This window comes from Zhengella sedimenti, assembly GCF_046506625.1.
Lineage (GTDB): Bacteria > Pseudomonadota > Alphaproteobacteria > Rhizobiales > Rhizobiaceae > Zhengella > Zhengella sedimenti.
In genome coordinates, this window is the sequence record NZ_JBKFFP010000001.1 from 221,095 (window position 1) to 275,173 (window position 54,079).

The following is a 54,079-nucleotide window of genomic DNA, read 5'->3' on the forward strand; positions in this document are numbered from 1 at the left end:
ATGTCTCGGCCATCGGCGCGGACGGGAATTCGCCCGCCGACTATGCGCGCACCAAGGCTGCCGGCGAAAAGGCCGTGTTCGAGACGCTGCCCGATGCAATCGTCATCCGGCCCTCCATCGTGTTCGGACCCGAGGACGACTTCTTCAACCGTTTCGCGGAAATGGCGCGGTTCTCGCCGGTCCTGCCGCTCATCGGCGGCGGCACGACGAAGTTCCAGCCGGTCTTCGTCGGCGACCTCGCTGAAGTCATCGCGCAGACCGTGGAAGGCAAGGCCGCGGGCGGACGGATCTACGAGATCGGCGGACCGGAAGTGATGACGTTCCGCGAGTGCCTCGAGGAGATGCTGTCGGCCATCGATCGCAAGCGTGCCCTTGTCTCCGTTCCCTGGGCCGTCGCGCGCCTTCAGGGCAAGATCCTGGGCATGCTGCCTAACCCGATGCTGACGGCTGACCAGGTGGAAATGCTGAAAACCGACAATGTCGTCTCTGAGGCGGCGAAGGCGGAAGGGCGCACCATCGCGGCCTTCGGCATCACGCCGCGTTCCGCCGAGGCGATTCTTCCGGGCTACCTGTGGCGCTACCGGCCGGCCGGCCAGTTCACCCGCAAGGGCGCGGCATAACGGTTGGACGCGTTCGCCGCCTTCCTGCCCGACACGCTTTCCGGCGGCGCGGCGCTCCTGCTTGTCGCCGCCAGCTTCTTCACCTCGGCGCTGACGGCCGCCTTCGGCGTCGGCGGCGGGTTGTTCATGCTGGCGCTGATGGGCGTGATGATCCCGGTCGCAGCCCTCATCCCGGTGCATGGCGCGGTGCAACTCGGCTCCAACACGGGCCGGGCATGGCGGCAGCGGGCGCATGTCAACACCGCCATCCTGCTCCCCTTCCTGGCCGGCGCGATCGCCGGTTCGCTGGCCGGCGGCTATTTCGTGACGGAAATTCCCGACGCGGCGATGAAGCTGATGCTGGGGCTTTTCATCATCGTGGTGACCTGGGCGAAGATCCCGGGCTTCGACCGGCTTTCAGCCGCGGGTCTGGCGGCCGGCGGCGGCGTGCTGGGCTTCGTCACCATGCTTGTCGGTGCCACGGGGCCGATGATGGCCGCGTTCCTGTCGAAAATCCTTCCCTCCGACCGCAAGGCGCTGGTGGCCACCCATGCCCTGCTGATGAGCGTGCTGCATGCACTCAAGATCGCGGTGTTCGGCGCGCTCGGTTTCGCCTTCGCGCAATGGGTGCCGCTCGTCGCGGCCATGATCGCCACCGGCTATGCCGGGACGCTGTGGGGAACCGCGCTGCTCGACAGGATGCCGGAAGACGCCTTCCGCAAGGGCTTCCGCATCCTGCTCACCCTGCTTGCCATCGACATGATCCGGCGCGGCGCGATGGCCTGGGCGGGCTGAACCTCAGCCCCAGATCATGAGCGCAGCCATGCCGATGCCGCCGACGATCAGGCGCCACCAGCCGAACAGCGCGTATCCATGCTTCGAGACATAGTCGAGCAGGTAGCGCACGACGATGACGGCAACGAAGAAGGCGGAGACGAAGCCGACCGTGATGATGGGCAGGTCGGCGGCGGTCAGGATGTCACGGTTCTTGTAGAGATCGTAGGCGAAGGCGCCGACCATGGTCGGCATGGCCAGGAAGAAGGAAAACTCCGCCGCGGAGCGCTTGTCCGTGCCGAGCAGCAGCGCGCCGACGATGGTGGAGCCGGACCGCGACGTGCCGGGAATCATGGCCAGGCACTGGAACAGGCCGATGCCGAGATAGACATGCATGGGATAGTCCATGATGTCGCGATACTTCGGCGTGAGCGCCCAGCGGTCGACCCACAGCAGGATGACCCCGCCGATGATCAGCGTCGTGCAGATCAGCATTGGCGATTCGAACAGCACGGTCTTGATGAAGTCATGTGCAAGCGCGCCGATCACGGCGGCCGGCAGGAAGGCGACAAGGATGCCGGCGACGAAGCGCTGCGTGGTGCGGTCACGCGGCAGGTCAACGAGGATGCGCCAGAGGCGGGTGAAGTAGACCGTGAGGATGGCCAGGATCGCACCAAGCTGGATGAGCACCTCGAAGGCCTTGCCGGTGGATTCGAAGCCTAGGAAATGGCCGGCCAGCAGGATATGGCCGGTCGAGGAGACCGGAATGAACTCGGTCAACCCCTCCAGCAGGCCGAGTGCGAGGGCATCGGCGATGGACTGTTCGGCCATGGTGGCGGTCTCCGTACGGTCAGGTCGGCGCAAGGCGGGTTCGCTTGTCAGCCGCCCATGCAGCCCCTATACCCGGAAACGGTTCACAGATCGTATCGCGAATCGACGGGCGCAGGGAGGTTTAGCGCTTCACGGATCGCAAGACCAGAACCGACCGGAGCCCCCATGCTGACCCTGTTTCACCACACGATGATTGCCGGTTGCCGCCATGTGCGCCTGATCCTGGGCGAGTATGGCGAGGAGATTTCGCTGATCGAGGAAAAACCCTGGGTCCGGCGCAAGGAATTCCTGCAGATCAACCCGGCCGGCACGCTGCCCTTGCTGCTCGCCGAGCATGACGCGCCCATCCCCGGCGCCATGGTGATCGCCGAATATCTCGACGAGACGCGCGGCGCGCTGATGCGCGGCAAGCGGCTTTTCGCCGACGACCCGTTCGAGCGTGCCGAGATCCGGCGCCTGTGCGAATGGTACCTCGTCAAATGCGAGACCGAAGTGACGCGCCACATGGTGCGCGAACGAGTGTTCAAGCCGATGATGCCGGCCTCCATGGGTGGCGGTTCCCCGGAAGCGGCGGCGCTGCGCGCGGCGCGCGCCAATGTGCGCCAGCACATGAAATACACCAACTGGCTGGCCGCCAACCGCAACTGGCTGGCGGGGCCTTCCATCACCTATGCCGACATGGCCGCCGGCGCGGCCATTTCCATTCTCGACTATCTCGGCGAGATCGAATGGAACGACTATCCGGCGGCCCGCGACTGGTACGCGCGGCTGAAGTCGCGTCCCGCCTTCCGGCCGCTGCTGACCGAGCGCGTGCAGGGCCTGCCGCCGGTCTCGCATTACCCGGATCCGGATTTCTGATGCCGCATGCCCCGCGTGACGCCGCTGCCCGGCTGACCGCCTTCCTGCGCCGCGAGGCGGTTGCCGCCGGGTTCGACGCGGTCGCGGTGACATCGCCGGACAGCATTCCGCAGGCCGCCGGGCGCCTGGCGGAATTCCTGGCGGCAGGACGCCACGGCTCGATGGCATGGATGGCAGAAACGGCTGAACGGCGCGGCGCGCCCGGCGCCCTGTGGCCGGAGGTGCGCTCCGTCGTCATGCTGGCGATGAATTACGGCCCGGCGCACGATCCGATGGCCGTGCTATCGCAAGGCGATCGCGCCGCGATCTCCGTTTATGCCCAGAACCGGGATTACCACGACATCATCAAGGGGCGGCTGAAGACCATTGCCGGCAAGCTGGCGGCGCGCGCCGGATCGGACGTCAAGGTGTTCGTCGACACCGCGCCGGTGATGGAAAAGCCGCTGGCCGAGGCCGCCGGGCTCGGCTGGCAGGGGAAACACACCAATCTGGTCAGCCGCGCCTTTGGCTCCTGGCTCTTCCTCGGCTCCATCTTCACGACCGCCGAACTGGAGCATGACGCGCCGGAGCGCGACCATTGCGGCTCCTGCCGCGCCTGCCTCGACATCTGCCCGACGGACGCCTTTCCCGCACCCTACCAGCTCGACGCGCGGCGCTGCATTTCCTATCTCACGATCGAGCACAAGGGGACCATCCCGCATGCGTTGCGCCCGGCCATGGGCAACCGCATCTATGGCTGCGACGACTGCCTGGCAGTGTGCCCGTGGAACAAGTTCGCGCAGTCCGCCCGCGAGGCAAAGCTGAAGGCACGCGACGACCTGACCGCGCCGCGCCTTGCGGACCTCCTTGCGCTTGACGATAGCGCCTTCCGGGCCATGTTCTCCGGATCGCCGGTCAAGCGGATCGGACGCGACCGGTTCCTGCGCAATGTCCTGATCGCAGCCGGAAACAGCGGCGAGCCGGCGCTGGTCGGGGCGGTGGTTCCGCTGCTTTACGACGCGGCGCCGCAGGTGCGGGCCATGGCTGTCTGGGCCTTGGCGCGGCTTGGCAGCCGGGAGCGGCTTCGCGCAACGGCGGGAAGGCTTGCCGGGGACATGGATGAAGACGTGCGGGCGGAATGGGCGCTCGCCATGGAGGGTGAAGACTGATGCGGCTTTTCCTGTTTGGCGCCGGCTATTCCGGCAAGGCGATTGCCCGTGCCTTTGCCGACGGCGCCCGCTGGATCGTCGGCACCACACGCTCGGAAGACAATTTCTCCGATCTCGAAGCCGCGCATATCGAGCCCTATGTCTTCACCGGCGCGGCCGACGTGGCCATGCTGCCGCTGGAATACATGACGCACATGGCCGTCACGATCCCGCCAGACCGGGACGGCTGCCCGGCGCTCGCCGCTGCCGGCAAACTCTTCGAAGAGCACATGCCGGCCCTTTCATGGGTCGGCTACCTGTCCACGGTCGGCGTCTACGGCGATCACGGCGGCGCCTGGATCGACGAGACGGCGAAGTGCCGGCCGGCAGCGGACCGGTCCGTCAGGCGGCTGAAGGCGGAGGAGCAATGGCTGGCCTTCGGCGAGCGGACCGGCATCCCCGTCTCGATCATGCGCCTGCCGGGGATCTACGGGCCGGGACGGAACGCGCTTGTCACGGTTGCCGAAGGCAAGGCGCGCCGCCTGATCAAGCCCGGACAGGTGTTCAACCGCGTGCATGTGGACGATATCGGGCGGGCTGCGCTTTTCCTGGCCCGCAACAGGGCCGGCGGCATCTTCAACGTGACCGACAACGAACCGGCGCCGCCGCAGGACGTGATCACTCATGCCTGCGCGCTGATGGGCGTGGAACCGCCGCCGGAACAGGATTTCGAGACGGCGGACCTGTCTCCCATGGCGCGGTCCTTCTATGGCGAGAACAAGCGGGTTTCCAACGGAAAGCTCACGGCGATGGGTTTCGAGCCTGCCTATCCCGATTACCGCGCCGCGCTGGATGCGATGTGGGCGGACGGAAGCTGGCGCGGATAACGTGCCTTGCCGCCGGCCTTCGGCAGGCAGGCAAATCATGATACCGTCGCGATCACATTCGCGCGCGCGTCAAGGAAGCGTTAACCAACGCCGTCCGAGGCTGGCGTGGATGCCGCACCGGCACAGGATACCGAGCCATGATCAGGACGCTTTGCACTCTTGCCGCCAGCCTTGCCCTGGCCGCCATGCTTGCCGCGCCGGCCGGCGCCGAGCCGCTGGCGAAAAACCTTTTCGGCAACAAGGCGCTTCCGGCCGCGACGGCGCCCGCCGCCCATGGCTTCTATTCCAAGGGCTGCTTCTCGGGCGGTGTCGCGATTGCCGCCGACGGCCCCCACTGGCAGGCGATGCGCCTGTCGCGCAACCGGCGCTGGGGCCATCCGGACATGATCGCGCTCTTGGAAAAGCTGTCGCGCGAGGGCCACGCGGACGGCTGGAACGGCCTGATGGTCGGCGACATTTCGCAGCCGCGCGGCGGGCCCATGCTGTCCGGCCATGCCTCGCACCAGATCGGGCTCGACGCGGACATCTGGTTCACGCCCATGCCCGACCGGCGCCTGTCGAAACAGGAGCGCGAGACCATCAGCGCGGTTTCCATGCTCAAGGGCGATTCGCTCCTTGTCGACGACAGGAAGTGGACACGTGCGCATGAGGCCATCCTGCGGCGTGCCGCCAGCTATCCGGAAGTCGAGCGCATACTCGTCCATCCCGGCATCAAGAAGAAGCTGTGCGACACGGTGACCGGCAACCGCGCATGGCTGTCCAAGGTCCGGCCCTTCTGGGGACACCATTACCACTTCCACATCCGCATCGGCTGCCCGGCCGGATCGCCGGGTTGCAAGGGACAGGCCGCGCCGCCCCGTTCGGAGGGATGCGACAAGTCCCTGGCATGGTGGTTCACCGACGAACCGTGGCGGCCGGCCAAGCCCGGCGCGAAGCAGAAGCCCAAGGCGCGCGACGTCATGACCATGGCGAGCCTGCCGGCGGCCTGCCGCGCGGTGCTGAACGCACCCTCGCCGGTGTCGGAGGCCGCCGTCACGGTGACCGGGACGGGCAGCGTGGCCATGGCCGGCGCCAGCAGCGGCCTGCCGCCCCTTGCCCGGTCCTTCGCGCCGCTTCCCGCCGGGCCCGCCATCCCGGTGCCCTCGCCCCGCCCGGGACGCTGAGCGGGACTGGTCTTGGCGGCCGCTTGCGGCTATGAAGGCGCGCCGGCGCAAGGCCGGCAGCTTGAAGGGGTCGCACGGCAGGCATGGCAACAAGGGATACACCGCACAAGCGGCTGAACGCCGATGACGTCGTCGCGGTCATCCGCCGGGTGCTGGGCGAGAACGGCCGCGCCTATCTGGGATCCTATGTGACGGCCATCATCTGCCTCGTCATGGTGGCGGGTGCCACGGCCTACCTTGCCTGGATCATCCGCGACGTGGTGGACAAGATCTTCTACCAGGACCGCAAGGACCTGATCCTGCTTCTTTCCGCCTCGATCTTCACCGCCTTCCTGATCCGCGGCCTTGCCTCCTATGCCGCCGCGGTGCTGCTGGCGCGGGTGGGCAACAACATCATCGCGCGCTACCAGGACCGCATCTTCGACAAGCTGATGTCGCTTGGCATGGGGTTCTTCTCCAGCCAGCGGTCCGGCCAGCTTGTCGCCCAGATCAACCAGAACACGACCGGCGTGCGCGATCTCATGACGATCACGCTGACATCGCTGGCCCGCGACGCGATGACGCTCGTCGGCCTCGTCGCCGTCATGTTCTACCAGGATCCGGTGCTATCCTTGGCCATCTTCGTGATCGGCCCGCCGCTGGGACTCGGCGTCAACTACCTGATGAAGAAGCTGCGCCGCGTGACGCGGCAATCGGTGGAGATCAATTCGCGGCTTCTGGGCGCCATGCAGGAGGCCGTGCAGGGCATTTCCATCGTCAAGGCATTCACGATGGAAGAGCAGTTGCGCGCCAAGCTGTCGGAACTCATCCGCCAGTCGGAACACCGCTCCAACCGCATTGCCGAGGTTTCCGAGCGCGTCTCGCCGGTGGCCGAGGTGCTGGCCGGCATCCTGGTATCGCTGGCCATTGCCTATACCGGTTTCCGGACGCTTGAGACCGGCGAGCTTCCCGGCTCGATGGTGGCCTTCGTGACGGCCATGATGCTGGCCTACGATCCGGCGCGCCGCCTGGCGCGGGTGCAGGTGGGGCTGGAGCGCGCGCTGGTCAATGCGCGCATGATCTACGAGATCATCGACCTGGAACCGCACCAGCCGGACCGCCCGGACGCGGTGCCGCTTTCTGTCGGCAAGGGCGAGATCCGCTTCGAGAACGTGACCTTCGGCTATGGGCCGGACATTCCGGTGATCCGCGGCGTCAGCCTTGTCGCGGAAGCCGGCCGCACGACGGCCATCGTCGGCAGTTCCGGCGCTGGCAAGACGACGCTCATCGCGCTGGTGCAACGGTTCTGGGATCCCGAGGAAGGCCGGGTGACCATCGACGGCCAGGACATTGCCGGCGTCACCAAGGCCTCGCTGCGCCGGGCGGTCGCCTATGTCTCGCAGCAGCCCTACCTGTTCGAGGGCTCCATCCGCGACAATATCCGCTACGGGCGGGCCGACGCCACGGACGGCGAGATCGAGGCGGCAGCCCGCGCGGCCCATGCGGAGGATTTCATCCTCGCCCAGCCGCAGGGCTATGACACGCCGGTCGGGGAAAGCGGCTCGACGCTTTCGGGCGGGCAGCGCCAGCGGCTCTCCATCGCGCGGGCCATCGTGCGCGACGCGCCGATCCTGCTGCTTGACGAAGCGACCTCGGCGCTCGACAACGAATCGGAAAAGAAGGTGCAAATGGCGCTGGAGGAGGTGATGAAGGGGCGCACCACCATCGTCATCGCGCACCGGCTCTCCACCGTGGTCAATGCCGACCGGATCGTGGTCATGGACCAGGGCCGGGTCGTCGAGGAAGGAAGGCACGAGGAACTGGTCCAGCTGGCCGACGGGCTGTACAAGCGGTTCCACGACGCACAGATGGCAAAGCCGGTGGATCTCGATTTTTCCGGCGAACAACCGGACCGGACCGGGGGAGACAAGCGATGAAGGACATGAAACTGGTTGTCGCGGGCGCCGGCGGGCGCATGGGGCAGGCGCTGATCCGCGCCATCGCGGACACGCCAGGCGCCGTTCTCCATGCCGCCATCGAACGCGCCGATTCACCACACTCCGGCAAGGATGCGGGCGAACTGGCCGGCACCGGCCATGCCGGCGTTTCCATCACAACCGATCCGCTGGCCGCCATGGCGCAGGCCGACGGCGTGCTGGACTTCACCGCACCGGCGGTGTCGGCGGAGCTTGCCGGCTATGCGGCGCAGGCCCGCATCGCGCACGTCATCGGCACGACCGGCTGCGGGCCCGATGAGGAAGCGAAAATCGCCGCGGCGGCGCGCCACGCCACCATCGTCAAGTCCGGCAACATGAGCCTCGGCGTCAACCTGCTCGCCGTGCTGGTGCGTCAGGCGGCACAAGCGCTGGAGGCCGCCGACTTCGACATCGAGGTGCTGGAAATGCATCACCGCCACAAGGTCGACGCGCCATCGGGCACAGCCCTGCTGCTGGGGCAGGCGGCGGCGGAAGGCCGCGCCATCGCCCTGGCGGACCATTCGGTGCGCGTGCGCGACGGCCACACCGGCCCGCGCGAGGCGGGCACGATCGGCTTTGCGACGCTGCGCGGCGGCTCGGTCGTCGGCGACCATTCGGTGATCCTCGCCGGACCCGGCGAGCGGATCACGCTTTCGCACCACGCAGAGGACCGCTCGATCTTCGCGCGCGGCGCGGTGAAGGCCGCGCTGTGGGCGCATGGGCGCAAGCCGGGCCTCTATTCCATGCTTGACGTGCTCGGCCTTTCGGAAGGCTGAGCGGAGAAACACCACACAGGAGACCTGAAGACATGGCTGGCACGCTGGTTCTCGTCCGTCACGGGCAGAGCGAATGGAACCTGAAGAACCTCTTCACCGGGTGGAAGGATCCGGGCCTGACCGAAAAGGGCATCGAGGAAGCCAAGGCGGCGGGCAAGGCGCTGAAGGCGCGCGGCCTGACATTCGACATCGCGTTCACGTCCGAACTCAGCCGGGCGCAGAAGACGCTGGACCTGATGCTGGCCGAACTGGGCCAGGAAGGGCTGGAGACGAAGCGCGACCTGGCGCTCAACGAGCGTGACTATGGCGACCTGTCGGGCCTCAACAAGGACGACGCGCGCGCCAAGTGGGGCGAGGAACAGGTTCACATCTGGCGCCGCTCCTACGACGTGCCGCCGCCTGGCGGGGAAAGCCTGAAGGACACGCTGGCGCGCACCCTGCCCTATTTCGTCACCGACATCCTGCCCGCCGTGATGCAGGGAAAGACGGTGCTGGTGGCCGCGCACGGCAATTCGCTGCGCTCCATCTGCATGGTCCTGGAACGCCTCGGCAAGGACGAAATCGTGGGCTTCGAAATCGCCACCGGCGAGCCGATGATCTACGAACTGGGACCGGACACGCTGGTCACCGAAAAAACCGTGCTGGCGAAATAAATTCCTCGCAAACCGCGTTGACACAGGCGGGCAATCCGCCTACATCGGCGCGGCACCTGCCCAGGTGGCGGAATTGGTAGACGCGCACGGTTCAGGTCCGTGTGCCGCGAGGCGTGGAGGTTCGAGTCCTCTCCTGGGCACCAGATTCCCGGCCTGTCCGGACAAAAGAGCCCGCGCAAGCGGGCTTTTTTGTTGTCCTGCAACGGGCTGACGCTGGACCCGAAAACCCGCAATGCCCTTGTGCATGAGGCAAGGCTTGCGCATTGCGCCCGGCCGGAATAGCCATGGTCCGCTGAAAATCGCGTGAGGAGCATGGAATGCAGCGGCTTGCCGATCTGGATCTGGAAACAGTCACGGTCGATGTGGACGGCGACGGGATCGCCACGGTGCGGCTCAACAGGCCGGACAAGCGCAATGCGCTGGACCTCTCCACCATCGAGCAGTTCGTCTCCATCTTCAACGCCCTGCCGCGCGAAGGCGTGCGCGCGGTGGTGCTGTGCGCGGCGGGCGACCACTTTTCCGCCGGGCTCGACCTGGTCGAGCATCACCGGCAGGACCGCACGGCGGCGGACTTCATGCATGTCTGCCTGCGCTGGCACGAGGCCTTCAACAAGATCGAGTATTCCGGCATTCCGGTGATCGCGGCGCTGAAGGGCGCGGTGGTCGGCGGCGGGCTGGAACTGGCCTCGTCGGTGCATGTGCGCGTGGCGGACCGCACCACCTATTTCGCCCTGCCGGAAGGCCAGCGCGGCCTGTTCACCGGCGGCGGCGCGACGATCCGGGTCGCGGGGCTCGTCGGCAAGGCGCGGATGATCGACATGATGCTGACCGGACGCATCTACAAGGACCAGGAAGCCATCGACGTCGGCCTGGCACAGTATCTCGTCGACGACAGCGAGGCGCGCGCCTTCGAGATCGCGCGGCGGACGGCGGAAAATCCGCCGCTGTCGAATTTCGCCATCTGCTCGGCCATCTCGCACATGCAGAACATGTCGCCGCTCGACGCCTCCTATGCCGAATCGGTGGTGGCCGGCATCGTCAACACGCAGCCGGCATCGAAGGAGCGCCTCGAAGCCTTCGCCAACAAGACCGGCCCGCGCGTGAAACCGCAATAGACGATATGGCGCGCCCGCTCCCCCTCTCCACCGGCACGCAGGCATCCATCACGAAGGCAGCGCTGTGGATGGCCGGCTGGCTGGCCCTGATGCTGACAATGGCGGTGGCGGGCCGCGAGACCGCCAGCCGGCTGGATGTCTTCCAGGTGATGGAGTTGCGCGCCTTCATCGGCTTCGCGCTGCTGCAGCCGCTGGTGATGAAGGCGGGGGGCTGGCGCGCGATGCGGTCTGCCAAGCCGCTGCGCCACCTGTCGCGCAACGTGGTGCATTATGCCGCGCAATATGCCTGGCTGCTGGCGGTCACGCTGATCCCGCTGGCTCAGGTCATCTCCATCGAGTTCACCATGCCGATCTGGACCGCGGTTCTGGCCTATTTCTTCCTCGGCGAAAGCATGAACCGGTTCAAGGCCGCCGCCATCGCGCTGGGGCTTGTCGGCGTGGTGATGATCGTGCGTCCCGTGACCGGCGAGGTCAGCCTGGGCCAGCTTGTCTCGCTTTCCGCAGCGGTCGGCTTCGCCATCTCCGTGGTGCTGGTCAAGTCGCTGACGCGCACCGACAGCCCCGTCGCGATCATCTTCTGGATGCTCATCATCCAGGCGGCCATCGGCCTTGTGCCCTCCATCATGGTCTGGCAGCCGGTTCCGGCCGATCTCTGGCCGTGGATCGTGCTGGTCGCGTTCTGCGGCACGTTCTCGCATTTCTGCATGGCCAAGGCGATGACACATGCCGATGCCACCGTGGTGGTGCCGATGGACTTCCTGCGGGTGCCGCTGACCGCGCTGGCCGGCTGGCTCATCTATGCCGAACTGATCGACATCTGGACCGTGGCCGGGGCCGCACTCATCCTCGCCGGGAACCTGCTGAACCTGAAAAAGCCTGCATCCCGGCGATGAAAAGGCCGGATTTGCCGGCACCGCGCGGTTGCATCACATGCCTCATCATGCAAGATTCGACAGGACACCTTGCGCCAAGGCGGCGTTGAAAAAAACCGCGCGCATTGCTGACTGGTCGTTCCTTCGCGTTCTGGCTTGCAGTTTTGCCAGATCATGAAGGAGACCACTGCGTGAGCACCGCGAAGAACGGCGATAACGTCAAGATCCACTACACCGGAACGCTGGCCGACGGCACGAAATTCGACAGTTCGGAGGGCCGCGACCCGCTGGCCTTCCAGCTTGGCGCGGGACAGATCATCCCCGGCCTTGAAAAGGAAATCGCCGGCATGGCGGTCGGCGACCAGAAGACGGTGACGATCGCAGCCGACGAGGCTTATGGAGAGCGCGACCCGCGCCAGGTGCAGCAGGTGCCCCGCAACGCGCTGCCGCCGGATCTGGAACCGCAGGTCGGCATGCAATTGCAGGCCCAGACGCCGAACGGCGTACCGGTCCAGCTCATCGTCATCGAGGTGGCCGAGGACACCATCACCGTGGACGCCAACCATCCGCTGGCCGGCCATGACCTGACCTTCGCCGTCGAGATGGTGGAGATCGGCTGAGCGAATTGGCAAGCGTTCCGGCCGCTCAGGCCGGAACGCGCCGCCAGGAATAACGTCCCGCCGGCCGCGCGGCATTCGCAGCCGGCTGGTAGTGGGCGGCATAGGCATCCACCTTGCCCGATTCGAGACGGGCAATCGCGACCGGGTGCGACACTTCCAGTTCATCGAAACCCGTGCGCAGCAGGTGGGCCAGCTGGTCCGGCAGGATGTCGCCTGACGCCCGGAGCGGGCCGGCATAGCCATGGCGGGTGCGCAAAAGCGCCGCCTTGGAATAGGACCGCCCGTCATTGAAAGCAGGGAAGGCCAGCACGATCAGCGGCAGGCCGGCGAGAAACGGCAGCAGCGCTTCGATGCCCTGGCCGGGCTGCACCTCGACGGCGAGGCAACCGGCGCGGCGTGCCCGCTCCCCTGCATCGAGGGCCAGGAAGGCATCGAGCGGCAGGATCAGGCGCGCGTCCGGGGCATGACCGTCCACGCCATCGGCTCGAATCCAGCCATCAGCGGCAAAGCCGGCTTTCCGGGTCCACAGGCGGGGGGCGGTGTTGTCATTCGTTTCAGGCATGGTCGCGCTCACAGTTCGGACGAGGACAGGGACTGTTCCAGCCCGTCGAGGTGGATGCCGCATTCGGTCCTGGACTGGCCAGCCCAGCGCCCGGACCGGGCATCGTCGCCCGGACGGACCGGCTGGGTACACGGAAAGCAGCCGATCGACAGGTAACCGAAGGCGACAAGCGGATTTTCGCGCAACCCGTGGCGTTCCGCATAGGCGCGAACGGCGTCGGGCTCCATGTGGGCCAGGGGATTGACGCGAATGCGATGGCCGACCGGCTCGAAGACGGGAAGGGCGGCGCGGGTTGCCGCCTGGAAGCGCTTGCGTCCGGTGAACCATGCCTCGCAGGGCTCCACCGCGCGCGCCATCGGCTCCACCTTCCGGATGGCGCAGCAGGTGTCGGTGTCGCGCCCGTGCAGGTCATTGGCCGGGTCGCGCAAGGCAAGCTGGCTGGCATTGGGATGAAAGACCTGGAGATTGGTCAGTCCCAGATCGGCAAGGAGGGCATCGCGGTAGGCGATCGTCTCCCCGAAGTGATGGCCGGTATCGAGGAAGGCGACGGGAAGGTCCGGCGCGACTTTCGCGATCATGTGCAGCAGCACGGCCGAATCCGCCCCGAAGGAGGATACGGCGGTCACCGTGCCGGGAAAAAGGGTCCGTGCGGCGATCTCGACGATCAGCGCGGGTGGCAGGTCGGCGTAGCGCGCCTCGAAATCCGCAGCCCGGGCGGCGGCATGCGTTGCCGGATCAGGCTGCCTTTGCTTCGTCAGCATAGAGCGCCTCCTTGAAGGGTGCCGGTCCGAGGCGCCGGTAGGCGGCGAGGAAGGTCTCCTCCTTGCCGGAACGCAGGGACAGGTAGGTGTCGATGATGGTCTCGATGGCGCCGGCGATCCTGTCGGGCTCGAAACCGCGGCCGATGATCTCGCCGATGGACGCGTCCTCCGCGCCGGAGCCGCCGAGCGTGACCTGGTAGAGTTCCGCCCCCTTCTTCTCCACGCCGAGAATGCCGATATGGCCGACATGGTGATGGCCGCAGGCATTGATGCAGCCGGAAATCTTGATCTTCAGGTCGCCGATCTCCTCCTGGCGGCTTTCCAGCCGGGTGGAGATTTCCTGGGCCACGGGAATGGAGCGGGCATTTGCGAGCGCGCAGTAGTCGAGGCCGGGGCAGGCGATGATGTCGGTGACAAGCCCGGCATTCGCCGTGGCCAGTTCCGCTGCCACCAGCCTGTCGTAGACCGCCTTGAGGTCGGCGCGCGCCACATGGGGCAGGACGAGGTTCTGCTCGTGACTGACACGAATTTCGTCATAGGCCAGATCTTCCGCCAGATCCGCCACCGCGTCCATCTGCGAGGCGGATGCGTCGCCCGGCACCTCGCCGATGCCCTTGAGCGAAATCGTCACGACCGCATAGTCGGGATGGCGGTGCGGCGTGACGTTGCGGCGCAGCCAGGCGGAAAAGCCGGGATCGGCCTGCCTGGCGGCGATCTCGGCGACCACGCCTTCGGCACGCTCCACCAGCGGGGGCGGCGCGAAATAAGCGGCGATGGCGTCGATATCGGCCTGCGGCAGCGTCAGTTCGCCGTCCTTCAACGCGGCCCATTCGGCCTCCACCTGCCGGGTGAACTCCTCCGTTCCGGTCTCGTGGACGAGGATCTTGATGCGCGCCTTGTACTTGTTGTCCCGGCGGCCATGAAGGTTGTAGACCCGCAGGATCGCGGTCACATAGGACAGGAGATGGGCCTCGGGCAGGAAGTCCCTGATCTTTTTGGCCAGAATCGGCGTGCGGCCCTGGCCGCCACCCACCCAGACGGCAAAGCCGAGCTTCCCGCCAGAGTCCCGCTTCAGGTGCAGGCCGATGTCGTGGGTCTGGATCGCCGCGCGGTCGGCCTCGGCGCCGGTCACCGCGATCTTGAACTTGCGCGGAAGGTAGGAAAATTCCGGATGGACCGTGGACCATTGCCGCAGGATCTCGGCATAGGGACGCGGGTCGGCCACCTCGTCGGCGGCGGCACCGGCGAAGTGATCGGCAGTCACATTGCGGATGCAATTACCGGACGTCTGGATGGCGTACATCCCGACCGCGGCCAGTTCCTCCAGGATCTTCGGCGTATCGGCGAGCGCCGGCCAGTTGAACTGGATGTTCTGGCGGGTGGTGAAATGGCCGTAGCCGCGGTCATGGGTGCGGGCAATATGGGCCAGCTTGCGCATCTGCCGCGAGGACAGCGTGCCATAGGGAATGGCGACCCGCAGCATGTAGGCGTGGAGTTGCAGATAGACGCCGTTCATCAGCCGGAGCGGCTTGAACTGGTCCTCGGTGATCTCGCCGTCGAGCCGGCGGCGCACCTGATCGGAGAATTCGGCAACGCGCGCCTTCACGAAGGCGTGGTCGAACTCGTCATAGCGGTACATGGCTTCAAATCCCGTTGGTGGTTGTCCGCATGCCCTGCCTGCGTGGGATCAGGCGGCGCGGCGGGCCGGCGAATGCGGCGTGTCGGCCTTCGCGGCAATGGTGGGGCCTGCGGCGCGTATGCGTTCGCGGAGGCGGCGCGGCACGATTTCCCCCTCTACGAGATCGACATCGACGAGATTCACGTCCACGACCTCGTTCTTCAGAAAGGCGGCATGGCCGGCGCGCGTGAGCTTTTCCTCGCAGGCGGCGTCGCGCGCCAGCTCTGCCTCGGCAATGTCGGGTGCCCAGGAATGATCGGCACGAAGCCATACGGCAATTCCGTCGGACAGGCGGTTGGCGGTCAGGATCTTCATGCGGACACATCCTCTGTGACAGGCGTTTCGTGGAGTGCGGAACGGGCGAGCGGGTTCGAACGCGAGAAATCGGCTCCCGCCACCGCCTCGCCGATGATGGTCATGACGGGGCCGGTCATGTCCGCGCGGCCTTCCAGCGCCGGCAGGTCCGCCAAAGTGCCATGGAGCAGGCGCGCGCCCGCGTAGCTGGCATTCTCGACGACGGCGACCGGCGTCTCGGCCGGCAGGCCGGCCTGCATGAGTCTTGCAGCCACGCTGGCTGCGATCGAGCGGCCCATGTAGACGGCAACCGTGGAACCCGCCACGGCAAGACGCGCCCAGTCCGGCAGGGCCTTGCCCTTCAGGTCGTGGCCGGTGGTGAAGACCATGGAGGAGGCAACGCCGCGCAGTGTCAGCGGCAGCGCGAAATCAGCAGCCGCGGCAAAGGCGGCGGTGACGCCCGGCACGACCTCATGGGCAACGCCCGCCTCGCGCAGCGCGGCCAGTTCCTCGCCTGCCCGGCCGAAGATCAGCGGATCGCCGCATTTGAGGCGCACGATGCGCTTGCCCGCACGGGCAAGGCTGACGAGAAGCATGTTGATCTCGTCCTGCGACTTGGAATGGCAGCCCTTGCGCTTGCCTGCGGCAATGCGGGCGATGCCGCGCGGCACGAGGTCCAGCACCTCGCCGGGCACGAGGGCATCGTGGACCACCACGTCGGCGCAAGCGATCAGGCGCATGGCGCGCAGTGTCAGCAGGTCGGCGGCACCCGGTCCGGCGCCGACAAGCGCGACATGGCCGGCATCGGGAACCCGCGGCGGTGCGATTGTGTTGGCAGTCATGGAGACGATCCTTCTCATTGCCCGGAATTGTCGTGGAAAGGACCGTGCAGATGAAGGAACAGCGCCGTCGTGGCGGGACGGCCGTGCAAATCGCTTTTGCGTCAGGGTGAGGTGCGACAGAAAATCATTCCGGCGCCGCTGGCGGAACATCGTTTCCCATGCGAAATTCCGCATATTCGAAGTTTTTCAAGAGTTGAGCAGGAGGAATACATGACAGCACCCAGGATCGGGTATGGCGACCTTGTGGTCGTTGCCGATGGTGAAAAGGCCCTGTTTCTCGTCAATGACGGCGACGAGGAATTTCCATTTCTGAAGGTCAGACGGGAGGTCACACAGGAAAACCCGCCGACCCGCGAGCAGGGCGCGAACCGCCCCGGGCGCCTGCATGACGCCGGCCCGCAGCACCGCAGCGCCGTTCAGGACACCGACTGGCACCGGCTCGGCAAGGAACGCTTCGCCAAGGACATCGCCGACAGGCTCTACAAGATGGCGCATCGGGGCGACTATGACCGCCTGTTCGTCATTGCCGCGCCGATGATCCTCGGCGAGATGCGCAAGGAGTATCACAAGGAGGTGCGCGACCGGCTGGCAGGCGAGATCGACAAGGACCTGACCAATCACCCGGTTGACGCGATCGAAAAGCACTTCCACCATCAGGCATGATTGAAAAATCGACAAACAGGCAGGACAGCCGGAAAGGAGTGATGTTGCGACTGTTGCTTTTGCTGGGTTTTCTGCTGGCCGGCACCGCCGTGCCGGCCGCGGCGGACGATCTTTCGCTTCTCAGGCAGGGCGGCGTCGTCGCGCTGATGCGCCACGCCACCGCGCCAGGGACAGGCGACCCGCACGATTTCACGCTCGGCGATTGCACGACACAGCGCAATCTCTCCGACGAGGGCCGTGAGCAGGCCCGTGAGACGGGGCAACGCCTCAAGGATGCCGGCATCGCCTTCGGTTTCGTGGGGACGTCGCAATGGTGCCGGACGAGGGAAACGGCGGAACTGCTCGACCTCGGGCCGGTCAAGGACATGCCGTCGCTCAACTCGTTCTTTTCGCAGCCGGACCGGGCGAAAACCCAGACAGACGAGACGATCACGGCAATCGAAGGCCTGGACCTTGACCGGCCGGCCATGCTCGTGACCCATCAGGTCAACATCACCGCTCTGACAGGCGTCATTCCCCGCTCGGGCGAGATCGTGGTGGCAAGACCCGACGGCAACGGCGCCCTGGAAGTCCTCGGGAAGATTCCGCCATCCTGACCGGTCAGGCGGCGAGGAAATCCCGCAACAGCGCGACTTCGCTGTCGCTGGCGAGCGTCGGGGCGTGGCCCACACCGGTGAATTCCACCAGTTCCGGCTTCGGGCCACGGCGCGTCATCTCCTCGGCCACAGCGCGCGGCAGCACGTCGGACTCCTCCCCGCGCAGCAGCAGCGCCTTCGCCGTCACCGCATCGTAGAATTGCCAGCAGTCCAGATCGCCCTTGTGCAGGGTGAACTGGGTGACGATGCGCGGGTCGTAGTGGACGGTCACCTTGCCGGCGTCGGTTCGCCGGCTTGACGTGTCGGCCATGCGCCGCCAGAAGGCGGCCGTGTTGGCGCCGAATGGCGCGTAGTTGACGCGCAGCCAATCCTCCAGTTCGCCCACCGTGTCAAAAACCGGCGGCGCGCCGACATAGGCGGCGATGCGGCCGGACGCGGCTTCCGGAATGGCCGGGCCGATGTCGTTGACGACCAGATGGGTGATGCGGCCCTTCAGGCGCCCGCCGGCCAGCGTCACGCCGATCAGGCCGCCCATGGACGTGCCCACCCAGCGCGTTTCGCCGATGCCGTAATTGTCGAGGATGGCGACGGCGTGATCGGCGAAGGCGGCATAGGAATAGTCCACCGCCTCGTCGCCTGCCCAGGACGACAGGCCGCGCCCGAGCGTGTCCGGACAGATCACGAAATAGGCGTCCGAAAGGGCGGCGGCAGCCTCGTCGAAGTCGCGGCCCGTACGCGCCAGGCCGTGCCACATCACAAGCGGCGGGTTGGCCGGATCACCCCATTCGGTGACGTGGAGTTCATGGGCGCCGCAGCGGATGTAGGACGAGCGGGGAACGGGCGAAACCGGCATCAGTGGCCTCCCTTCTTCATGAGCGTGCCAGCGATTCCGGCGGGGAAGAAATAGACAAGCAGGATGAACAGGATGCCGAGCCAGAGCAGCCAGCGGTCGGGATCGACGAGATGCGGGACGAGCGGCAGGCCGGCGGTGGCCTCGGCTGCCGTTGCCATCACGTCCTTGAGGTAGAACTGCGCCAGCGTCATGATCACGACGCCGATGACGGCGCCGACCATGGTGCCCATGCCGCCGATCACGACCATGAGCAGGATGTCGATCATGATGGCGAAGGAGAGCGTCGATTCCGGCCCCGTATATTTCAGCCAGACCGCCCAGACGACGCCGGCCAGCGCCGCGATCACGGCCGCGATGACGAAGACCGCCGTGCGGTAGGCCACGACACGGTAGCCGATGGCCTCGGCGCGCAACTCGTTCTCGCGGATCGCCTCAAGCACGGTTCCGAGCGGCGAACGGACGATGCGCACCAGCGCGTAGAACAGCACGAGGCAGGTGAGGAAGACGAAGTAGTAGGCAGCGACCTTGCCGTTCATCGACACGCCAAGCACCTTCAGCACCTTGCCGTCGTCATCGGTGAGAAGCTTCGTGGCCGGAGAGAATATCTTCGGTGCCGAATAGACGATGCCGTCCTCGCCGCCGGTGAACTCCGAAAGCTGGGAGGCGAGCACCATCATCACCGACGCGGCGGCCAGCGTGACCATGGCAAAGAAGATCGCCTTGACGCGCAGGCTGAGCACGCCGATGGCGACGGCCAGGACGGCGGCCAGCGCAACGCCCGCCCCGCCACCAAGGAAGATGGCGTCGAAGCCCGCACCCATGGATTTCAGCGCCATGGCCGTGCCATAGGCGCCAAGCCCGAAGAACATGGTATGGGCGAAGGAGACGATGCCGGTATAGCCGATCAGCAGGTCGTAGCTGGCGGCCAGCACGATGAAGACACAGATGCGGGCGGCGACCTGCTGGGCGCGCACATCGGAAAACAGGAAGGGCGCGAAGGCAAGGCAGAAGGCGATCAGCGCGGCCGCCGACCAGACGATGATCCGGCCGTTGCGCACCGCCCGGGCATGGGCGGCGGCGGAGGCGGACAGGGAGGCAGCGGAGGTGGCAGTGGCGGTCATCTTGTCATCCTCACGGCTTGACGGCCGGGCGCAGGCCCCAGGGCCGCCACAGCAGCACGGCCATCATCAGGAGCATGTTGGAAGCCAGCGACAGCTTCGGGAACAGGAAGGCGACGTAGTTGCCGAGCAGGCCGACGAGCAGCGCGCCAAGCAGCGAGCCCTCGATGGAACCCAGCCCGCCGATGATGACAACGATGAAGACAAGGATCATCATCTCCGCGCCCAGCGTGCCGGAAATCAGGCCCTGGTAGCCGGCCCACATGGCCCCGCCCATGGCGGCGAGCGCCGAACCGGCCATGAAGACGCCGACGAAGATGCGGTCGATGCGGAAGCCGAGCGCCTCGACCATTTCGCGGTTTTCCACGCCGGCGCGGATCAGCAGGCCGATACGCGTGCGGTTGAGCACCAAATAAAGCGCGATGAAGGCGGCAAGTCCCAGCAGGAAAGCGAAGATGCGATAGGTCTCGATGGCGACGTCGCCGATGATCACCGAGCCCTGGAGGACGGCCGGGCGCGGCACGGGAATGGGCGCGCCGCCCCATATGGCCAGGATCAGCTGTTCCGCGACGATGAGCGCGCCGATGGTGATGAGGATCTGGCGCAGGTGGTCGCGATAGACCGGCTTGACGATGACGCGCTCGAAGAACCAGCCGGCGGCAAGGCCGAACAGGCTGGCCGCGGCGATGGCCGCGAAGAGTGCGAGCAGGTTCAGCGCGACCGAATCCGCGGCCACCCAGGCCGCGAGCGCCGCAAGGACGCTGGCGGCGATGAAGGCGCCAAACGAGATGAAGGCGGAATGGCCGAAATTGAGCACGTCCATCAGGCCGAAGACGAGGCTCAGGCCGGAGGCCATGAGAAAGATCATCATGCCCATGGCGAGCCCGGCCACCGTCAGCGTCACCCATGACGAGACCGAGCCGATCAGCGGCAGGGCGAGCACCATCAGGACAAGCGGCAGGAGATTGACGCCGCCGAAACGGTTGATGACATCCGAAACGTTCATGTCATGGTTCCCCTACTGGTGCGCGTCGAGCGAGAGGCTCAGCAGCCTGGTCTGAAGCGTCTTGTCGGCCACGAGATCGGCCATGGCGCCGGAATGGACGATGCGCCCGTCATCGATGACGGACACACCGGTCCCGAGCGCCGAGGCGAACATGAAGTTCTGCTCGACCAGGAGAATGGTCGTGTCGGCCGCCACCTCGCGGAAGGCGTCCACCATGGCGCGGATGATCGCCGGCGCCAGGCCCTTGGTCGGCTCGTCGATGAGGATCAGTTCGCGCGGCTCGATGATGGCGCGCGAGATGGCCAGCATCTGCTTCTGGCCGCCCGACAGCGCCCAGGCCGGCTTCTGCCAGAAGGTGCGCATGGCGGGAAACAGGTCCTGTATCCATGCCAGCCGCTTCGCATCGAAGGTGCCGTCACGCGAGGCCAGACGCATGTTTTCCTCCACCGTCAGACCGCCGAATATGCCCATGTTCTCGGGCACGAAGGCGATGCCGAGGCGGGCGATGTCGGAGGTATGCAAGCGGGCGATGTCCTGGCCGCGAAAGCGCACGGCCCCGGCACGCGCCTTCCACAGGCCCATGATGGTGCGCAGCGTCGTCGTCTTGCCGGCGCCGTTGCGGCCAAGCAGCACATAGACGCCGCCTTCGGGCACGGCGAGGTCGATGCCGTGCAGGATCTGGTACTGGGCGATGTCGGTGTGGACGCCCTCAAGGGACAGGATCGGGGCGCTCATGCCGCGTCCTCCGCGGGAATGCCGAGATAGATCTCGCGCACGATGGGCAATGCGATCACCTCGTCGGGCGGGCCGTCGGCGACAAGCTCGCCGTTGTGCAGGACGACGATGCGGTCGGCGAGCGCGCGCACCACGTCCATCTTGTGCTCCACCAGCAGGATGGTCTTGGCCCTGTCGTTCTTGATATTGGCGATGAGTTCAAGGATGACCGGCGCCTCGTCGACGCTCATGCCGGCGGTCGGCTCGTCGAACATGAAGATGTCCGGCTCCATGGCCAGAAGCAGAGCCACTTCCAGCTTGCGCTGGTCGCCATGCGGCAGCGCGGCGGCGGGCATGTGGGCCACGCGCTCCAGCCGGGCCGCGGCCAGATGCTGTTCCGCCTTCTCCACCAGGCCGCGGAACGCCCCCACCGGGCGGAACAGGCGCGGGCCGATGCCGTGACGCGCCTGGACGGCGAGGCGGATGTTCTCCAGCACCGAGAGCTTGGGAAAGAGATTGGTCAACTGGAAGGCCCGGCCCATGCCGGCCTTGGCGCGCGCCGAGGGCGACAGCGCGGTGATGTCGCGGCCGTCCTTTAGGATGGTGCCGGCAGACGGCCTCAACTGGCCGGACATGAGATTGAACCAGGTCGTCTTGCCCGCGCCGTTGGGGCCGACGATGACGGTCAGCTCACCCGGCCGGAAGGCGCACGTCACCGCATTGACGGCGACATGGCCGCCGAAGCGGATGGTCAGGTCGCGGGATTCGAGGGATGGCTTGGACATGGGGCCAATGATCCGCCTTGTTCGTTCTTGTTGGTTGCGGTTCCAGAGGTCGCGGGCGCCGGCCGGCATGCGGCCGGCGCCCTGTTTGCAGGTGTTACTGGTTGTTGCGGCCGACGGGGATGTTCATCTCGTCGGGCGTGATCTCGCGCACCAGTTCCGGGATGGCCCATTCGACATTGTCGTCCACCCTGATCTTGAAGTGATACATGGACTGCATCGCCTGATGATCCTCCGGGCGGAAGGTCATGGTGCCCTTGGGCGTCTCCCAGCTCATGCCTTCCATGGTGGAGATCAGTGTCTCGGTGTCCCATTCCCCGGCGGTCTCGAGCGCCTTGGCGATGGCGAGCGCCGCGGCCATGCCGCCGGCGGTGAAGAAGTCCGGCGGCGAATTGAAGCGCTTCTGGTGCTCGGCGACGAGCCAGTCGTTGATCTCGTTCTTCGGCAGTTCGTAGTAGTAGTAGATCGCGCCTTCCATGCCCGGCACCTGCTTGTAGGAGGCCATGGCCGGGAGGATGTTTCCACCGGTGGAGATCTCGATACCGTAACGGCCCGGATCGGCGGCGGTGATCGGCGTCATGGCGTCGATGCCGGCGACATAGATCACGATGACCTTGCGGCCGTCCCTGTCCTTCAGCGCGTTGAACATGCGCTCTATGGTGGCGGTGAAATCGGTCGTCTTGATGGGAACGTATTCCTCGGCAACGACCGTCGCGCCGGTGCCTTCCAGCGCGGCCTTGAAGGCGGCGATGCCGTCCTTGCCGAAGGCATAGTCCTGGGCGAGCGTGGCGACGAACAGCTTGTCGTCGGGCCTGAGCGCCTTGGCCTGGGCCTGCATGTCCATGGACGAGTTGCGCGAGGTCTTGAAGACGTAGCGGTTGGAATCCGGTCCGGTCAGCGAATCGGCGACGGCCGGCTCGACGACGAGGATCTTCTCGTACTCGGCGGCCACGGGCAGCATGGCGGTTGTGACACCCGAAGACGTGCCGCCGACGGCGATCAGCGCGTCGTCATCGCCATAGGCCTCGGCGAGCGCCGAACGGGCCACGTCGGGCTTGAACTGGGTGTCCTTCTCGATCACCTCGATCTTGCGGCCCTTGATCTCCATGGTGCCATTGGTCGCGTATTCGAGGCCGAGCTGGAAGCCGGTCGAGGTCTGCTTGGAAAAGGCCTCCAGCGGCGAGCCGGAAAGCCCGTGCACCAGGGCGATCTTCACCGGATCGCCATCCTGGGCGGTCGCGGAGCCAAGCGCGCCGGCGGCAAGCGCCGAGGCCATGGCCAATGCAGTCATCCATTTCTTCATGCGATGTCTCCTCCTGTCAGAAGCGTGGAAACACGCCGGACCTCCGGCGCATTCATCATTGGGCGGTCCAGCCCCCGTCGACGGGGAAGGAGGCGCCGGTGACGTTGTGGGCCTGGGGATGGCACAGCCATGCGGCCAGCGCGCCGATCTCGGACGGATCGGAGGTGCGCAGGCTCGGCTGCTTCTCGGCCAGCAGGCTGGCGATGCCGGCGGTCCGGTCGCCACCATGTTCGGCGGCGCGCGCGGCGACCTGCGGCTCGATGATGGCTGTCTCGGTCCAGCCGGGGCAGATGCAGTTGACGGTCACACCGCCGGTCTCGCGGCTGCCGCAGGCAGCATATTCGAGGGCTGCGACCTTGCTCATGCCGACCAGCCCGAACTTCGATGCCACATAGGGCGCCTTGTCCTTCGATGCGACGAGGCCATGCACCGAGGCGATGTTGATGACCCGGCCGAAGCCGCGCGCGCCCATGCCCGGCAGGGCGTGGCGCATGGTGTGGAAGGCGCCGGACAGGTTGACCGCGATGATGGCGTCCCAGATCTCCGGCGTTGCCTCCGCGATGGGCACCGTCTTCTGTATGCCCGCATTGTTGACGAGGATATCGACCGGCCCCCAGGCGGTGGCGGCCTCCATCATGGCGCCGATGGCGGCAACGTCGCGCATGTCGGCATCGAAGAAGCGGGTTTCGGGCGCGCCGGCCTCGCGGCAGGCCTGCTCGGCGGCGGCGGCCTCGTCCGGGCTGGCAAGCCCGTGCAGCGCGATGCGCACGCCTTCGCCGGCCAGGGCCTTGGCGATGGCCAGGCCGATGCCCTGGACGGAGCCGGTGACAAGCGAGGTGCGCCCCGAGAGATGCCCCATGGTCACGCTCCTTCCGTTTCGCCGGCAAGCATGGCGCGCAGTTCGGTCTTGAGCACCTTGCCGTAATTGTTCTTGGGCAACGCCTCGACGAAACGATAGCGCTTGGGCCGCTTGAAGCGGGCGATCTGGTCGAGACAATGGGCATCGAGCGCCCTCTCATCCGCCGCCGCGCCATCGGCGAGCACGACAAAGGCCACCACGTCCTCGCCCCATTCGGGATGCGGCGCACCGACCACGGACACTTCCGAAACCGCCGGATGGGTGAGCAGCGCTTCCTCCACCTCGCGCGGGTAGATGTTGGTGCCGCCGGAGATGATGAGATCCTTGGAGCGGTCCTTCAGCGTCAGGAAGCCGTCCCCGTCCAGCGCGCCCATGTCGCCGGTCCACAGCCAGCCATCGCGCAGCGTCTTCTCATTGGCTTGCGGGTTGTTCCAGTAGCCCTTCATCACGGAGGCGCCCCGCACCAGCACCTCGCCGGTCTCGCCGGTGGGCAGCGTGTTGCCCTGTTCATCGGCGATGCGCACCTCGACACAGGCCTGGGCGATGCCGGTGGAGGCGAGACGCTCGCGCCAGCGCGGATGGGTGCGGTCGGCGACCATGGCGCGCGTCATGCCGGTGATGCACATGGGGCTTTCGCCCTGCCCGTAAAGCTGGGCGAAGCGCGGTCCCAGCACATCCACGGCCTCGATGATATCGGCCAGGTACATCGGGCCGCCGCCATAGACGATGGTGCGGATGCCCTGCCCTGTCTCTCCGGCACGCCTGGCATGATCCACGAGGCGCTTGACCATGGTGGGGGCTGCGAACATGTGGACGCTGTCCAGCCGCCGGGCCAGATCGAAGATTTCCGCCGGCTCGAAACCGGCCGAGGGCGGCACGCAATGGCGGGCGCCCTTGAGCACATGCTGCACGCAATAAAGACCGGCACCATGGCTGATCGGCGCGGCATAGAGCGCGCAATCGGCCGGATAGACCTCGTCGACATTGGAGAAATAGCCCAGCACCATGGCCTGGATATTGGCGTTGGTGATCATGACGCCCTTGGGCTTGCCGGTGGTGCCGGACGTGTAGAACAGCCAGGCCAGATCGTCCGGCGCGCGGTCTGCCGGCGCGGCAACCGGCTCATGGGCGCGCATGGCGGCAAAGGTCTCGCCGCCCATGTCGATCACGGTCCGCAGGTTTTCCGGGCGGGCGGTCTCAAGCTCGGCGCCGAGCGCCGTTGTGACGAAGGCAATCGAGGCGCCGGAATCGGCGATGATCCAGGCGGCTTCCTTCGGGTGCAGCTTGGCATTGACCGGCACGACAGCCGCCCCGGCAAACCAGACGCCCCACATGAGTTCGAGATATTCGGTGCAGTTCTTCGCAAAGATCGCGACCCGGTCGCCCGGGCGCACGCCATGGCCCTCCACCAGCGCGGCGGCGATGCCGGCGGCCGCGCGGGCGAAGGCATCATAATCCGCGACCACCTCCGTGCCCCTGAGCAGGGCCGGGTTGCGTGGCGACACGCAAGCGCTTCTGACCAGCCAATGGGCCAGGTTCATCTCGACAATCCTCCCTCACGGCGCGCGCGGCAGGCCAAGGCCCGCATTTCTTCTTTGCCGTTCACCGTATAAGCATACTATCAGATGGAGCAGGGCAGCGGCGCAAGACCGTAGAAACACGCATGACAGAACCGGAAAACCACGCAGACGACCTCGACCGGATGGCCTATGAACTGGCGCCGATCGGCATCGTGATGACGGAGAACCGGATCATCCGTGCCTGCAACCCGGCCTTCGCGGAGATGTTCGGACACCGGCGCGAGACGCTGATCGACCAGTCCTTCGCCATCCTCTATCCATCGTTCGAGGAGTTCGTGGCCATCCGCGATGTAGGCGTGGGACCACTGCGCGAAACCGGCCGTTATTCCGACGAGCGCATCATGGCGCGCACGGACGGTTCACTGTTCTGGTGCCGGGTTCGCGGGCGAACGCTGACGGAGGCCGGCGACCCGCTGGCCAAGGCAGTGTGGAGCTTCGCCGACCTTTCGCACGAGCGGCCCGTGGTGCGCCTGTCCACCCGCGAGCGGCAGATCATCATGCACCTGGGCGAGGGCCGCACCTCGAAGGAAATCGCACGGCTGATCGACATCTCGCCGCGCACGGTGGAGACTTACCGGGCCAAGCTCCTGAAGAAGTTCCAGGCGGCCAACGTGGCCGAACTGCTCAGCCATGTCGGCGGCATGCCGGGCGGTTGAGGGGTTCCGGGCGGATAGCAAGGCATTCCCGCTGCGGCATTCTGGCACTTTCGAACTCCACTATAGCCTGCTAGGCCACGCATGAGGAGTTGTCATGCGGCTCGGGGACCTTGCATTCCGGTTGTTCATGCGCGCGAGTATCATCGCTGCGCTCGCATTGGCGTCCTTTGCCCACAAGCCCGTCGACCTCTCGGCATGGCAGACATTTGAACTCTCCGCCTATGAACTGCCCGATGGTTCGCTCCCGGTCATCTGTTTCGGGACCGACGACCGCGACGCCGGGGGAGAGACCGGCCGGACCGAGGCCTGCGCATTCTGCCAGATCGCCGGTTCAGTCGCGCTGCCACTGCCGGACGGGTCGAGTGAACCCGCGGATCTCGCGGTCGTCCAACCGTTGTTTCCAACCGATACAACCCATCTTGCCTCGTTCTCCCGGAGGCTTCTCCCTCCCAAGCATGGCCCGCCTCCGATCGTGATCTGAACCCTCTTCGCGGTGTGTGGCCGCGATACGAGAAGCGAAACGAATCTCATGCAGCCGGACTGCTGCATGGCGAGTTCTCGCAAAACGATCACATTGGAAGGACTGGACGATGAATTTCCCAAGAACCGTAATTGCCGCCGCCATCCTGTTGCTGGCGAGCCTCATGCCGACTGTCGGCGCACAAGCACAGGACGCCAAGCCCGGCCTCTTCGTCAACCTCACCACCGACGACACCTGGGCAGCGGCCAAGGCGATCATGTTTGCCCATCAAAGGGCGTTGAAAAACGATCACAAGCCTGTCGTCATCTGGCTGAATGTGCGCGGCGTCTACCTGGCTGACAAGAAGCGTGCCTCCCATGTCCATGGACTGATGCGGGAGCAGAACGCCTCGATCCAGGACATGCTGACTGCGTTCATGAAGGACGGTGGCGTCGTCTTGATGTGCCAGGCATGTTCGGCTGCCGCCGGATTGACCATCGACGACTACATCGACGGTGTCCAGATGGGCTCCTGGCCGGTGATTGAAGGCTACTTGTTCGATCCGGCAATGAAAACGCTGTCCTGGTAGGCAGCATTCCTTCTGCGCTGCAGGCAAGCGGAACGCAAACACTGGATGGAACAGGGTTTGCGTTTCGCGGCGCGGGCATCACCGCGAAGCCCCAAGGTCACTTCGCAGGCCCGAAGTACCGAGTGGCAGTCCGGCGCCGGCCGCAACTCCCCCGCTGAAACGCCTGCGCCTTCCCCCTCACCGTCCCATGATCACGTCGAGGATCGAACCCACACTGCCGGGTTCCTCGCCCACGCCGACCTTCGGGACGGGGCGGGCGACGGAGGCGGTGCGGTCGTCCGCGGCCCCGTTACGGCCGGCCACATCGGCAGACGGCCTCGGCGCGCCGGCCATGGGCAGGTCTCCTTGCGGGGCAACCGGGGCGGGCGGGCGGTTTTCCGGGCTACCGGCCGGATCCGGCGTCCACAGCCCGCGCAGCGGCGCTTTCGGGAGGCCCTCGTGGGCGGCCTGCATGAAGGTCTTCCAGGCGTCCGCCGGCAGCGACCCGCCGGTCACGCCCTTCATCGGCGCGCCGTCGTCATTGCCGAACCAGACGCCGGTGACGAGGTTCGACGTATAGCCGACGAACCATGCATCGCGGGAATTCTGCGACGTGCCTGTCTTGCCGGCGGCCGGCCAGCCGAAATCGGCGCGCCGCGCCGTGCCGTCCTCAACCGTGCCGCTCATCATCGTGTTCATCATGGCCACGAATTCGGGGCGCACCACGCGCGGGGCCGCGCCCTTCTGCTCGTAGATCACCTTGCCGTCCATGGTGGTCACGCGGCGGATGACATGGACATCGGGCCGGTAGCCGCCATTGACGAAGGGCACATAGGCCGCCGTCAGTTCCAGCGGCGTGACCTCCGATGTGCCGAGCGCGATGGACGCATTGGCGGCGAGATCCGATTCGATGCCCATGCGGTGGGCCACTTCAGCCACCGTCTTCGGCCCCACTTCCTGGGCAAGCTGGGCGGCGACGGAGTTCAGCGACTTCTTCAGCGCGGTGGCCAGCGTCACCTTGCCATAATACTTGCCGCCATAGTTTTCCGGCGTCCACTTGCCGATCCGCACCGGCGCATCGGTGCGCACGCTGTCGGGACGGCGGCCGTTTTCCAGCGCGGCCAGATAGACGAAGGGCTTGAAGGTGGAGCCCGGCTGGCGGCGGGCTTCCGTCGCACGGTCGAACTGCGAATTGGCGTAATCGTAGCCGCCGACCATGGCGCGCACGGCGCCGGAGCCGTCGATGGAGACCAGCGCGCCCTGGCTGACGCGGCTCGCCTTGCCATTCTTCGCGATCAGGTCGCGGATGGAATTCTCGGCCAGTTTCTGCAGGGTCAGGTCGAGCGTGGTGTCGACGACGACGTCCTGGTCCACGTCGCCGATCAGGTCCGGCAGTTCCTCCATCACGCGGTCGGCGACGTAGTTCTCCGAACCGGTCCAGTAGGCCGCCGCACGGGTGGCCGGCGTCTTCATGGCCACCGCGAATTCGGTCTCGCCGATCATGCCCTGTTCGCGCATGGCGGCAATGACCAGCTTCGCGCGGGCTTCCGCGGCCTGCGGGTCGCGGGCGGGCGACAGGCGCGAGGGCGCCTTCAGCAGGCCGGCCAGCAGCGCCGCCTCGGCCAATGTCACGTCGCGTGCGGGCTTGCCGAAATAGCGGCGGGCGGCGGCCTCCACACCATAGGCGCCGGAGCCGAAATAGACCCGGTTCAGGTACATGGTGAGGATCTGGTCCTTGCTGTGCTCGTGCTCCAGCCACAGCGCCAGCAGCACCTCCTGCACCTTGCGCTCGATGGTGCGCGCGGGCGACAGGAACATGTTCTTGGCAAGCTGCTGGGTCAGCGTGGAGCCGCCCTCGCGCAAGCGCCCTGCGGCGATGTTGGAGGCCATGGCGCGGGCAAGGCCCAGCGGGTCAATGCCGAAATGGGAATAGAAACGGCGGTCCTCGATGGCGATGACGGCCTGCGGGATATAGGGCGACATCTCGTGAAGGCCGACAGCCTCGCCGCCGGTCATGCCGCGATTGGCGATCAGCCTGCCGTCGACGGAGACGATCTTGACGTTGGGCGGCCGAGCCGGCACTTCCCATGTGGTGGCCGAGGGCATCTTGGCGCCATACCAGGCGACGACGCCGGCCGCCGCGATGCCGCCCCAGATGGCGAGAATGAGCGACCAGTAGATGGCGGTGCGCAGCAGGCCGAACAGCCCGCGCCGCTTGCGGGCGGTGCGGGACTTGCGGGCGGAGCCGGCCTTTTTCCGGCCCTTGGCCGGGGCCGCCTTGCGGGCACGGGCAGGCAGCACGCGGTCGTCCTCGGAGACCGAAAGGCCGCGCTTGCGCCCGCTTCCGCCCTCGAATTCCGGCTCGATGCGCTTGCCCGTCCTGCGTCTGGCCATGAAATATCCCGCCTTGCCCTGCACGTCCCGTCTGTTCCGCGGGTCATGGACAACACCCTAATTCGGGCGATTTAAGGGGCGGTTAAGTCCATGGTGAGGAAACAGTAAGCGGCAAGCGCGCAAGTTTATGCAGCCCAGGCGCGATCATTCCCGCGCATGGCGCTCGCGGATGACGATGTAGATGCCGGACGCGACGATGATGGCGGCGCCGACATAGGTCAGCGTGTCGGGGATTTCGCCCCAGACCTGCCAGCCGATCAGCGTGGCCCAGAGAAGCGCGGTATAATCGAAGGGCGCGACGACGGCGGCAGGCGCGAAGCGGAACGCCTGCGTCATCATGGTCACGCCCACCGTGCCGAACACCGCGATGGCGGCGAACAGCCAGAGATCGTCGGCGCGCGGCGTCACCCAGACAAAGGGCTGCAGCAGCGCGCTGAGCACGGCGCCCACCCCGGTCAGCCAGACCATCAGCGTCCACATGCTCTCGCGCGGATCGACCCAGCGCGCGCCGATCATCATCAGGGCGTAGAAAAATGCCGTCGCCACGGGAAAGAGCGAAACCGCCTCGAAGGCCGCCGTTCCCGGACGCACGACGACAAGCACGCCGGCAAAGCCCACCAGCACCGCCGACCAACGCCGCCAGCCCACCTGCTCGCGCAGCACCAGCGCCGAAAGGGCGGTGACGAAGACGGGAGCGACGAAGATCAGCGCCGTGGCTTCCGCAAGGCCAAGATAGCCGAGGCCGGTGAAAAACAGCGTCGCGGCGCACAGCCAGATGAATCCGCGCAGGACATGCGCCCAGGGCCGGGCGGAATGCAGGCCCTTGCGCCCGCCAAGCCGCAGGACGATCAGCACGGCGACGGGAAATGCAATGAGATTGCGGATGAACAGGATCTGGATCGCGGTGTAGTGCTCGGCCAGGGTCTTGGCGAGCGCGTCGTTGATGCTCAGAAAGGCGACACCGGCGCACATCAGCATGATGCCCGTCGTCACCCCCGATTGCGTCCTGGTCAGGCCCTTGTCCATGTCGCTTGCATCATGTCCCGTCTCGACCGGACCATGCGGTCCGGCAGCCGTCTTCACGCCGGACCGGCCGGTCAGCTATGGGCGAAAATGTCGGTCTCCTCCCAGCCCGCGAGATCGAGGCGCGCACGCATGGGAAGGAAATCGAAGCACTGGCGGGCCATGTCCATGCGGCCCTCGCGCAACAGCCGCGCCGTGATGGCCTCGCGCAGCCTGTGCAGGTGCAGGACATCGGAAGCGGCATATTCGAGCTGGGCCTGCGACAGGGTTTCCGCGGCCCAGTCGGAGGATTGCTGCTGCTTGGAAAGCTGCACGTCGAGCAGTTCGGCGCAGAGGTCCTTCAAGCCGTGACGGTCGGTGTAGGTGCGCGTCAGGCGCGAGGCGATCTTGGTGCAGAAGACAGGGTTGGCGCGCACCCCGAAGGCGTGTTCCAGCACCGCGATGTCGAACCGGCCGAAATGGAAGATCTTCTCGATCCCCGGATCGGCCAGCAGCTTCTCGATATTGGGCGCCGATGACTGGCCATTGGCGATCTGGACGACGTCGGCGGTGCCGTCGCCGGGCGAAAGCTGGACCACGCAGAGCCGGTCGCGATGCGGTTTCAGGCCCAGCGTCTCGGTGTCGATGGCCACCGCCTCCACCTGGTAGTTGGAAAGGTCGGGGAGGTCTCCCTTGTGGGCGCGGATGGTCATCGTGTCAGTTTCCCGTTCAATTGCCGTGCCTGCGCAGGAAACGCGGACCAAGCCATTTCATCATGACCATCGCGTCCTCGCCGTCGGCATAATTGTTCTTGCGTGTCGCGGTATGGCGGAAACCCTGGCGCGCGTAAAGGGCGCGCGCCGGCGCGTTGGACGGGCGCACGAAGAGCCGGAGCACGGGACGGGGCGCGAAACGGCAGGCCGCGCGCACCAGAGCACCGCCCACGCCCCTGCTTGCCGCCCACGGGACCACGCCGACGAAATCAACACTGGTCCACAGCCGGGCGGAGCGGTCACGCAGCACGAGGAAGCCCGCCACCTCATCCCCCAGTTCGGCCACGAGGACGATGAGTCGCTTGTCGGCGCCCGGCCGGGCAAGCTGTCCGGGGCCAAGGCGGTTCGGATCGCCCGGGAAAAGCGCGTCCTGCAGGGCCAGCACCGCCTGCGCATCGCCCTGACGGGCCAGGCGGACATGGGCCTTCGTGTCGGACGCGCCCATCGCCTCACCCGCCTTGCGCCAGGGCGTGAAGGATGCGCGCCCAGGAGCGCTGGCCCTTGTGGAAGGAGGCCAGTTCGTATTTCTCGTTGGGCGAGTGGATCTGGTCATCGCCAAGGCCGAAGCCGACGAGCAGGGATTCCATGCCCAGCATGCGCTGGAAATCGCCGACGATGGGGATGGAGCCGCCCATGGCGATCATCAACGCGTCGGTTTCCCATTCATCCGAGAGGGCGCCGCGCGCGGTGTTCAGAAGCGGCGAATCGTAAGGCAACTGGATGGCCGGGGAGCCGCCATGCTCCTCGAATTCCACCGAGCAATCGGCGGGGATGCGCGCGCGCACGAAATCGCGGAACGCCGTACGGATGGCAGCCGGATCCTGGTCGTGCACAAGCCGGAAGGAGACCTTGGCCGAGGCTTGCGCAGGGATCACGGTCTTGAAGCCCTCGCCCGTATAGCCGCCCCAGATGCCGTTGACCTCCGCCGTCGGGCGCGCCCAGATCATTTCCAGCAGCGTGCGGCCGGTCTCGCCGGCGGGTTCCGACAGCCCCACCTCGCCGAGGAAGGATTCCGGCGTCCGGTTCAGCCCGTTCCACATCTCAAGGATTTCCGGCGGGGTCTCGTTCACGCCGTCATAGAAGCCGGGAATGGTGATGCGGCCGGCAGCATCGTGCATGTCCGCCAGGATTCGGGTCAGGATGTGGATCGGATTGGCCGCCGCACCGCCGTAATAGCCGGAATGGAGGTCGCGGCCGGCCGCCTTCACCGTGACCTGCTCGCCGACGAGGCCGCGCAGGCCGGCGGAGATGGCGGGCGTCTGCGGGTCCCACATGTTGGTGTCGCAGACGAGGGCGAAGTCGGCCTTCAACTCGCCTGCATTGGCCTCCAGGAAGGGCTTGAGCGACGGCGAGCCGGATTCCTCCTCGCCTTCGAACAGGATGGTGACCCGGCAAGGCAGGCTGCCATGCACGGCCTTGAAGGCGCGGGCCGCTTCCACGAAGGTCATGAGCTGGCCCTTGTCATCGGCGGCGCCGCGCCCGGTGATGACCTTGCGGCCGTTGCGCGTGGCGACGGCGGGTTCGAAGGGGCCGCTTTCCCAAAGTTCCACCGGGTCCACCGGCTGGACATCGTAGTGGCCGTAAAAGAGCACGTGCGGCGCGTCCGGCGTGGCGCCCTCGTGGTGGGCGACCACCATGGGATGACCGGACGTGTCGCGCACCGAGGCTTCGAAGCCGATGGAGCGCAGGTCCTCGGCCAGCCATCCGGCCGCCCGGCGGCACTCGTCCCTGTAGGCCGGATCGGTGGAAATGGAGGGAATGCGGATCAGGTCGAACAGGTGTTCGACGGAATCTTCAAGCCGGGCGTCGATCGCGTCGAGCACGGGGGCGATGTCACTCATCAGGTCCTCGCAAATCATTCTGCACTGTAGTGCAGGTTAGACGTTGCGAATGCGCTGTGAAAGACGGGGGAGCAAATCGGCTGCGGAGACAAACCGGCCGCCGTGGTGGAGGGGGGAACCACGGCGGCCTTTTGAAAACAGCGGCAGCCCGGAGAGGGGGATTGGGACTGCCACCCGTTCATCCGGATCAGGCGGGGGACGGGCCATTCATCCGGACGCGGCATTATTGCTTGCCGATGACCAACATTTGGGAAGATGAAAGCGGCGAAACAAGGGCACGAACATTAAAGGTTCGTAACGTTGCCGTGATCGATGGAGCCGTTACTTGGGAACCCCGACGGCAAACCATTTTTCCATCCAGCGCCCGCGCGTGACGAGATCGATTGCGCCGAGCATTGCGGCCATGATCAGGAGACTTATCCAGAACTGTGTCATCAACTCAGCCACCGACTTGTCCGGTGCAATAAAGAAGATGAGCATGGCGCAAGAATAGAGCAGGCTCGTGAACCCAACCGCGGCGAGGCGGACAGCCGGGCTGCGCGGCAGGTTCGCCAGGAACAGCGACAGACCCAGGTGAGCCGCCAGTACCACCGGCATGAAGGCCGACTTCATCAGCGCCATGCGCCAGTCACCCTGCATCCACCAGAGAAGAGCGAACATCACGCCGGCCAGCGCGAGGGCGGCGACCGCGTTGGCCCTTGCCGCGCGCGCCAGCGCATCCTTCTGTGCCCCGGTGAATTCCAGTCGTACGCGTTCGGCCATGATGCCCCCTCCAGTCCCGTTTTCCGCACAGCCTCAACATGCATGTTCGCCCGCCTTCAATCAAGGGTTCGCGCATGAAAACGGGTGCCGTGGCAATGGACCTTGGCGGCATTTGCGCTTAATCGTGTCAGCCATGAAAAACGGTGATCATCTCTTCCTCGTCGACGGCTCGGCCTACATCTTCCGGGCCTATCACGCGCTGCCGCCGCTGACCCGCAAGTCCGACGGGCTGCCGGTCGGCGCGGTGTCCGGTTTCTGCAACATGCTGTGGAAGCTCCTGAAGCAGGCGCGCGACACGGATGTGGGCGTGACGCCGACGCATTTCGCGGTGATCTTCGACTATTCGTCCAAGACCTTCCGCAACGACCTCTACGACGAATACAAGGCCAACCGCTCCGCGCCGCCGGAGGACCTGGTGCCGCAATTCGGTCTGATCCGCCAGGCGACCCGGGCCTTCGGCCTGCCCTGCATCGAGATGGAGGGCTACGAGGCCGACGACATCATCGCCACCTATGCGCGACTTGCGGCGGAGGCCGGCGGCGACGCCACCATCATTTCCTCCGACAAGGACCTGATGCAGCTCGTCAACGGCCGGGTGTCGATGTACGACCCGATGAAGGACCGGCAGATCGGCGTGCCGGAGGTGATCGAGAAATGGGGTGTCGGCCCCGAGAAGATGGTCGACCTGCAGGCGCTGACCGGTGATTCGGTGGACAACATCCCCGGCGTGCCCGGCATCGGACCGAAGACCGCCGCGCAGCTTCTGGACGAATACGGCGATCTCGACACGCTGCTGGCACGGGCCTCCGAGATCAAGCAGGCCAAGCGGCGCGAAAACATCATCGCCCATGCGGACAAGGCGCGTCTTTCGCGCGAACTGGTGCGGCTGAAGGACGATGTGCCGGATCTCGATCCGCTCGACACGCTGGCTCTGGACGAACCGGACGGGCCGAAGCTGATCGCCTTCCTCAAGGCCATGGAGTTCACCTCGCTGACGCGGCGGGTGGCAGAGGAAACCGGGGCGGACGCGTCCGCCGTGGAGCCCGCCCACGTGGAGGCGGAATGGGGTGCGGAGGCACACGGACCGGATCTCGATCCGGGCCTTCCCGCCACCGACGCGGCAGGGGGCGGCACCGACGGGTCCGCGACCGGGCCAGCGGAGGCTGCCGACGGAACGCCAGCGGCACTGGCCGCGGCGCGGGCCGAAGGCGCCGTCGCGTGCGCCATCGACACAACGGCCTATGAGACGATCCGCGACATGGCGACCCTGGAGGCCTGGTTCGCCGAAGCCCGCGAACAGGGGCTATTGGCCATCGACACCGAGACCACGTCTCTCGACCCGATGCAGGCCGAACTGGTGGGCTTTTCGCTGGCGCTTTCGCCCGGAAAGGCAGCCTACGTGCCGCTGAAGCACCGCACAGGCGAGGGTGACCTGCTGGGCGGCGGGCTGGCCGGGGGCCAGATCGACGAGATGCAGGCGCTTGCCGCGCTGAAAGCGCTGATGGAGGATGCCTCCGTCCTCAAGATCGCGCAGAACCTGAAATACGATCTCGTCGTGCTGCACCGTCTCGGCATCGAGGTTGTCAGCCATGACGACACGATGCTGATGTCCTATGTGCTGGATGCCGGCAAGGGCGGGCATGGCATGGACACGCTGGCCGAGCGCTGGCTCGGCCACACGCCCATCGCCTACAAGGACGTTGCCGGGTCCGGCAAGTCGGCCGTGACCTTCGATCTTGTCCCCATCGACAAGGCCACGGCCTATGCGGCGGAAGATGCCGATGTGACGTTCAGGCTGTGGCAGGCGCTCAAGCCGCGCCTTGCGGCCGCGGGCCTCGCCCATGTCTACGAGCGCCTTGAGCGGCCGCTGGTGCATGTGCTGGCGCGCATGGAAGAGCGCGGCGTCTCGGTGGACCGGCAGATCCTGTCCCGGCTTTCCGGCGAACTGGCGCAATCGGCGGCGGCGCTGGAAGCCGAGATCGGCGCACTGGCTGGCGAGGACTTCAATCCCGGCTCTCCCAAACAGCTAGGCGACATCCTGTTTGGCAAGATGGGCCTGCCCGGCGGCAAGAAGACGAAATCCGGGCAATGGTCCACCACCGCGCAGGTGCTGGAGGACCTGGCCGCGGAAGGCCATGAACTGCCGCGCAAGATCGTCGACTGGCGCCAGCTCACCAAGCTGAAATCGACCTACACGGACGCCCTGCCCGGCTACATCCACCCGGAGACGAAGCGCGTCCACACATCCTACGCGCTGGCCTCGACGACCACGGGGCGCCTGTCATCCTCGGAGCCGAACCTGCAGAACATTCCGGTGCGCACCGCCGAGGGACGCAAGATCCGCACCGCCTTCATCCCGGAAAAGGGCAATGTCCTGATTTCCGCCGACTACAGCCAGATCGAATTGCGCGTCCTGGCCCATGTCGCCGACATTCCGCAACTGAAAAAGGCTTTCGCCGAGGGCATGGACATTCACGCCATGACGGCGTCCGAAATGTTCGGCGTTCCGGTCGAAGGCATGCCGGGCGAAGTCCGCCGTCGCGCCAAGGCAATCAATTTCGGCATCATCTACGGCATTTCGGCCTTCGGGCTCGCCAACCAGCTCGGCATCGAGCGCGGTGAGGCATCGGAATACATCAAGACCTATTTCACCCGCTTCCCCGGCATCCGCGACTACATGGAGGCGACCAAGGCCTTTGCGCGCGAGAACGGCTACGTGGAAACGATCTTCGGGCGGCGGGCGCATTATCCGGACATCACGGCATCCAACCCCTCCATCCGCGCCTTCAACGAGCGCGCGGCGATCAACGCCCCGATACAGGGGTCTGCAGCCGACATCATCCGGCGCGCCATGGTGCGCATGGAGCCGGCGCTGGAAGAAGCGAAGTCGCCGGCGCGGATGCTTTTGCAGGTGCATGACGAACTGATCTTCGAGGTGGAGGAATCCGCCGCGCCGGACGCCATCGCGGTCATCCGCAAGGTGATGGAGAATGCAGCCTTTCCGGCCGTGGACCTGTCCGTTCCCCTGCAGGTGGACGCAAGGGCGGCGAAGAACTGGGACGAGGCCCACTGAAAAAGCCGATCGCAGACTCATCATTTCGCCTTTCGGCGTAGTGGAATGATCCTAAAGCTTCGTCTAATGTTTGTGCCGGGGCGAAGGCAGGGGATCAGGAATGAGACAAGCGACTTTCTGGGTGCTGGCGGCTCTGCTGGCACTGGGGGCTTGCCAGTCGGCGAGCGAAGGCCAGTCGGGACTGGCCGTGACGGCATCCGGGACGGGAGCCCAACGGACGGCACCGGCCGGGACTGCCCCGACCGCCGCCGCCTATGCGGCAAGCCGGCCGGCAACACCGGCACAATGCGCCATTCAGGTCGCCGGCGGGCCGCCGCCAAAGCCGGACAAGGGCGCTGACTTCGCGCAGAATGCGGTCGGCAAGAACGTGGCCCGCAATGTGGGGCGCAATGCCATTTCAAGCATTGCCGCCAATATCGCCGGACCGCTCGGCGGCGCCGTCGGCAGCGCGGTGGCCGTGCAGGCAATCCGCACCGAGCAGGATCTTCACGGCAAATGGTTCGTCACGGACGGCGCGCCCGAATGCGGCTGCGAGATCGATATCGCGACAAGCACGGGCCTCGTTCCGGTCGGCTATTTCCGCACAAGCGGTTACCGGCTGAAGGACGCCAAGGGCGGACGCGTGGCGAATGTGAGCTGCTCCAATCCGCTGATCGCCTCGGCGGCAAGCTTCGCGCTCGGCTATTCCTTCACCGGCTATGACGCGCAACTGGCGCTCCAGTCGGCCAACGGATCCGCGGTCGGCCTGCTCAACCGCGACGGGGTCAACTACTTTTCCGGGACCCTTGCCGACGGCACGCCTGTGACCATGTGGCGGCGCTGACACCGCAAGCCGGCCGCGGTCAGCCGCGCAGGGCCTGGATCAGCTGGGCCTTGTTCATGGATGACCGGCCGCTGATGTCGAGTTCGCGGGCACGCGCGTAGAGCTCGTCCCGCGTCCAATCCTCATATGGTGCGGCCTTGCCGCCCTTTCGCGACGGATTCATGGACGGGTTGGCCTTGGCGTTCGCAATCGCAGCGGCCTTGGACTTGGAATAACCCTTGTCGCGCAATTCTTCATAGGTCTCGTCGTCCTTGACGGCAGGTCCGTGATCCCTGGCCATGGCTCAGCCCTCCCCTCCCTTGCGGCGCAGATAGTCTTCCGCCTCGTCGGACGGCATCGCGTCGGTGCGCGTTTGCGGATCCATGCCGGGTTGACCGTCGCCCTCGACGCCTGCAAGGCCGGGTTCGAGTTCCGCGTCCAGCCGGTCGATTTCCGCCAGAAGATTATCGAATTCATGGCCGCGGTCGGCATGATCGCGGGCATCCAGGGCAGCGCGAATCCACTTCAATTCCTCGCGGCGCTCCTCCAGCGGTTCGTCTGAAAAGGCAATGGCGCGGATGTCGTCCAGCGTGATGTCCTGGGCAATGCCCGGCGAATCGCCATCGCCGCCTATCGTGGCGTTTTCGGCCAGGACAGGCCCCTTCTCGAACAACGGCATGACTGAACTCCATCTCCGGGTTGATCGGTTCGCAGGAACAACGCGGGCAAGGGAGATTCGTTCAGGCAAAGAGAAACGGCGGCGCCCGGGGCGCCGCCGCTCAATGTGATCGAGCCCTGGTCGAGGCTCAGCCGATGGCGCGGACCGCGCGGGCCGTCATCACGGCAACCAGGTTGGCGCGATAATCGGCCGAGGCATGAATGTCGCTCATCAGGCCGGAGGCATCGGCCTTGAGCCCGGAGACAGCATCGGCCGAGAAGTTCGACGACAGCGCCTGTTCGGCTTCGGACCAGCGGAACACGCCGTCCGATCCGGCACCGGTCACCGCGACGCGCACGCCGTCGCCATGCTTCGCAACGAAAACGCCGGTCATGGCGTAGCGCGATGCCGGGTTCGGAAACTTCGCATAGCTGGACGCGGCGCAGGCGGGCACCTTGACCGCCTTGACCAGTTCACCCTCTTCCAGCGCCGTCTCGAACAGGCCGGTGAAGAAGTCGTCAGCCGCGATCTCGCGCTTGTCGGTGACGATGGTCGCACCGAGCGCCACCATGGCCGAGGGATAGTCGGCGGCCGGGTCGTTGTTGGCGATCGAACCGCCGATCGTGCCCATGTGGCGCACATGCGGATCGCCGATATGGGAAGCGAGGCTGGCGAGGCCCGGGCAGGCCTTCTTCACGGTGTCGGAGCCGGCCACTTCCGCGTGGGTGGTGGTGGCGCCGATTGTGAGCGTATCGCCGTCAAGGGAGATGCCCGACATGCCGGCATGGCGCAGGTCGATGAGGTTCTCCGGCGCGGCAAGGCGCGTCTTCATGGCCGGGATGAGCGTCTGGCCGCCGGCGACATACTTCGCTTCGGACGCCGAACCGGCCAGCTTTGCGGCCTCATCGGCCGAGGACGCACGGTGATAGGTGGTGTTGTACATGGATCTCTTGTCCTTCTGACTGCATCAGGCGGGCGGTCCGCCTGCGCGCCCGGCATAGCCGGCGCGCAGGCCCGTCCCGCTTCCGGTCACTTGGCGTTGCAGGCGGCCCAGACCTTCTGCGGCGTGGCCGGCATGGTCAGGCTGTTGTTGCCGATCGCGTTGGTGATCGCGTTGATGATGGCCGGCGGCGAGCCGATGGCGCCCGCCTCGCCACAGCCCTTGATGCCGAGCGGATTGCCCGGGCACGGGGTGATGTGGTGCGAGACCTCGAAGGAGGGCACATCGTCGGCGCGCGGCATGCAGTAGTCCTGGTAGGACGCGGTCAGAAGCTGGCCGCTTTCGTCATAGACGACACCCTCCAGAAGCGCCTGGCCGATGCCCTGGGTCAGGCCGCCATGCACCTGGCCCTCGACGATCATCGGGTTGATGATGTTGCCGAAGTCGTCGGCGGCGACGAAGCGCAGGACCTCGGTCTTGCCGGTCTCGGGATCCACCTCGACCTCGGCAATGTAGCAGCCGCCGGGGAAGGTGAAGTTGGTCGGATCGTAGAAGGCGGTTTCCTTCAGGCCGGGCTCCATCCCTTCGGGCAGGTTGTGGGCCGTGTAGGCGGCCAGCGCCATCTGGAACCAGGGCACCGACTTGTCGGTGCCGGCGACCTTCAGTTCGCCGTTCTCGATGACGATGTCACCCTCGTCGGCCTCCAGCAGGTGGGCCGCGATCTTCTTGGCCTTGCTCTCGACCTTGTCGAGTGCCTTGACGATGGCTGACATGCCGACCGCGCCGGAGCGCGAGCCGTAGGTGCCCATGCCCATCTGCACCTTGTCGGTATCGCCATGGACAATGGAAACGCTGTCGATGGGCACGCCGAGGCGTTCGTTGACAAGCTGGGCGAAGGTCGTCTCATGGCCCTGGCCGTGGCTGTGCGAACCGGTGAGCACCTCGATGGTGCCGACCGCATTCACGCGCACCTCTGCGGACTCCCACAGGCCGACGCCGGCGCCGAGCGAGCCGACCGCCGCCGACGGCGCGATGCCGCAGGCCTCGATGTAGCAGCTCATGCCGATGCCGCGCAGCTTGCCGTTCTTCGCGCTTTCGGCCTTGCGCGCCTCGAAGCCCTTGTAGTCGATGGCTTCCATGGCGGCGTTCAGCGTGGCCTCGAAGTCGCCGGTGTCATAGCACATGATGACCGGCGTCTGGTACGGGAACTCGCGGATGAAGTTGATGCGGCGCAGTTCGGCCGGATCGACGCCGAGTTCGCGTGCCGCCGTTTCCACCGTCCGCTCCAGCAGGTAGGTGGCTTCCGGGCGGCCGGCGCCGCGATAGGCGTCGACCGGCACGGTGTTGGTGTAGGCGGTCTTCACGTTGCAGTGGATGGCCGGGATCGCATACTGGCCCGACAGCAGCGTGGCGTAGAGATAGGTCGGGACCGAGGACGAGAAGAGCGACATGTAGGCGCCCAGATTGGCCACCGTCTCGACCTTCAGGCCGGTGATGCGGTTGTCCTTGTCGAAGGCCATCTTGACCTTGGAGACATGGTCGCGGCCATGGGCATCCGTCATGAACGCCTCGGTGCGGTCGGCCGTCCACTTGACCGGCACGCCGGTGCGCTTGGATGCCCAGAGGCAGATGATCTCCTCGGGGTAGATGTAGATCTTGGCGCCAAAGCCGCCGCCGACATCCGGCGCGATCACGCGCAGCTTGTTTTCCGGCGCGACATTGTAGAAGGCGCTCATCACCAGACGGGCGACGTGCGGGTTCTGCGAGGTCGTCCAGCAGGTGTAGTGATCCTCGGCCTTGTCATAGACGCCGAGCGTGGCGCGCGGCTCCATCGGGTTGGGCGACAGCCGGTTGTTGAGGATCTCGATCTCGGTGACGTGGGCAGCCTCGGCGATTGCCTTGTCGGCCGCGCTCTCGTCGCCGATTTCCCAGTCGTAGATCAGGTTGCCGTCGGCCTCCGGGTGGATCTGCGGCGCGCCCGGCTTGAGCGCGTCGACCGCATGGATGACGGCCGGCAGCTCCTCGTATTCGACGTTGACCGCTTCCGCGGCGTCGCGGGCCTGACCGCGCGTCTCGGCGACGACGATGGCGACCGCATCGCCAACATAGCGCACCGTCGAGGTGGCCATGGGCTCCCAGGCACCCATCTTCATCGGCGTGCCGTCCTTGGAATGGATCATCCAGCCGCAGATCAGGTTGCCGATGCCGTCAGCCTTGAGCTGCTTGCCGGTGAGAACGCCGATGACGCCCGGCATGCCTTCCGCCGCCGATGTGTCGATCGAAGCGATCTTCGCATGGGCATGCGGGCTGCGGACGAAGGCCGCGTATTTCATGCCCGGAACGCTCATGTCGTCGGTGTAGCGGCCCGCTCCCGTGATGAACCGCTTGTCTTCCTTGCGCGCAACGCGTGCGCCAATGCCTTCCATTCCCATTTTTCAAGCTCCTCCGCCTGTCCGGGAGCGAATAGCGGGTCACCGATGTCGAACAGCGGATGAGAGGGTTCTCTCCCTTGCCGCACCGTTCGGCCTATCGCGTCTTCCCCTATTCGCCTTTCCCTGTTCGCTACTCGCTAATTCGCCATTCGCCCGATTCAGGCCGCCGCGGCGCCCTTGGCCATTTCGTCCGAGGCCGCAAGAATGGCCTTGACGATGTTGTGATAGCCCGTGCAGCGGCAGATGTTGCCTTCCAGCTCGGCGCGAACCGTCTTCTCGTCGAGCTTGCCGGGGCCGTAACGGTTGATCATGTCGGTTGCAGCCATGATCATGCCCGGCGTGCAGAAGCCGCACTGCAGGCCATGATGCTCCTTGAAGGCCGCCTGGACGGGGGTCAGGTCGCCCGCGCCGGCAAGACCCTCGATGGTCACCACGTCGGAGCCGCTGGCCTGGGCGGCCAGCATGGTGCAGGATTTCACCGCCTTCCCGTCGACATGGACAACGCAGGCGCCGCACTGGGACGTGTCGCAGCCGACATGGGTGCCCGTCAGGCCAAGGTTGTCGCGCAGGAAATGCACCAGAAGCGTGCGGTCCTCGCACTGGGCGCTCACCTTCCGGCCATTTACGGTCATCGATACTTCAGACATCAAGTCCTCCTCCCAAGGAACCATGCATTGCACATGGCAGGATTTACGGAAAACGTCAGGCTTTCAAGCCCGCGCCATCGATTCGGGCGAATGATTCCTGACCGGACGCCGGGCCCGCACACATGCACGGCTCTCCCTGCCAGGCCCTCCATACCCTTCGCGGAAACAATGCCGTCCCGGTCCACGGGGCGGTATTGTACTTTCGGTCGCAAGGGCAACGCGGGCGGAGGGCGGCGGGGTGCTGTTGCGTTGGTGAATTTCCACAAGCATAATACGGGGCAAGCGCGGCACCGGCAGAGGATGGTTGCGGCGCGGGAGGACAAGGCCCTGACGCTGACACGCAGCCCCTATTCATGCGGGATGGTGGCGCTTGCCGAAACAGGCGGCCATCCGGATGCCTTCTGCGAGGCGATCGCCGGCGAGGCCAAGGCAATGGGCGGCGCCTTCGCATTCATCTTCCATTCGCCGCGCCTGTTCCCCGCACGCGAACTGGCAGCGTCCCTTCGCCGCCTCGCGCCCGGCGTGGCGCATGCCTGCTGCACCACGGCCGGCGAGATCACGCCGGACGGATTGCAGGACGGGCAGGCCATCGCGATGTTGCTGCCGGCCCGCCATTTCGCCGTCGTCACGACGGTGATCGAGGACGTGACCAATGCCGGCATGGAGAGCATCACCGCCCGGGTTGAAATGGCGCGTCACGCATTGCAGCAGGCGGGCAAGCCGAAGGACGCGCACACCTTCGCCGTCTGCCTGATCGACGGCATGTGCTATGCGGAGGAAGCCGTGACCTCCGCCATTCACTGGGGGCTCGACGACATTCCGCTGATCGGCGGTTCGGCGGGCGACGACCTCAATTTCCAGGAGACCACGATCATTCACGAGGGCCGCGTCCACAAACGGGCGGCGGTCATCGCGCTGGTGGCCACGGACGTCCCCTTCCACATCTTCAAGACCGACAATTTCGTGCCGACGCAGAAGAAACTGGTCGTGACCGCCTCGGACCCCGACCACCGCATCGTGCACGAGCTCAATGCCGCACCCGCGGCGTCCGAATATGCCCAGGCCATCGGCATGGATCCGGAATCGCTGTCGCCTTTGTCGTTCGCCACGCATCCGGTCGTGGTGCGCGTGGGCGGCGAATATTACTGCCGCTCGATCCAGAAGGTGAACGAGGACGGTTCGCTTTCCTTCTTCTGCGCCATCGACGACGGCGTGGTGCTGACAGTGGCCGAACCGACGGGCATGGTGGAAACGACGCGCCAGGCGTTGAGCGACGTGGCCAGGCAACTTGACGGCATCGACGTGGTGCTCGGCTTCGAGTGCACCCACCGCCGCCTCGACGCGCAGAACCGGCAGATCATCCGCGACGTCTCTGAACTGTACCGGTCCAACAACGTCATCGGTTTCGCCACCTATGGCGAACAGTTCCGCTCCATGCATCTCAACCAGACCTTCACGGGCGTGGCCTTCGGGTCGTTGCGCGAAGCCGCCGAGTAGGCCGCCCTGCAATGAACATCAACGAGATCGATGACATCGAAAGGCTGCGGCGCATCAACCAGGCGCTGATGTCGCGCGTCGAGCAATCCATGGACCAGCAGGGCAACGCCTTCTCGCTGTTCCAGACGGCCATCAACCTGGAAGGACGCATCCGCGCGCGGACGGAGGAACTGCGCGCCACGCTGCGCCGGCTGGAAAAGACGAACCAGGATCTCGTGCAGGCAAAGGAAGCCGCCGAGATCGCCAATCTTTCCAAGACGCGCTTCCTTGCCGCCGCCAGCCATGACGTGCTGCAGCCGCTCAACGCGGCGCGGCTTTCCGTCTCCGCACTCTCCGACATCCAGACAAGCGAAGAGGGTCAGACGCTGGCCCGGCAGGTGGAACGATCGCTGGAGACGATGGAGGAACTGCTGCGCACCCTGCTCGACATTTCCAAGCTCGATGCAGGCGTCGTCCGGCCGGAGATCAGGCTTGTCCCGCTCGACACCCTCTTCCAGTCGCTGCAATCGGATTTCGCGCCGCTGGCCGAACGCAAGGGGCTGCGGTTGCGCTTCCGGCCGACAAGGCTGGCGGTGCTTTCCGACCAGGGCATGTATCGCAGGATCCTGCAGAACATCGTCTCGAACGCCATCCGCTACACCCGCAGCGGCGGCGTTTTCGTCGCCGCCCGGCCGCGCGGCGATCAGGTTCGGGTCGACGTGATCGATACGGGAACCGGCATTCCCGAGGACGAGTTCGACGCCGTGTTCGAGGAGTTCCATCGCGGGCCGGACCTGTCCGACGACGGTTCGGGCGGACTGGGGCTCGGCCTGTCCATCGTCAAGCGCATGGTCGCCGCGCTCGACCATCCGCTGCACTTCACCTCGGTCGTCGGAAAGGGCACGGTGTTCCGCCTGATGGCGCCGGCCGCGGCCCGGACACAGAGCGAACCCGCGGCACCGGCGGGCACCGGCGAACCGGACCGGCCGCGCGCCTATGGCCTCGACGGGGCGCGCGTGCTGCTGGTGGAAAACGACGCCGGGGTGCGCCGCGCCATGCTGGTCCTGCTGCAGCGCTGGGGCTGCGACGTGCGCGACGGGGCCTGCCTGGCGGAGATCCTCGCCCATGTCGAGGGCGGGAAGTTCGATCCGGACATCATCATCGCCGACCAGCACCTCGACCATGGCGATCTGGGCACGGAAGCAATCACGGAGGCGCGGCGCGTCACGCGCAAGGCGGTGCCGGCGCTCATCACCACGGCGGACTTTTCCGAGGACCTGGCCCAGGTGGCGCGCAGCGCGCACATGGAAGTGATGCGCAAGCCGGTCAAACCGGCGCAGCTTCGCGCGCTGATGGCCCACATGCTGGCCTGAACGGCTCCGGATCAGAAACCCGGCGTGAAGGAACGCGGCGCCGGGCTGACGACCTGCGGCCGGCCTTCGCGGATCTCGTAGACCGCGTAGCCGCGTTCGTTGCGGCCATCGGGGCGGAGACGGAACAGGCCGGCATAGCCGTTGTAGCCGCCCGGCGCCTCGAGGTTCGCCAGAACAAGCGCTTGCGCCCCGCCGTTCTTCACAAGCCCCGCGACCAGCGCCACCGTGTCGTAGCCGAGCGCCATGTTGGGAACCGGTCTCTCGCCATAGGCCTGCTCGTAGCGGGTGGCGAAGCCGGCAAGGCGGGTCTGGTCGAGGTCGGCATACCATGCGCCGGCAAAGGCCGGGTCGGTCAGGTTGGCATCGGCCCACTGGCCGGATCCGAGAAACCGCTTGCCCGACAGGTCGGCGCCGGCCTCGCGCAACTGACGTGCAAAGACGCCCGGCGTGTTGCCGCCATCGGGCAGGAGAATGGCATCGGATTCGCCGATCATGGGCAAGGCGTCGGCCACGGCCTTGGCGACGGAGGCGTCGTCATAGGCATAGCGCACGGTGCCGACGAGCGCACCGCCGCCGGATTCCAGCGCTTCGCGCGCCTCGCGCTCGACGAGAAGGCCGAATGCGCCTTCCGGAACGATGGCCGTCACGCGGCGCACGCCCTGCGTCAGGGCATGGTCCAGCGTCCGCCGGAGGATGTCGCCGGGCAGGAAGGAATTGAGATAGACGCCGCGCCTTGCGACACCGGCGTCGGAGGAAAAGGCGATCATGGTGCGCCCGCGCGGCTCCAGCACGCCGCTGACGGCAGAGACATTACCCGAGAACAGGGGACCCAGGACGACGGCCGCGCCCTCGGCGTGTGCCTCGGCGGCGGCATCGGTGGCCGTCGTGGCGATGCCGGCGGTGTCCTTGACCACCAGTTCGACCGTGCCGGGGAAATCCTGGATGGCCAGGGCGGCGGCATTGCGGATGCCCTTGGCCACCTTGCCGGCATTGCCGGGCGCCGTCATCGGCAGCAGCATGGCGACACGGACCGGGCCGGCGCCGATTACCTCGCCGCTGGTCGGCGGCAGCGCGGACGGGGCCGTTGCAACAGGCGCCGTGGAGTCCGGCAGGGGCAGGCCTGCCGGCACGCCCTGGCAAGCGGCCAGAGCCGTCAGCGCAGCCATGCCGGCCATGCGGCGGACCGCCCGGAATATTCCTGTCTTCATGCCTGCACCTGCCTGCCGCTGCGTGATAAAAGCGCTATCGCGCGCCTTTCATCCCTTTTGGCAACGGCATCGCACGGAATGCAAGCATTCGACAGGGTTAGTAACAGGTAATGACCAGCGACACCGCCACCGCAAACGGCCCGAGAGACGGCGACCGCCGCTACATGATCGGCCAGGCGGCCTTCTGTGCAAGGGCATTGCCGGCGGGCCTGCATCTCGTCGCGACGCCGATCGGCAACCTCGCAGACATCACCATCCGGGCGCTGGAAACGCTGGCCGGGGCGGATATCGTGGCTTGCGAGGACACGCGCACATCGCGCGTGCTACTGGAGCGTTACGGTATCCGGGGGCGCACCACCGCCTACCACGAGCACAATGCGGCGACGGCGGGACCGAAGCTCGTCACCGCCATGCGGGAAGGCCGTTCCGTCGCCCTCATCAGCGATGCGGGCACGCCGCTGCTGTCGGACCCGGGTTACCGGCTGGTCGAGGAAACGCTGGCCGCGGGCCTGCCGGTGACGCCGCTACCGGGCCCCTCGGCCCTGCTTGCCGCACTGACCACCTCGGGCCTGCCGACAGACGCCTTCTTCTTCGCCGGCTTCCTTCCGGTCAAGGACGGCCAGAAGCGGACACGGCTGAGCGCACTCAAGGCGGTGCCCGGCACGCTGGTCTTCTACGAATCGCCGCGCCGGCTCGCTGCGACACTGGCCGCCATGGCGGACGAATTCGGCGACCGGCCGGCTGCGGTGGCGCGCGAACTCACCAAGGCCTTCGAGGAGGTCCGCCGCGATTCGATTGGCGCGCTCGCCGCCCATTACGGTCAATCCGGTGCGCCGAAGGGAGAGATCGTGATCTGCGTCGGACCGCCCGGTCCGCCCGCCGCGCCCGAACCGGAGGATGTCGACGCGCTGCTGACAGAGCTTTCTGCCTCCATGCCGGCCTCGAAGGCAGCCGCCGAGGCAGCACGGCGGACCGGGCTTTCCAAGCAGGACCTGTTCGCCCGAATCGTCGCGCTCAAGGAAGGGCGCGGCAATGGCTGAGCGAAGACGTCATGCGCGGCGCTCGGCACTCCGGCGCGGGCAACGCGGCGAATGGCTGGCGGCGCTGGCCCTGATGGCGAAGGGCTACCGGATCGTGGCGCGCAACTACCGGACGCGACTGGGCGAGATCGACCTGATCGCGCGGCGCGGCGACACGGTTGCCATTGTCGAGGTGAAGGCACGCGCCAGCGAGGCGGCCGCCCATGACGCGGTCGGCAGCGAGGCGCGCAGGAGGATCGCCAATGCCGCCGACCTCTGGCTGTCGCGCCAACCGGACGCCGCGCGCCTGTCGTTGCGCTTCGACATCGTGGCCGTGACACCCGGCCGCTGGCCCCGCCACGTCGCCAATGCCTGGCAGGCCTGACCCGGCCCTCCGGTCAGGCCACGTCGAGCACGATCTTGCCGATGTGATTGCCCTCCTCCATGCGCTCATGCGCGCGCCAGGCCTCGGCAAGCGGGAAAATCATGTCCATGACGGGAGCGACGGCGCGGCTTTCGAGCAGCGGCCAGACACGGGCCTCCAGTTCGGCGGCAATCGTCGCCTTGAAGTGGACGGGGCGCGGACGCAGGGTCGAACCGGTATGGACAAGGCGCTTGCGCATGATCAGCGAGACGTCGGCGGTCGCCTTGGAACCATGCAGCACCGCGATCTGGACGATACGGCCCTCCTCGGCCGCGGCGCGGTAATTCCGGTCGACATAATCGCCGCCGACCATGTCGAGGATGACATTGGCGCCCTTGCCGTCCGTCGCCTCGCGCACGGCCTCGACGAAATCTTCCTCGCGGTAGTTGATCGCGCGGTCGGCGCCAAGCGCAAGGCAGGCGTCGCATTTCTCCTTCGAGCCGGCGGTAGCGATCACATAGGCGCCCGACTTCGCCGCAAGCTGGATCGCGGTGGTGCCAATGCCGGACGTGCCGCCATGGACGAGCACGGTTTCGCCCTCGTCCAGTCCGGCGCGCTGGAAGACATTATGCCAGACGGTGAAATAGGTTTCCGGAATGGCCGCGGCCTCGGTGAAGGTGTAACCGGCGGGAACCGGCAGGCAGTTGGATGCCGGCGCGATGCAGTATTCGGCATAGCCGCCACCGGGGGTTAGCGCGCAGACCCGGTCGCCAAGACGCCAGCGGGTGACGCCCTCGCCCACCGCGGCGATCTCACCGGCCACTTCAAGCCCCGGCAGATCGGAGGCGCCCGCCGGGGGCGGATAGGCGCCCTTGCGCTGCAGGACGTCGGGCCGGTTCACACCGGCCGCGGCCACCCGGATCAGCACCTCGCCTTCCCTGGGCGCGGGCACCGGCCGTTTTTCCGGCTTCAGCACCATCGGGCCGCCCGGGGTGGTGATGGCTATCGCAGTCATGGTCGCGGGCACTGTCATGGTCGCCTCTGTTCTCGCCTGGAATTGATTGTGCAGCATTGATGCATGTATTGTCATGGCGGTGAAGGCCAAGGCAAGGGAGGTGCGGCATGGCAGTTTTCGATGACGACCCGGTTCGCAAGCCCGTGACGCACGCCATCGGCCAGGATCTCTCGGACCTTTCGGTGGATGAACTGGGCCACCGGATCGGCCTGCTGGAAAGCGAGATCGCGCGGCTGCGAAGCGAAATGGCCGCGAAGTCGACCACGCGCAACGCCGCGGAATCGCTGTTCCGCAAGGGCTGAGCGGCGGGACGGCCGGCGCGATTCCGAAAAAAGCCCGGATCGGCATGCCGTTGGCCCGCAAGATTTCCCGCACGCCCTGATTCGCAAGGTTTTCATGTCCTCCCGCATCGCTCCCATCGCCGCACTCCTGCTCGGAACCGCCTTCCTGCTGGCCGGAAGCGGCTTGCACGGGCTGTTATTGCCGCTGCGCGGCCAGGCGGAGGGATTTTCAGCCTTCTCGCTCGGCCTGCTGGGAACCGGTTGGGCCGCGGGCTTCGTGGCCGGCTGCCTCTATGCGCCGCGCCTGGTGCGCAGCGTGGGCCATGTGCGCGCCTTCGCCGCCTTCGCCTCCAGTGGCGCCGTGCTGGCGCTGATGACAGGGATCGTCATCGATCCCGTTGTGTGGATCGGCCTGCGCATCTGTACCGGCTTCATCATGGCCGGAGCCTTCATGGTGATCGAGAGCTGGCTCAATGAAAAGGCCACGAACGAGTCGCGCGGGTCCATCTTCGGCCTCTACATGATGGTCACCTATGCCTCGATCATGGCCGGCCAGCTGGGCCTGGCCGCAGGTGACGTGACGCGGCAGACACCCTTCATGGCCGCAGGCGCGCTGTTCTGCCTGGCACTGATCCCGATCGCCATGTCGACCGTGGCAAGCCCGCGGCCGCCGACCGGCGTGTCGCTGGACCTGAAATCGCTCTACGGCACTTCGCCGGTCGCCTTCGCCGGATGTTTCCTCATCGGCGTGGCCAACGGCGCCTGGGGAACGCTCGGGGCCGTCTACGGGGCGCAGGCCGGCGTGGGGACGGCGGGAATCGCGCTGATGATGAGCGTGACGGTGATCGCGGGCGCGCTGATGCAATGGCCGGCGGGCCGCATTTCGGACCGCACCGACCGGCGCATCGTGCTGCTGACGATGGCGGGGATCGCCAGCGCCGTGGCGCTGGCCGGCTTCTTCCTGCAGTTGCGGGGTCCGGCCGCCGTCATCTCGCTGACCGGCATCTACGGGGCGATGGCCTACACGCTCTACTCGATCGCCGTGGCGCATGCCAACGACCATGCGGGCCCGGAGGATTTCGTGAAGGTGTCGGGCGGCCTGCTGCTGGTCTACGGCGCCGGCACCATGGCGGGGCCGATGCTCGGCGCATCGCTGATGGAGAGCCTGCGCCCGGAGGGCATCTTCCTCGCCACCGCCCTGGCACACGGCCTCATCGTGCCCTACACCGCCTGGCGCATGCGCCAGCGCGCCGCCGTGCCACAGGAAGAGAAGGACACGTTCCAGACGCTTCCCGTTGAGCGGGCCACGACGCCGGAAGCCTACAATCTCGACCCGCGCGGCGAGGAGGACCCGGCCGAGGCCTGAAACGAAAAACCCGCGCCCTCAAGGACGCGGGTTTCAGGACGTGCCGGACCGGATTGCCGGCGCCTGGCGATCAATGGCGGGTCTCGGTCTCCAGCTTCTTGATCTCATCCTTGATCTTCAGCTTGCGGCGCTTGAGCTCGACGAGTTCGAGATCATCGACGGAGGGATGAAGCGCCATCTCGTCAATTCTCCGTTCCAGCTCGCCGTGTTTGCGATGCAGTTCCGCAAGATGCGATTCAAGGGACATGGCCAGCTCTCCTTCCGCTGTGTTGAACAGGGTCGCCGGGCCCGCACCGCCGCGGGCGTGTTGCCCGGTGACATGACATTACGATGACACTTTGCCAGAGACGAAAGGCGCTGTCGAATGCGTTCTGGTAGAATTCCGTTGCGCGCGAAGATATGATATGGGCCAGCCCAGCAATCAGCCGGCCTCATGTTCCATGGGTGGCCGGAATCCAGATGGAATGACATAGATGACCGGCATGTCCGAACAGGAACAGGCGGATATCCGCCTCGAATTTGCACGACTCAAGCAGGACCATGCCGATTTCGACGCCGCCATACAGGCCATGATCGCCACCGGATGCGATCCCTTGCGTATCCAGCGGATGAAAAAGAAGAAGCTGGCCCTCAAGGACCGCCTCCAGGCGCTGGAGGATTCCATCATTCCCGACATCATCGCCTGACCGCCCGCTTCCGGCGATATCCAAGCAGGAAAGACCAGACGCCATGACCGATACCGCCGATGTCGCCATCATCATGGGCAGCCAGTCGGACTGGTCCACGATGAAGCACGCGGCGGATGTGCTGGACGAACTCGGCGTCGCCTACCAGGCGCGAATCGTCTCCGCCCACCGGACGCCCGAGCGGATGTTCGATTTCGCCCGCACGGCCCGGGACAAGGGGTTCAAGGTGATCATCGCCGGGGCTGGCGGGGCGGCCCACCTGCCGGGCATGGTCGCCGCGCTCACCCCGCTGCCGGTCTTCGGCGTGCCGGTGCAGTCGGCGGCACTGTCGGGACAGGATTCGCTTCTCTCCATCGTGCAGATGCCCGGCGGCATTCCGGTCGGCACGCTGGCCATCGGCAAGGCGGGCGCCACCAATGCCGGCCTGCTGGCAGCCGCCGTGCTGGCGCTTTCGGACAAGGCCCTGGCCGGACGGCTCGACACGTTGCGCGCAGCGCGCAGCGCCGCCGTCGGCGAGGAACCGGTGGACGAGGCATGAGCGCGCTCGCCCCCAATTCGACCATCGGCATCATTGGCGGCGGCCAACTCGGCCGAATGCTCGCGATGGCGGCAGCCCGTCTCGGTTACCGCACGCTGATCCTGGAGCCGCAGCCCGACTGCCCGGCCGCGCAGGTGGCCAACGGGCAGATCGTCGCTGCCTACGACGACGCCGAAGCGCTGGAGGAACTCGCGGCGGCCTCGGATGTCGTCACCTACGAATTCGAGAACGTGCCGGTGATGGCGGCGCGTTCGCTGATGCCCCGCGTTGCGGTCCACCCCGCTCCGGCGGCGCTGGAAGCGGCGCAGGACCGGCTGGCGGAAAAGACGTTCCTGAACGAGGCCGGCATTGCGACCGCGCCGTTCCGGGCGGTCGACAGCGACGACGACCTCGCCGCCGGGCTTGCCGCGTTCGGCGGCCATGGCGTGCTCAAGACGCGCCGTCTGGGCTATGACGGCAAGGGCCAGCGGATGTTCCGCGGCGCTTCACCGTCGGACGCCGCCGGCGTGTTCGAGGCAATGGGCGCGGTGCCGCTCATCCTGGAGGGCTTCGTCGCCTTCGAGCGCGAGATATCGGTGATCGCGGCGCGCGGCATGGACGGGTCGATCCGCGCCTATGCGCCTGCGGAAAACGTTCACCGCGACGGCATCCTGCACACCTCCACCGTGCCGGCGGCGATATCCGCCGAAACGGCGACGGAAGCCACAACCGCCGTCTCGACGATCCTCGAAGCGCTCGGCTATGTCGGTGTGATCGGCGTGGAATTCTTCGTCATGGCGGACGGTTCGCTCGTTGCCAACGAAATGGCGCCGCGCGTCCACAATTCCGGCCACTGGACGGAAGCCGCCTGCGCCATTTCGCAATTCGAACAGCATATCCGGGCCGTGGCGGGCCTGCCGCTCGGCCTTGGCGACCGCCATTCCGACTGCGTGATGGAAAACCTCATCGGCGATGACATCGCCAAGGTGCCGGCCATCGCGCAGGAAGCGGATGCGGTCATCCACCTCTATGGCAAGGCACAGGCCCGGCCCGGCCGCAAGATGGGACACGTGACACGGCTCAAGCGCCGCTGAGGCCCTGCGTTCAAGGCAGCCGGAGGAGGACCGGCAGCCAGCCGGTTTCCTGAAGATATTCCAGCAATTCGAAGAGCGGCATGGCGGCGAAGAAGACAAGGCCGTCCATCAGGGTCGTGTAGAGCCTGCGCGGGACGATCACGAGTTCCTTCTCGTCGTGGTAAAGGAAGGGATTGGGCAGGAAACGCGGCACTTCGGCACGATAATCCTCGTAGGGCTGACCGAGGGCGCCCGACAGGAACGCCTCTTCCTTCAGGATGAGGATGTGGAACGCCAGCCATGACCCCAGCAGGAAGAGGACCGCGATGGAGGCCGACCCGGTCTGGGCGCCTACGCCGGCGGCGGCAATGGTGGAAAAGACGTAGAGGGGATTGCGGGTCACGGAATAGGGGCCGGAACGCACAAGCACCTCGGCCTTGCGGCCGCCAATGTAGAGGGTCGACCAAAGGCGGCCGGTGATCCCGGCAATGATCAGGCCAACCCCGGCAGCCTCGACGAATTCGTGAATGTCGCCGTCGCCGGGCGAGGAGACGAAGGCAAGGACCGAAAAAGCCAGAAGAAGAACGGCGAACAGGGCCAGCCGCCTGACGCTCTGGACACGAGCAAGCCGCGCCCTGCTGAATTCCACTGCCATGAACCTATCCTTCCGTTGCACTGCCTTGCGATCCGCACCGCGACCTCTTGCCTGACCGCGCGGCGAGACTTAACGTCGTCCGATCCTTCACGCAATCGCGACTCGGGGACCGTTTAAGCCGGTCGACATGACATCATGCTGAAAGCCAATCCAGACGCGTCCACGACCGGGGGGCTGTTCACCCCGAAACTGCTGAC

General features: G+C 66.3%; 57 protein-coding genes, 1 tRNA gene and 1 pseudogene (2 of these 59 running past the window's edge). 30 read left to right on the forward strand and 29 right to left on the reverse strand.

Annotated elements, in window-relative coordinates:
* Positions 1–620: the 3' portion of a complex I NDUFA9 subunit family protein gene (locus ACLB6G_RS01130; RefSeq protein WP_410354266.1), read on the forward strand. The gene continues 355 nt to the left of window position 1, outside the view; the window shows 620 of its 975 coding nt (coding positions 356–975); its start codon lies beyond the left edge, outside the window; it ends in the stop codon at positions 618–620.
* Positions 621–623: 3 nt separating this feature from the next.
* Positions 624–1,394, forward strand: a complete 771-nt coding sequence (locus ACLB6G_RS01135; RefSeq protein WP_410354267.1) for a sulfite exporter TauE/SafE family protein — start codon at positions 624–626, stop codon at positions 1,392–1,394.
* Between the two features lie 3 nt (positions 1,395–1,397).
* Here ACLB6G_RS01135 and ACLB6G_RS01140 read toward each other — a convergent pair whose 3' ends face one another.
* Positions 1,398–2,204: an undecaprenyl-diphosphate phosphatase gene (locus ACLB6G_RS01140; protein ID WP_410354268.1), complete on the reverse strand. Its 807-nt coding sequence runs from the start codon at positions 2,202–2,204 to the stop codon at positions 1,398–1,400.
* 165 nt (positions 2,205–2,369) lie between these two features.
* Here ACLB6G_RS01140 and ACLB6G_RS01145 point away from each other — a divergent pair, with 165 nt between their 5' ends.
* The 11 genes from ACLB6G_RS01145 (at position 2,370) to ACLB6G_RS01195 (ending at position 12,230) form a co-directional block, all read left to right on the forward strand.
* Complete coding sequence (locus ACLB6G_RS01145; protein ID WP_410354270.1) at positions 2,370–3,062, forward strand: glutathione S-transferase family protein; 693 nt, start codon at positions 2,370–2,372, stop codon at positions 3,060–3,062.
* A complete protein-coding gene (queG, locus tag ACLB6G_RS01150; RefSeq protein WP_410354271.1) occupies positions 3,062–4,210 on the forward strand; it encodes a tRNA epoxyqueuosine(34) reductase QueG in 1,149 nt (382 codons plus the stop codon). The genes ACLB6G_RS01145 and queG overlap by 1 nt, the downstream gene beginning before the upstream one ends.
* The gene (locus ACLB6G_RS01155; protein ID WP_410354272.1) at positions 4,210–5,076 is read left to right on the forward strand and encodes an SDR family oxidoreductase; all 867 of its coding nucleotides are present in this window, start codon (positions 4,210–4,212) and stop codon (positions 5,074–5,076) included. The genes queG and ACLB6G_RS01155 overlap by 1 nt, the downstream gene beginning before the upstream one ends.
* A gap of 137 nt (positions 5,077–5,213) precedes the next feature.
* A complete protein-coding gene (mepA, locus tag ACLB6G_RS01160; RefSeq protein WP_410354273.1) occupies positions 5,214–6,239 on the forward strand; it encodes a penicillin-insensitive murein endopeptidase in 1,026 nt (341 codons plus the stop codon).
* A gap of 83 nt (positions 6,240–6,322) precedes the next feature.
* Positions 6,323–8,155, forward strand: coding sequence for an ABC transporter ATP-binding protein (locus ACLB6G_RS01165; RefSeq protein WP_410354274.1), 1,833 nt, complete (start codon positions 6,323–6,325; stop codon positions 8,153–8,155).
* Positions 8,152–8,970, forward strand: a complete 819-nt coding sequence (gene dapB / locus ACLB6G_RS01170) for a 4-hydroxy-tetrahydrodipicolinate reductase (RefSeq protein WP_410354275.1) — start codon at positions 8,152–8,154, stop codon at positions 8,968–8,970. The genes ACLB6G_RS01165 and dapB overlap by 4 nt, the downstream gene beginning before the upstream one ends.
* A gap of 32 nt (positions 8,971–9,002) precedes the next feature.
* A complete protein-coding gene (locus tag ACLB6G_RS01175; RefSeq protein ID WP_410354276.1) occupies positions 9,003–9,623 on the forward strand; it encodes a 2,3-bisphosphoglycerate-dependent phosphoglycerate mutase in 621 nt (206 codons plus the stop codon).
* Positions 9,624–9,681: 58 nt separating this feature from the next.
* Positions 9,682–9,766 (forward strand) — tRNA-Leu (locus tag ACLB6G_RS01180).
* 174 nt (positions 9,767–9,940) lie between these two features.
* Positions 9,941–10,738 carry a crotonase/enoyl-CoA hydratase family protein gene (locus ACLB6G_RS01185; RefSeq protein ID WP_410354277.1) on the forward strand — a complete coding sequence of 266 codons (798 nt, stop codon included), beginning with the start codon at positions 9,941–9,943 and terminating at the stop codon, positions 10,736–10,738.
* A gap of 5 nt (positions 10,739–10,743) precedes the next feature.
* The gene (locus ACLB6G_RS01190) at positions 10,744–11,631 is read left to right on the forward strand and encodes a DMT family transporter (RefSeq protein ID WP_410354278.1); all 888 of its coding nucleotides are present in this window, start codon (positions 10,744–10,746) and stop codon (positions 11,629–11,631) included.
* A gap of 170 nt (positions 11,632–11,801) precedes the next feature.
* Positions 11,802–12,230 (forward strand): FKBP-type peptidyl-prolyl cis-trans isomerase, encoded by a 429-nt coding sequence (locus ACLB6G_RS01195; RefSeq protein WP_410354279.1) that lies wholly within the window; start codon positions 11,802–11,804, stop codon positions 12,228–12,230.
* 25 nt (positions 12,231–12,255) lie between these two features.
* On the opposite strand, the gene ACLB6G_RS01200 is transcribed toward ACLB6G_RS01195, so the two are convergent.
* The 5 genes and pseudogenes from ACLB6G_RS01200 to cobA all read right to left on the reverse strand — a co-directional run.
* Entirely contained in the window at positions 12,256–12,792 is a 537-nt protein-coding gene (locus ACLB6G_RS01200) for a DUF934 domain-containing protein (RefSeq protein WP_410354280.1), read from the reverse strand.
* Positions 12,793–12,800: 8 nt separating this feature from the next.
* Positions 12,801–13,553, reverse strand: coding sequence for a phosphoadenylyl-sulfate reductase (locus tag ACLB6G_RS01205; protein WP_410354281.1), 753 nt, complete (start codon positions 13,551–13,553; stop codon positions 12,801–12,803).
* Positions 13,528–15,192, reverse strand: a complete 1,665-nt coding sequence (locus ACLB6G_RS01210) for a nitrite/sulfite reductase (RefSeq protein WP_410354282.1) — start codon at positions 15,190–15,192, stop codon at positions 13,528–13,530. Before ACLB6G_RS01210 ends, ACLB6G_RS01205 begins: the two co-directional genes overlap by 26 nt.
* Positions 15,193–15,240: 48 nt before the next feature.
* Complete coding sequence (locus ACLB6G_RS01215; protein WP_410354283.1) at positions 15,241–15,546, reverse strand: DUF2849 domain-containing protein; 306 nt, start codon at positions 15,544–15,546, stop codon at positions 15,241–15,243.
* Positions 15,543–16,328 (reverse strand): annotated as a pseudogene (cobA, locus tag ACLB6G_RS01220) (uroporphyrinogen-III C-methyltransferase); the annotation flags it as partial. The gene ACLB6G_RS01215 and the pseudogene cobA, both read right to left, overlap by 4 nt.
* Before the next feature lie 249 nt (positions 16,329–16,577).
* On the opposite strand from cobA, the gene ACLB6G_RS01225 reads away from it, so the two are divergent.
* A complete protein-coding gene (locus ACLB6G_RS01225) occupies positions 16,578–17,030 on the forward strand; it encodes a host attachment family protein (RefSeq protein WP_410354284.1) in 453 nt (150 codons plus the stop codon).
* A 41-nt stretch (positions 17,031–17,071) separates the two neighbouring features.
* Positions 17,072–17,626, forward strand: a complete 555-nt coding sequence (locus tag ACLB6G_RS01230; protein WP_410354285.1) for a histidine phosphatase family protein — start codon at positions 17,072–17,074, stop codon at positions 17,624–17,626.
* A 4-nt stretch (positions 17,627–17,630) separates the two neighbouring features.
* Here ACLB6G_RS01230 and ACLB6G_RS01235 read toward each other — a convergent pair whose 3' ends face one another.
* The 8 genes from ACLB6G_RS01235 to ACLB6G_RS01270 all read right to left on the reverse strand — a co-directional run bounded on the left by ACLB6G_RS01235 (position 17,631) and on the right by ACLB6G_RS01270 (position 25,802).
* Positions 17,631–18,479 carry an alpha/beta fold hydrolase gene (locus tag ACLB6G_RS01235; RefSeq protein WP_410354286.1) on the reverse strand — a complete coding sequence of 283 codons (849 nt, stop codon included), beginning with the start codon at positions 18,477–18,479 and terminating at the stop codon, positions 17,631–17,633.
* Positions 18,479–19,600: a branched-chain amino acid ABC transporter permease gene (locus ACLB6G_RS01240; protein WP_410354287.1), complete on the reverse strand. Its 1,122-nt coding sequence runs from the start codon at positions 19,598–19,600 to the stop codon at positions 18,479–18,481. Before ACLB6G_RS01240 ends, ACLB6G_RS01235 begins: the two co-directional genes overlap by 1 nt.
* Before the next feature lie 10 nt (positions 19,601–19,610).
* Positions 19,611–20,603: a branched-chain amino acid ABC transporter permease gene (locus tag ACLB6G_RS01245; RefSeq protein WP_410354288.1), complete on the reverse strand. Its 993-nt coding sequence runs from the start codon at positions 20,601–20,603 to the stop codon at positions 19,611–19,613.
* A gap of 12 nt (positions 20,604–20,615) precedes the next feature.
* The gene (locus tag ACLB6G_RS01250) at positions 20,616–21,338 is read right to left on the reverse strand and encodes an ABC transporter ATP-binding protein (protein WP_410354289.1); all 723 of its coding nucleotides are present in this window, start codon (positions 21,336–21,338) and stop codon (positions 20,616–20,618) included.
* Positions 21,335–22,102: an ABC transporter ATP-binding protein gene (locus ACLB6G_RS01255; RefSeq protein ID WP_410354290.1), complete on the reverse strand. Its 768-nt coding sequence runs from the start codon at positions 22,100–22,102 to the stop codon at positions 21,335–21,337. The genes ACLB6G_RS01250 and ACLB6G_RS01255 overlap by 4 nt, the downstream gene beginning before the upstream one ends.
* 94 nt (positions 22,103–22,196) lie before the next feature.
* Entirely contained in the window at positions 22,197–23,402 is a 1,206-nt protein-coding gene (locus ACLB6G_RS01260; protein ID WP_410354291.1) for a substrate-binding domain-containing protein, read from the reverse strand.
* A gap of 55 nt (positions 23,403–23,457) precedes the next feature.
* Positions 23,458–24,261 carry a 3-hydroxybutyrate dehydrogenase gene (locus ACLB6G_RS01265; RefSeq protein WP_410354292.1) on the reverse strand — a complete coding sequence of 268 codons (804 nt, stop codon included), beginning with the start codon at positions 24,259–24,261 and terminating at the stop codon, positions 23,458–23,460.
* Between the two features lie 2 nt (positions 24,262–24,263).
* Positions 24,264–25,802, reverse strand: a complete 1,539-nt coding sequence (locus tag ACLB6G_RS01270) for a class I adenylate-forming enzyme family protein (protein WP_410354293.1) — start codon at positions 25,800–25,802, stop codon at positions 24,264–24,266.
* 122 nt (positions 25,803–25,924) lie between these two features.
* On the opposite strand from ACLB6G_RS01270, the gene ACLB6G_RS01275 reads away from it, so the two are divergent.
* The 3 genes from ACLB6G_RS01275 to ACLB6G_RS01285 all read left to right on the forward strand — a co-directional run bounded on the left by ACLB6G_RS01275 (position 25,925) and on the right by ACLB6G_RS01285 (position 27,546).
* Positions 25,925–26,497: a LuxR C-terminal-related transcriptional regulator gene (locus tag ACLB6G_RS01275; RefSeq protein WP_410354294.1), complete on the forward strand. Its 573-nt coding sequence runs from the start codon at positions 25,925–25,927 to the stop codon at positions 26,495–26,497.
* A gap of 94 nt (positions 26,498–26,591) precedes the next feature.
* Complete coding sequence (locus tag ACLB6G_RS01280; RefSeq protein ID WP_410354295.1) at positions 26,592–26,978, forward strand: hypothetical protein; 387 nt, start codon at positions 26,592–26,594, stop codon at positions 26,976–26,978.
* A gap of 109 nt (positions 26,979–27,087) precedes the next feature.
* Positions 27,088–27,546: a DsrE family protein gene (locus tag ACLB6G_RS01285; RefSeq protein ID WP_410354296.1), complete on the forward strand. Its 459-nt coding sequence runs from the start codon at positions 27,088–27,090 to the stop codon at positions 27,544–27,546.
* 177 nt (positions 27,547–27,723) lie between these two features.
* On the opposite strand, the gene ACLB6G_RS01290 is transcribed toward ACLB6G_RS01285, so the two are convergent.
* From ACLB6G_RS01290 to ACLB6G_RS01315, 6 genes are all read right to left on the reverse strand, one after another.
* The gene (locus ACLB6G_RS01290; protein WP_410354297.1) at positions 27,724–29,919 is read right to left on the reverse strand and encodes a transglycosylase domain-containing protein; all 2,196 of its coding nucleotides are present in this window, start codon (positions 29,917–29,919) and stop codon (positions 27,724–27,726) included.
* Positions 29,920–30,063: 144 nt separating this feature from the next.
* Positions 30,064–31,002 (reverse strand): DMT family transporter, encoded by a 939-nt coding sequence (locus ACLB6G_RS01295; protein WP_410354298.1) that lies wholly within the window; start codon positions 31,000–31,002, stop codon positions 30,064–30,066.
* 14 nt (positions 31,003–31,016) lie between these two features.
* On the reverse strand, positions 31,017–31,634 hold the full coding sequence (locus ACLB6G_RS01300) for a ribonuclease D (protein ID WP_410354299.1): 618 nt from the start codon (positions 31,632–31,634) through the stop codon (positions 31,017–31,019).
* A gap of 16 nt (positions 31,635–31,650) precedes the next feature.
* Positions 31,651–32,139: a GNAT family N-acetyltransferase gene (locus ACLB6G_RS01305; RefSeq protein ID WP_410354300.1), complete on the reverse strand. Its 489-nt coding sequence runs from the start codon at positions 32,137–32,139 to the stop codon at positions 31,651–31,653.
* Between the two features lie 4 nt (positions 32,140–32,143).
* Positions 32,144–33,535, reverse strand: coding sequence for a dipeptidase (locus ACLB6G_RS01310; RefSeq protein WP_410354301.1), 1,392 nt, complete (start codon positions 33,533–33,535; stop codon positions 32,144–32,146).
* A gap of 321 nt (positions 33,536–33,856) precedes the next feature.
* Positions 33,857–34,297, reverse strand: coding sequence for a hypothetical protein (locus tag ACLB6G_RS01315; protein WP_410354302.1), 441 nt, complete (start codon positions 34,295–34,297; stop codon positions 33,857–33,859).
* Positions 34,298–34,430: 133 nt separating this feature from the next.
* Here ACLB6G_RS01315 and polA point away from each other — a divergent pair, with 133 nt between their 5' ends.
* Entirely contained in the window at positions 34,431–37,370 is a 2,940-nt protein-coding gene (gene polA / locus ACLB6G_RS01320; protein ID WP_410354303.1) for a DNA polymerase I, read from the forward strand.
* Between the two features lie 100 nt (positions 37,371–37,470).
* On the forward strand, positions 37,471–38,193 hold the full coding sequence (locus ACLB6G_RS01325) for a hypothetical protein (RefSeq protein ID WP_410354304.1): 723 nt from the start codon (positions 37,471–37,473) through the stop codon (positions 38,191–38,193).
* Positions 38,194–38,212: 19 nt separating this feature from the next.
* Here the strand turns inward: ACLB6G_RS01325 and ACLB6G_RS01330 are convergent, their stop codons facing one another.
* The 5 genes from ACLB6G_RS01330 to ACLB6G_RS01350 form a co-directional block, all read right to left on the reverse strand.
* Entirely contained in the window at positions 38,213–38,473 is a 261-nt protein-coding gene (locus tag ACLB6G_RS01330; RefSeq protein WP_410354305.1) for a Rho termination factor N-terminal domain-containing protein, read from the reverse strand.
* 3 nt (positions 38,474–38,476) lie between these two features.
* Complete coding sequence (locus tag ACLB6G_RS01335; protein WP_410354306.1) at positions 38,477–38,851, reverse strand: hypothetical protein; 375 nt, start codon at positions 38,849–38,851, stop codon at positions 38,477–38,479.
* Between the two features lie 127 nt (positions 38,852–38,978).
* Positions 38,979–39,773 carry an FAD binding domain-containing protein gene (locus ACLB6G_RS01340; RefSeq protein WP_410354307.1) on the reverse strand — a complete coding sequence of 265 codons (795 nt, stop codon included), beginning with the start codon at positions 39,771–39,773 and terminating at the stop codon, positions 38,979–38,981.
* An 86-nt stretch (positions 39,774–39,859) separates the two neighbouring features.
* Positions 39,860–42,202: a xanthine dehydrogenase family protein molybdopterin-binding subunit gene (locus tag ACLB6G_RS01345; RefSeq protein WP_410354308.1), complete on the reverse strand. Its 2,343-nt coding sequence runs from the start codon at positions 42,200–42,202 to the stop codon at positions 39,860–39,862.
* Positions 42,203–42,360: 158 nt separating this feature from the next.
* Positions 42,361–42,849, reverse strand: a complete 489-nt coding sequence (locus tag ACLB6G_RS01350) for a (2Fe-2S)-binding protein (protein ID WP_410354309.1) — start codon at positions 42,847–42,849, stop codon at positions 42,361–42,363.
* 300 nt (positions 42,850–43,149) lie between these two features.
* On the opposite strand from ACLB6G_RS01350, the gene ACLB6G_RS01355 reads away from it, so the two are divergent.
* Positions 43,150–44,346 carry an FIST N-terminal domain-containing protein gene (locus ACLB6G_RS01355; protein WP_410354310.1) on the forward strand — a complete coding sequence of 399 codons (1,197 nt, stop codon included), beginning with the start codon at positions 43,150–43,152 and terminating at the stop codon, positions 44,344–44,346.
* Positions 44,347–44,357: 11 nt separating this feature from the next.
* Positions 44,358–45,698 carry an ATP-binding response regulator gene (locus tag ACLB6G_RS01360; RefSeq protein WP_410354311.1) on the forward strand — a complete coding sequence of 447 codons (1,341 nt, stop codon included), beginning with the start codon at positions 44,358–44,360 and terminating at the stop codon, positions 45,696–45,698.
* Between the two features lie 11 nt (positions 45,699–45,709).
* Here ACLB6G_RS01360 and ACLB6G_RS01365 read toward each other — a convergent pair whose 3' ends face one another.
* On the reverse strand, positions 45,710–46,906 hold the full coding sequence (locus ACLB6G_RS01365; protein ID WP_410354312.1) for a penicillin-binding protein activator: 1,197 nt from the start codon (positions 46,904–46,906) through the stop codon (positions 45,710–45,712).
* Between the two features lie 110 nt (positions 46,907–47,016).
* On the opposite strand from ACLB6G_RS01365, the gene rsmI reads away from it, so the two are divergent.
* Positions 47,017–47,946: a 16S rRNA (cytidine(1402)-2'-O)-methyltransferase gene (gene rsmI / locus ACLB6G_RS01370; RefSeq protein WP_410354313.1), complete on the forward strand. Its 930-nt coding sequence runs from the start codon at positions 47,017–47,019 to the stop codon at positions 47,944–47,946.
* Positions 47,939–48,310, forward strand: coding sequence for a YraN family protein (locus tag ACLB6G_RS01375; RefSeq protein WP_410354315.1), 372 nt, complete (start codon positions 47,939–47,941; stop codon positions 48,308–48,310). Before rsmI ends, ACLB6G_RS01375 begins: the two co-directional genes overlap by 8 nt.
* 13 nt (positions 48,311–48,323) lie before the next feature.
* Here the strand turns inward: ACLB6G_RS01375 and ACLB6G_RS01380 are convergent, their stop codons facing one another.
* Complete coding sequence (locus ACLB6G_RS01380; protein WP_410355142.1) at positions 48,324–49,304, reverse strand: NAD(P)H-quinone oxidoreductase; 981 nt, start codon at positions 49,302–49,304, stop codon at positions 48,324–48,326.
* 107 nt (positions 49,305–49,411) lie between these two features.
* Between ACLB6G_RS01380 and ACLB6G_RS01385 the strand changes: the two genes are divergently transcribed.
* Both ACLB6G_RS01385 and ACLB6G_RS01390 read left to right on the forward strand, forming a co-directional pair.
* Complete coding sequence (locus tag ACLB6G_RS01385; protein WP_410354316.1) at positions 49,412–49,606, forward strand: DUF1192 domain-containing protein; 195 nt, start codon at positions 49,412–49,414, stop codon at positions 49,604–49,606.
* Positions 49,607–49,700: 94 nt separating this feature from the next.
* Complete coding sequence (locus ACLB6G_RS01390) at positions 49,701–50,951, forward strand: MFS transporter (protein WP_410354317.1); 1,251 nt, start codon at positions 49,701–49,703, stop codon at positions 50,949–50,951.
* Between the two features lie 70 nt (positions 50,952–51,021).
* On the opposite strand, the gene ACLB6G_RS01395 is transcribed toward ACLB6G_RS01390, so the two are convergent.
* Entirely contained in the window at positions 51,022–51,198 is a 177-nt protein-coding gene (locus tag ACLB6G_RS01395) for a YdcH family protein (RefSeq protein WP_410354318.1), read from the reverse strand.
* 235 nt (positions 51,199–51,433) lie between these two features.
* On the opposite strand from ACLB6G_RS01395, the gene ACLB6G_RS01400 reads away from it, so the two are divergent.
* The 3 genes from ACLB6G_RS01400 to ACLB6G_RS01410 are packed head-to-tail and all read left to right on the forward strand — an operon-like array spanning position 51,434 to position 53,248.
* Positions 51,434–51,637 (forward strand): YdcH family protein, encoded by a 204-nt coding sequence (locus ACLB6G_RS01400; protein ID WP_410355143.1) that lies wholly within the window; start codon positions 51,434–51,436, stop codon positions 51,635–51,637.
* Between the two features lie 43 nt (positions 51,638–51,680).
* Positions 51,681–52,175, forward strand: coding sequence for a 5-(carboxyamino)imidazole ribonucleotide mutase (gene purE, locus ACLB6G_RS01405; RefSeq protein ID WP_410354319.1), 495 nt, complete (start codon positions 51,681–51,683; stop codon positions 52,173–52,175).
* Positions 52,172–53,248 (forward strand): 5-(carboxyamino)imidazole ribonucleotide synthase, encoded by a 1,077-nt coding sequence (locus ACLB6G_RS01410; RefSeq protein WP_410354320.1) that lies wholly within the window; start codon positions 52,172–52,174, stop codon positions 53,246–53,248. The genes purE and ACLB6G_RS01410 overlap by 4 nt, the downstream gene beginning before the upstream one ends.
* A gap of 10 nt (positions 53,249–53,258) precedes the next feature.
* Here the strand turns inward: ACLB6G_RS01410 and ACLB6G_RS01415 are convergent, their stop codons facing one another.
* A complete protein-coding gene (locus ACLB6G_RS01415) occupies positions 53,259–53,882 on the reverse strand; it encodes a methyltransferase family protein (RefSeq protein WP_410354321.1) in 624 nt (207 codons plus the stop codon).
* A 135-nt stretch (positions 53,883–54,017) separates the two neighbouring features.
* Here ACLB6G_RS01415 and ACLB6G_RS01420 point away from each other — a divergent pair, with 135 nt between their 5' ends.
* Positions 54,018–54,079: the beginning of a SulP family inorganic anion transporter gene (locus ACLB6G_RS01420; protein WP_410354322.1), read on the forward strand. 1,633 nt of this gene lie beyond the right edge of the window; only the first 62 of its 1,695 coding nucleotides appear in the window; the start codon lies at positions 54,018–54,020; its stop codon lies off the right edge, out of view.

What these genes read in the sequence shown, in the direction of transcription:
- ACLB6G_RS01205 (WP_410354281.1), bottom strand. Translation starts at nt 13,553, where the DNA reads ATGCTGACGAAGCAAAGGCAGCCTGATCCGGCAACGCATGCCGCCGCC.
- ACLB6G_RS01235 (WP_410354286.1), bottom strand. Translation starts at nt 18,479, where the DNA reads ATGCCGGTTTCGCCCGTTCCCCGCTCGTCCTACATCCGCTGCGGCGCC.
- ACLB6G_RS01365 (WP_410354312.1), bottom strand. Translation starts at nt 46,906, where the DNA reads ATGAAGACAGGAATATTCCGGGCGGTCCGCCGCATGGCCGGCATGGCT.
- ACLB6G_RS01315 (WP_410354302.1), bottom strand. Translation starts at nt 34,297, where the DNA reads ATGGCCGAACGCGTACGACTGGAATTCACCGGGGCACAGAAGGATGCG.
- ACLB6G_RS01400 (WP_410355143.1), top strand. Translation starts at nt 51,434, where the DNA reads ATGTCCGAACAGGAACAGGCGGATATCCGCCTCGAATTTGCACGACTC.
- ACLB6G_RS01305 (WP_410354300.1), bottom strand. Translation starts at nt 32,139, where the DNA reads ATGGGCGCGTCCGACACGAAGGCCCATGTCCGCCTGGCCCGTCAGGGC.
- ACLB6G_RS01270 (WP_410354293.1), bottom strand. Translation starts at nt 25,802, where the DNA reads ATGAACCTGGCCCATTGGCTGGTCAGAAGCGCTTGCGTGTCGCCACGC.
- purE (WP_410354319.1), top strand. Translation starts at nt 51,681, where the DNA reads ATGACCGATACCGCCGATGTCGCCATCATCATGGGCAGCCAGTCGGAC.
- ACLB6G_RS01140 (WP_410354268.1), bottom strand. Translation starts at nt 2,204, where the DNA reads ATGGCCGAACAGTCCATCGCCGATGCCCTCGCACTCGGCCTGCTGGAG.
- ACLB6G_RS01145 (WP_410354270.1), top strand. Translation starts at nt 2,370, where the DNA reads ATGCTGACCCTGTTTCACCACACGATGATTGCCGGTTGCCGCCATGTG.
- ACLB6G_RS01190 (WP_410354278.1), top strand. Translation starts at nt 10,744, where the DNA reads ATGGCGCGCCCGCTCCCCCTCTCCACCGGCACGCAGGCATCCATCACG.
- ACLB6G_RS01230 (WP_410354285.1), top strand. Translation starts at nt 17,072, where the DNA reads ATGTTGCGACTGTTGCTTTTGCTGGGTTTTCTGCTGGCCGGCACCGCC.
- ACLB6G_RS01250 (WP_410354289.1), bottom strand. Translation starts at nt 21,338, where the DNA reads ATGAGCGCCCCGATCCTGTCCCTTGAGGGCGTCCACACCGACATCGCC.
- ACLB6G_RS01210 (WP_410354282.1), bottom strand. Translation starts at nt 15,192, where the DNA reads ATGTACCGCTATGACGAGTTCGACCACGCCTTCGTGAAGGCGCGCGTT.
- ACLB6G_RS01310 (WP_410354301.1), bottom strand. Translation starts at nt 33,535, where the DNA reads ATGAGTGACATCGCCCCCGTGCTCGACGCGATCGACGCCCGGCTTGAA.
- ACLB6G_RS01225 (WP_410354284.1), top strand. Translation starts at nt 16,578, where the DNA reads ATGACAGCACCCAGGATCGGGTATGGCGACCTTGTGGTCGTTGCCGAT.
- ACLB6G_RS01185 (WP_410354277.1), top strand. Translation starts at nt 9,941, where the DNA reads ATGCAGCGGCTTGCCGATCTGGATCTGGAAACAGTCACGGTCGATGTG.
- mepA (WP_410354273.1), top strand. Translation starts at nt 5,214, where the DNA reads ATGATCAGGACGCTTTGCACTCTTGCCGCCAGCCTTGCCCTGGCCGCC.
- ACLB6G_RS01255 (WP_410354290.1), bottom strand. Translation starts at nt 22,102, where the DNA reads ATGTCCAAGCCATCCCTCGAATCCCGCGACCTGACCATCCGCTTCGGC.
- ACLB6G_RS01200 (WP_410354280.1), bottom strand. Translation starts at nt 12,792, where the DNA reads ATGCCTGAAACGAATGACAACACCGCCCCCCGCCTGTGGACCCGGAAA.
- ACLB6G_RS01415 (WP_410354321.1), bottom strand. Translation starts at nt 53,882, where the DNA reads ATGGCAGTGGAATTCAGCAGGGCGCGGCTTGCTCGTGTCCAGAGCGTC.
- ACLB6G_RS01275 (WP_410354294.1), top strand. Translation starts at nt 25,925, where the DNA reads ATGACAGAACCGGAAAACCACGCAGACGACCTCGACCGGATGGCCTAT.
- ACLB6G_RS01385 (WP_410354316.1), top strand. Translation starts at nt 49,412, where the DNA reads ATGGCAGTTTTCGATGACGACCCGGTTCGCAAGCCCGTGACGCACGCC.
- ACLB6G_RS01335 (WP_410354306.1), bottom strand. Translation starts at nt 38,851, where the DNA reads ATGCCGTTGTTCGAGAAGGGGCCTGTCCTGGCCGAAAACGCCACGATA.
- ACLB6G_RS01285 (WP_410354296.1), top strand. Translation starts at nt 27,088, where the DNA reads ATGAATTTCCCAAGAACCGTAATTGCCGCCGCCATCCTGTTGCTGGCG.
- ACLB6G_RS01300 (WP_410354299.1), bottom strand. Translation starts at nt 31,634, where the DNA reads ATGACCATCCGCGCCCACAAGGGAGACCTCCCCGACCTTTCCAACTAC.
- ACLB6G_RS01390 (WP_410354317.1), top strand. Translation starts at nt 49,701, where the DNA reads ATGTCCTCCCGCATCGCTCCCATCGCCGCACTCCTGCTCGGAACCGCC.
- polA (WP_410354303.1), top strand. Translation starts at nt 34,431, where the DNA reads ATGAAAAACGGTGATCATCTCTTCCTCGTCGACGGCTCGGCCTACATC.
- ACLB6G_RS01325 (WP_410354304.1), top strand. Translation starts at nt 37,471, where the DNA reads ATGAGACAAGCGACTTTCTGGGTGCTGGCGGCTCTGCTGGCACTGGGG.
- ACLB6G_RS01155 (WP_410354272.1), top strand. Translation starts at nt 4,210, where the DNA reads ATGCGGCTTTTCCTGTTTGGCGCCGGCTATTCCGGCAAGGCGATTGCC.
- ACLB6G_RS01355 (WP_410354310.1), top strand. Translation starts at nt 43,150, where the DNA reads ATGGTTGCGGCGCGGGAGGACAAGGCCCTGACGCTGACACGCAGCCCC.
- ACLB6G_RS01350 (WP_410354309.1), bottom strand. Translation starts at nt 42,849, where the DNA reads ATGTCTGAAGTATCGATGACCGTAAATGGCCGGAAGGTGAGCGCCCAG.
- ACLB6G_RS01280 (WP_410354295.1), top strand. Translation starts at nt 26,592, where the DNA reads ATGCGGCTCGGGGACCTTGCATTCCGGTTGTTCATGCGCGCGAGTATC.
- ACLB6G_RS01410 (WP_410354320.1), top strand. Translation starts at nt 52,172, where the DNA reads ATGAGCGCGCTCGCCCCCAATTCGACCATCGGCATCATTGGCGGCGGC.
- ACLB6G_RS01265 (WP_410354292.1), bottom strand. Translation starts at nt 24,261, where the DNA reads ATGGGGCATCTCTCGGGGCGCACCTCGCTTGTCACCGGCTCCGTCCAG.
- queG (WP_410354271.1), top strand. Translation starts at nt 3,062, where the DNA reads ATGCCGCATGCCCCGCGTGACGCCGCTGCCCGGCTGACCGCCTTCCTG.
- ACLB6G_RS01175 (WP_410354276.1), top strand. Translation starts at nt 9,003, where the DNA reads ATGGCTGGCACGCTGGTTCTCGTCCGTCACGGGCAGAGCGAATGGAAC.
- ACLB6G_RS01215 (WP_410354283.1), bottom strand. Translation starts at nt 15,546, where the DNA reads ATGAAGATCCTGACCGCCAACCGCCTGTCCGACGGAATTGCCGTATGG.
- ACLB6G_RS01380 (WP_410355142.1), bottom strand. Translation starts at nt 49,304, where the DNA reads ATGACTGCGATAGCCATCACCACCCCGGGCGGCCCGATGGTGCTGAAG.
- ACLB6G_RS01260 (WP_410354291.1), bottom strand. Translation starts at nt 23,402, where the DNA reads ATGAAGAAATGGATGACTGCATTGGCCATGGCCTCGGCGCTTGCCGCC.
- ACLB6G_RS01330 (WP_410354305.1), bottom strand. Translation starts at nt 38,473, where the DNA reads ATGGCCAGGGATCACGGACCTGCCGTCAAGGACGACGAGACCTATGAA.
- ACLB6G_RS01240 (WP_410354287.1), bottom strand. Translation starts at nt 19,600, where the DNA reads ATGACCGCCACTGCCACCTCCGCTGCCTCCCTGTCCGCCTCCGCCGCC.
- ACLB6G_RS01290 (WP_410354297.1), bottom strand. Translation starts at nt 29,919, where the DNA reads ATGGCCAGACGCAGGACGGGCAAGCGCATCGAGCCGGAATTCGAGGGC.
- rsmI (WP_410354313.1), top strand. Translation starts at nt 47,017, where the DNA reads ATGACCAGCGACACCGCCACCGCAAACGGCCCGAGAGACGGCGACCGC.
- ACLB6G_RS01395 (WP_410354318.1), bottom strand. Translation starts at nt 51,198, where the DNA reads ATGTCCCTTGAATCGCATCTTGCGGAACTGCATCGCAAACACGGCGAG.
- ACLB6G_RS01165 (WP_410354274.1), top strand. Translation starts at nt 6,323, where the DNA reads ATGGCAACAAGGGATACACCGCACAAGCGGCTGAACGCCGATGACGTC.
- ACLB6G_RS01360 (WP_410354311.1), top strand. Translation starts at nt 44,358, where the DNA reads ATGAACATCAACGAGATCGATGACATCGAAAGGCTGCGGCGCATCAAC.
- dapB (WP_410354275.1), top strand. Translation starts at nt 8,152, where the DNA reads ATGAAGGACATGAAACTGGTTGTCGCGGGCGCCGGCGGGCGCATGGGG.
- ACLB6G_RS01345 (WP_410354308.1), bottom strand. Translation starts at nt 42,202, where the DNA reads ATGGGAATGGAAGGCATTGGCGCACGCGTTGCGCGCAAGGAAGACAAG.
- ACLB6G_RS01340 (WP_410354307.1), bottom strand. Translation starts at nt 39,773, where the DNA reads ATGTACAACACCACCTATCACCGTGCGTCCTCGGCCGATGAGGCCGCA.
- ACLB6G_RS01245 (WP_410354288.1), bottom strand. Translation starts at nt 20,603, where the DNA reads ATGAACGTTTCGGATGTCATCAACCGTTTCGGCGGCGTCAATCTCCTG.
- ACLB6G_RS01375 (WP_410354315.1), top strand. Translation starts at nt 47,939, where the DNA reads ATGGCTGAGCGAAGACGTCATGCGCGGCGCTCGGCACTCCGGCGCGGG.